This is a genomic window from Prevotella sp. P6B4, assembly GCF_000619985.1.
GTDB lineage: Bacteria > Bacteroidota > Bacteroidia > Bacteroidales > Bacteroidaceae > Prevotella.
The window spans coordinates 1-53,180 of the sequence record NZ_JHVE01000024.1 but is presented as its reverse complement, the minus strand read 5'-3'; the positions used below and the strand labels follow the sequence as shown (position 1 = coordinate 53,180).

Genomic DNA, 53,180 nt, shown 5'->3' with positions numbered 1-53,180 from the left:
TATGAGTAAGAAAGAAAGCATTAAGTTTATCGTGCAGCTGATAGCCTCGATCGCATCGGCTATCCTCACGGCGCTGGGAACGACCTCGTGTATGGGGTATTAGAAAAGAATCAGGGAGCGCACAACAACGCTCCCTGATTTGTGTTTTTTATGATTCTTACCAGCCGGGATTCTGTTTCAATGCAGGATTCAAGCGGATCTGCTGCAAAGGAATAGGTGCCAGATAGTCACGCTGCGAGAAGTTCAGATTAGCTGCGAGCACAGCAATCGAACGGCCATAGTCGGGATCGTTTACACCAGAACCTTCGTAGATGCCATAGAGCAATGGATACTTTTCGGGATAATAACAAGGTTCGCCAAAATAAGTACGGTCGTTAGCCTTCTCTGTAGTGTAAGCCGTGTTCAACACATGGCGGCCAAGTTTCTGACCACGCAGGTTGATATGAGCGATACCCCACCGCTTCAGGTCGTCCATACGGAAGCCTTCGCCGAAGAGCTCGCAGGCACGTTCACGACGGATCTCATCGAGCATGGTCATCTTGTGGCACACCGTCTTGTTCTCGTTCCAATCCCACCAGCCTGCATCCCACACATCGGCAATGAGCGCATTGGTGAGGTGAGCCACGCGGGCACGATCACGCAACTGATTGATTGAGATATCCAGATCGGCATCTGAGATCTTGCCGTTGCCCAGTTCGCATGTGGCCTCGGCATAATTCAGAAAGACCTCTGCCAAACGCAGGATAGGCCAGTCGGCCGACTCGGTGTTCATATCGCGGTTAGCACCCTCGATCAGATACTTACGGCTGCCATAGCCATAGAAAGTGGTGTTATTACGCAAGGTAGGTCTGAAAATACCAGTGGCACTGGTGTACACGGGATCGTTGGCATCGAACACATCGTTGTTCTTAGGGAAAACGGGGGTAGGATAAGGCTGGCCCAGAACAGTACACTGACGGTTATCCTCCGGACGGCTACTCCACGTTGTACGGTCAGGTACGAAAGTGGCACTCACAAAGCGGTAGTCGCGATGGTAATACTCGCCACAGAAGGTATCCCAGCCTTCAAACTCGGGATTGTTCTGGGCATCGTCCATCTGACCTGTATAGCTGATACGGATGGGCAGACCATTACGGCAAAGGAACGACTCACCGAACTGGGCGCTGATGCCAACAGCCTGCCAGGTGATGGCTGTGTGGGAGAGATTGAGGCCGCCACGCTTCAAGTCGTAATCATACTTCTTGCTGATAATAAACTCCTTATTGGTGGTCTTGCCTGCTCCCATAAAATTGGGGATATTGCCTCCCTTATCATCAATATTAAACAGATAGTAATAGCTCAGCGTGTCGCACTCATTCCAGAGCTGATAAGTACCATTGGCACTCTCGTCGATGACTGCCTTCGAAGCCTGTTTCGACTCTGTCAGCATGGCCTCTATGGATGGATAGCCAGCAGGTTTTGCAGCGCCTGCCCCACTCTGATTGCCATCGCCATTCAGATCGTAACCGATACTGGGCACATACTTCTCCCATGTGGCCTCATAGAGCAGCACACGCCCCAGGAATGCCTGGGCTGCCTCGCGACTGATATGCCCCTTATCTGTATTCGAGATTGTGCTCTCACGCGGCAGCAGCTCAACAGCCTTTCTCAAATCCTCAAGCAGGAAGCTGAACACCTCGTAACGAGAATTGCGGGCTCCATAAAGCGCCTCATCATTCACATCCAGTTTATGGTCGATGACAGGCACACCACCAAACTCTTTCAAGAGATTAAAATAGGCGAATGCACGGAAGAAACAGGCTGTTCCAACAGCACCTGCGATAGTACTCTTGTCGCCATCGAAAGCCTCAGCCTTCTCAAGCAGGATATTATACTGGCGGATATTACTGTAGTTATTATTCCACACACTGCTACTCTCGGGAGCCGAGCCTCCACCATTCTGACTCAGACCACCAATATCCGTATTGCGGTCCATGGTGTCGTAGCTCCATCCTGGCAGATGGTTATAGAACTGGTTGGCAGCCTGTGCGAAATGGTCGGCCGTCTTGAAGACGATGGCCTCAGTTCCTTGTGACAAAGGCTCTTTCTCAAGGAAGTCGCTGCATGATGTCATGGCAAATGCTGCCACTGACACTGCATATATCATCTTATTGATTGATTTCATGATTTTTGTATTTACTGTTTGTACTATGATTTAGAATGTCACGTCGAGACCAACGGTCAACAAACGACTGAAGGGGAAGGTGTTATTTGAGGATTCACCATATTCCGGATCATAGCCGTCCTTGACTTTGGTCCACTCCCACAAATCGTCGCCTGCGAAATAAACACGTGCCTTTGACAAGCCAACTTTCTGAGTCAGGTTCTGAGGCAAAGTATAGCCGATGACCAGCGACTTCAGACGTACATAACGGTTATCCTGTACACTGACATCCTTGTTTTCGTAGTTCCAGCGACTGAAAGCGTTATTACGCGAAGCGATGGCATATTCGGCATCGGGATTATCGTACGACCACATCTTATCCTTGAAAGTGGCGTTCTGCATCACGTAGTTGGTAATCCATGGTGCATAGAAGTTACCATTACGCAGCACCTTCTGTTTCCAAACTCCCTGGAAGAAGGCTGAGAAATCGATGCCCTTCCATTCCAGTCCTAACTTGAATCCGAAATTCAGACGTGGAGCAGCATCGCCTGCATAATAGATATCATCACGGGTGATGGCACCATCGCCATTCAGGTCGACTACCTTACGGGCTCCTGGGCGCAAACTGGTCACACTCTTTTCGCCTGGTGCGGGTAGCACGTTGTTGGCTTTCGGGCCTGTATGGTCGGCATTCCAATAATATTTCTCATAATAGGCATCCACCTCATCCTGAGTCTTAAACAGGCCATCAGTCTGATACACATAGATAGCACGACGTGGACCACCTACTAAGCGATTCTCATTGATACCGGGATTAGGCACATTCTCGTTGTTGGTCAGCTTCAGTATCTTCGACCAGGCATCAGAGAGCTGGAAACCGAGGTTGTAGCTCAGTTCGCCTATCTTATCTCTCCAACTGATAGTAAACTCCCAACCACGGGCACGGAACTCGCCATCGTTCACCTTTGGTGCCGAAGCACCCAATACTGAGGGATATTCAACACTGATGAACATGCCGTTATTCGACTTGACGAAATAATCGAACGAACCGTTCAGACGGTTATTGAACAGCGTGAAGTCGAGACCCACATCGTGGCTGTTGATCGTTTCCCAAGTACGCTGGTCGCTGGTCATCGAGCCTAACCAGAGTGTGGACTGTGTAGCAGGATTCAGTCCGAAGAGTGCCGTTCCTGTGCTCACACTGGCATAACGTTCATAGTTACCGATGCCCTCCACGCTACCAGTCTTACCATAGTTATAACGCAGTTTCAGGTCGTTGAGCCACGTCAGCGATTTCAGGAACTTCTCGTTCGACAAACGCCAGTAGCCTGATACTGAGTAGAAATTCTTCCAGCGCTGCGACTCCGACAGTTTAGATGAACCATCACGACGTCCGAGGAACTCTATGGCATAAGTATCATTATACGAATAGTTCAAACGGGTGATATACGAAAGCAGACTCCACGCATGCTGTCCGCCCGATGCTGTATTGTTGGTTCCTGTTGCAAAGACGTTCAGATCAGTCAGTCCTGAGCCCTCGTAAAGCGGACCCTGGCTGCGACCTGCTGTAATAGTCTTATAGCTTTCCTGTTCACCAGTCATACCAACCATAGCCGAAACACGGTGTACATCAGCAAATGTACGGTTATAGTTCAACTGAGCACCTAAATTCAGGTTGGCATATTTGGGCGAAGACTCGCTGATAGAGCCAGGACCACGCTTATTACCTGTCATTGTTCCTACCCAGTCATAGTACTGAACCTTGTACTGGACAGTCTGCGACGCAGCCTCTGTACGCTTATAAGCTCCCGTAGTGGTCAGCGTCAAGCCTTTCACAAACTGACTGAAGTCATAGGTAGCGCCAAGACTTCCACGGAAGATGGTGTAGTCGACCGTGTTCTGTCCGCCATAGATCAAGCCGCCTACGGGGTTACGATTACCACTGAACGTATCGTAGGGATCGCCATTCTCGTTGTACACAGCCCAGAACCAGGGATCAGTCCAGCCTGCACCTACATCAGTATTCGGTGTAGTAACCTTACGACGCTCAAACGAGATATTGGTATCGAATTTCAGGTATTTATTAGCCTGATAGTCGGCATTCAGTCGGGCACTCCATTTCTTCTGTCCGTCTTCGGCCACTTTCAACTGCGATTGGGCATTCTCATAACCTAACGACAAACGATAGCCAAACTTGTCGTCGGCACCTGAAATACCAATGTTATGCTTCTGGGAGGTAGCCTGACCATAGATATAATCCATAATATAGTTGTTGGGCTCCCATCGCTCCACCTTGTCGCCATTCTGCAAGGTCAGCGTCTTGCCCTCAAGCAGTGCATTAAACAGCGCCTCGCCTTTGTAGATACGTGGTGCTCCTGTGGCTGGGTCGATATCCGTCTGATCCAGTGTAGCACCACCAAACGAATTGAATACCCACCAGTTGATACTGTTATGAATCTCTGTAGGATCGGTCAGACCTGTCTGTACCATCGCATCGTTGTACTGAGCCTCGTAGAACATCTCAAGCCACTCACGGTTGGTGGTAAGCGGTGCCTGAATACCATTGATGGTACGACTGAACGAACCGTTATAGGTAATCTGTGCCTTCCCCGTCTTACCGCGTTTGGTTGTGACCAGTATGACACCCGAAGCAGCACGGGCTCCATAAATAGCAGCCGAAGCATCCTTCAGTACCGATATGCTCTCAATATCATTTCCATTCATCGAGTTCAACTCATCGAGCGAACCAGTCACACCATCGATGATAATCAATGGTGTACTACTACCATTGATCGAGATGTCGCCTCGAATCTGCATGGTTGCAGCCTCATTACCAGGACGGGTAGAAGTACGCGTAATGGTGAGTCCTGGAATCTCACCCTGCAAAGCCACCGTTGTACTGCTCACACCACGGTCCTTATATACATCATCACCTTTGATCTGGCTGATGGCACTGGTCAGCGATGCCTTCTTGGTGACACCATATCCAGTTACCACCACCTCGTCGAGGAGACTATTATCCTCTTTCATCGAGATTTTAAGGTTATCAGCCGCTTTCACCACTACATCCTTATAACCGATGTACGACACCACCAGGGTACCAGTAGCGTTACTAAGCGTGAAACGACCATTGAAATCGGTAACGGTTGCATTGTTTGTACCTTTGACCTTGATAGTTGCTCCGATAATTGGATCACCATTCTGGTCGACGACCTGGCCTTTGACAACATGCTGCTGTTGCACAGCCTGGATGTTCTTCACACCAGTGGCCTGCAACGTCTGACACGTCATCGTAAAGGCTGAAGCCAACAGCATCCCAGCGAGATGACTGTGAAAAGAAAGATTGTTTACTTTTTGCTTCATAATGATTACTTAATAAATTAATAGTTTTTTAGTTTATACTAATGTTTATTGAAACATTCAAAAATTGATCACTTCTCTGACACGTTCCCTAACCATACTGCGTGTACGATATATCCGCGATTCCACAGCGCGTTTTGACAATCCTGTCTCTATGGCTATCTCATCGGTGGTCTTGTCGTCAAAGCGTAACATTCTGTATACCATAGCATCCTTGTCCGACATGCAATGGATGACTTTCATCTCCGTGTTCAGTATGTCGTTCATTTCGGCTTCTGTATTCGTGTAGCTCTGCTCTATACGCCAGAGTGAATCGTTGCGCACTTTATTGACATAGGCACGATGACGGAAGTAGTCTGTCCGCAGCTGATAGGCTATAGTAACAGCCAATGCCTTCAACTGACGTTCAAGAATCAAATCGATACCCAGCAGTTTCATAAACACATCGTGTACCATATCCTCGCACTTATCTTCCGCAATACATGCCTGACGGAAAATAGCAAATATCTCCGGTTTGATCTGGAGGTATAGTTCACCGATGAGTTTTCGGTTCTGGGCCTGAACTGTTAATTCCATAATGCTATTTGGTTTTAAGTTTGACGCTGCAAAGGTAGCACATAAAAAGGCTGCAAGCAAGGTTTTTCCCTTTACTTGCAGCCACATGGTTTAGTTGTTGTTCCAAATTATTCAACTATCTCATTTCCAGCGGTTTGCCATTGAGTCTATCTAATTTAGCGAAACCGTTTTATATGGAAATCATATCTTTATGCCCTGCTTTTTCAGATATTCTGCAGGTGTCATTCCCTCCATCTTACGGAATGAAGAGAAGAAATTCGACTTTTTGAATCCACAGCGTTCTGAGAGTGCCGTAATGGTATAGCGCTTATATTCGCCAATCTCAATCAACCGTTTGAATTCATTCAGACGATACCGGTTAATGAACTCGTAATAGTTCTCCTTCAGGTAGATATTAAACACCTGACTGAGTTTGGGAGCCGAAAGATTCAGTTCATCAGCCAGATCCTTCATTTTCAAGTCAGCATTGGTATAGATGTGCTCACGCTCAATATAAGCCTTCATACGTTTTACAATGTCGGCACATTCAGCCTCATCGATTTTCACCTTCTGGTACTTCCTGACGGCTTCTTCATCCTTCAGTTCCTCCACTTCGTGTTCCATCTCTATCAGGGCATCCTCTATCTCGTTGCGTTCAGACAGTAATGCAGTTGTATCTCTATGATATCTGTACCAGAGCCATAACAGCACCACAAATACCAACAACAATACAAACTCGAGCATAGCCCATACTGATGGCACTACGCTGATAGTCCATTCCGTAGTGGTACCTTTGGCCCCCGCCAAACGAACCTCCAGCTTGTGGCGTCCTATCATCAGGTTGCGTACAGCAAATGGCTCACCATGACTGATAAGCATCCATTCACCATCGTCAATCCTATATTCATAAAAGCGGTTTCGGTGGAGTGCATAATCCAGCAGAATAGGCTCCGCCTGTAGCACCACCGATGTCAGGTTCCAATCCAAGTCAATCTCATGCTGATCGTGCGCCTGATACATCTCATGCATATCAATCAGATCGCTGCCCTTGCGAATCTGGCTTAACACGATGGGATAGCGCCTGTCAGTCTCACGCTGTTCTACAGCCTGTAAGGGCGCTGAGAAGATACCTGCCGAGGTGGCCACCCACAACATGCGCTGGCCGTCCAACTGAAGATCGCTAATCTGATCGCCCAACAGACCTTCGCCAGCACCTATCTGCAGCAAGTCGCGCGCTTCATAGTTTATGGACAGTAATCCACGTTCCGAGGCTAACAACAATCTTCCCTTTCCATCGTCAACCATACCTCGGCACCATTTATCCGTGAGGCGGATAGGCAACTTCAGTTCACCGTACTTTTCCATTCTCTCGGTGGTATAGAACAGCTGCGGACCACTGCGCATATACACAATGCCATCGTGCCCAAGCACGCCACGCATATAGCCTTCCTTATCGAAGAAATCTGCAGGGAAATTGGTATCTACAATCTCCTTGCTGGCGCCACTATACAGCGACAATCCTTTGGCAGCAGCCAACCAAGCATTTCCTGAACGATCGAAGGTGATATTGATTATCAAGCCGCCCACAATATGCGAGTTCTGCTCCTTATAGTTCTTTACACTACCATCCTGGGATATGATAAACAAGCCATCCGAACAGCCTATCCATAATGCGCTATCAGGAGCAACCTTGATATCGCCAATCGTATATCTGACGTGCAGCTCCTTTTGCGGTGGCATGCCCAAATTAACCGTGCGTGGATTGAACACACGGATACCACCATCGTACATACCTATGTAATAAAGTCCGTTCCACCACTTGATATTATTCACGATATGGCCATCCATATCTTCAGCAGAGAAAAACCGACGGATATGACGCTTCGAATCAATAAACCATAGCCCGTCCTGCATGCCTATCAAGGTTTCGCTGCCACGCATACAGAAGCAACGCACATTCAGCCCTAAAGTAGAGAAGCCATCAGGCTCATAGAGTTGGAACAAACCTGCATGATGAGGCGTATAAGCCAAGCCGTAGCGCACAAATCCAAACCAACTGACACCATTAGCATCACGATTAAAACAATAAACCGCATTTGTAGGTAGTTGCTTGTCGCCATCGGCATGCATGGCGTAATGCGAAAGGATACGCTCGCTTTTCGCATCAATCACATAGGCACCTGTACCATCGGTAGCCACACAGATCCGCCCCTCAGAATCCTTGCATACCGACGTAATGATATGTCCTACCTCGGGCAGCTGGCGCACCTCCTGTTTGACAGGGTCGTACACAAACAAGCCACTGGCACGTGTTCCGATAAAGAATTTCCCATCAGCCTTGTCAAATCTCGACACTGCCAATTTGCCAAGTTCGGAGGAAGTCAGGCCACAAGGTATTATCTTACCGGTTTTAGGATTATAGCTATTCAGTTCATGTCGGCCAAGAAACCAGATCAACCCCTGATCATCCTTTATATACTGGCGCACAATATTATCCAAACCCTGACGACTGATTCCCACATCCTGCTGTTTAAACAGTTTTCCATCGTAAATCTGCATACCCTGTTCGCCGCCTATATATACGGTATTGCCATCGGCAAACAACGAAATGGGGCGAAGCACCTGAGGCAGTATTTTCTCAAAGCGGCTGGAACTGGCGTCCAACCTGTAAAGACCATCCTCGGTTGCAGCATATATGGTATGGTTACGCGTTTCACAAAGATCATACACTTCCAGGGGATGCCCCTTGCCTCCCATTACATAATATGACTGAAGATATTTGCCGTTAAACACATTGATGCCACTGCTGGTGGCAATCCATGTCAAACCTGAATGATCGGTCATCACGCGATTCACAGTCTCACCAGTCAATCCATCAGCAAGGGTCAGATTTACCAACAATCCCTGTCCGTCAATAGTAGCTCGCAATGGCATTCCTACCAAGAGCGCAATACATAGCAATAATAACTTCCGCATGGCCAATTTAGTTATATCGTTGCAAAAGTACAACTTTTTTGTGTTATTTGCAAATATATCGTCATTTTTTCACACCAATAAAAAGCGGACGCTTCACAGCGTCCAACTCTCCAACTCATAATATACATTCAAATTAACAAGAAACTAACTAACTTTAACTAACCAATTATAACTAATTATTTGAATAAAACCTCTAACGGAACTTTTTGCATTTGGACGAAGTGCTGCGTACGCAAATGCCATTCTTCCAGCGAACGGACATCCAGTTCACTCCATGCCATACCAATGTAATAGGAGTATGGCTCGCCAATATAACCACCTTTGATGCCAAGCGCATAGCCGGCATTACCGCCCAAGGGCTTGGGAAAGGGGCGATAACAGGTAACATCTACTGTTTTCCGCTTGTAACGATCTTCTATTCCTGAACGATCAGGGAAAGCAAGTGCAGTAAATATCTGACAATTATGGCGAGCAGGATCAATGGTGGGGTCGGCATAGCAAACATAATTGTCAGCAATAAGCAGACTCTCAGTATCAGCCGTCCTGATGGTAAGACCTGCTGCCAGAGATACCGGATGAGATAGTCCCTCATACCAAACTGTCATTCTACAGAAATTGCTTCCTTTGTCGAGTACCATCAGCCTATGTTCTGTGACCTTATCTTTTCCTATCCTGACTGGTGCGAAATCAAGTCTGAGCGCAAAACGAAGAGGACCATTCTCTACGATCTCGTATGTCTCATAACACCAAGGATGATAGATAGAATCGCCAACCATCAAAGCAGGGGTGCCACAACCTAATGTGGCACCAACACCATAGCCATCCATACCAGCACCATGATCCAGATGATAACTGGTCAGGGTAACCAGACTATCAGCCTCTTGCAGTTTTGACAGTTTTCTTAACGCTTCAATCTCCTGATGCCTTGAGAATTCAAGTCTGTACAGACTGTCAACCAACAGCTCGGAAGAGTGTTTTACCCATAAATCAATACCAAATGACTTTTCCCCTCGACGCTGTGTTTCTGGTCCATAGATACGGAATCCTGTACGATCGTTTTCGAACGAGATATCGTCTGCACGCTCTGGATAATATCGACCCCACACATAGGGTTTAAACGGAGCAGCCTGTCCTGGTTGTATTGTGAAAGTAGTTTGTGAATGAGGACGTACATGTACGTCAATTAACAGCTCTCCGTTTTGGGTTAGTTGACTGGGCCGCTCAATACCAAATGCATCGCGCACTACGACACCATGACTGGCATCAAAATTCAGCTGAGCCGTATCAATACCAACCACCTCCTGTCGTTGCAGGTCAGTAGGATTAGTGATTGACACGACACATGGCTGCGCCAAGCCACTACCCCAAAAAGTCAAAAGGCATAATATCACAACCAGTTTTCTCATTTTGCAAGGGGTTTGAAGTGTAAGGCTGCACCACCGCTGGCCTGTAAATGCAGACTGATGGTCTTTCCGCTTTTGACGACAACGCGCTGAACGGACACGTTGGTACGAGTGTGCAGGCTGGGATCATCGTTATAAATCTCAACCATGTATTTTCCTTGAGACAGGAAGTCTGTGGGTATCAGGACATCACGAGCCTCGGTGTTAGTCATAGCCCCTACAAACCATTCGCTACCAGCACGACGAGCCTGGATGATATAAGCGCCTGGCACACCATCGAGCGCTATACTCTCATCGAACACTGTGGGACAGTCCTTCCAGAACTTCAGTTCGGCTTCGCCTTGATCGACAAAAGGCATATCGTACCAGAAGTAGAACTGCAATGGCGAATAATACACTGCAGCCATAGCCAACTGATGCCCCTTGGTATTCTTGACCCTACTATTGAAATAGCACAGGGTATAGTCGGCTGGTCCACACAGGAAACGCGAAAAAGGCAACAACGTGTTATTCACGGCATCAGGCATTTCCTCATTCCCACGCACACCCTCTTGGGTAAGCAGATGAGGATAGGTGCGCGAGAGTCCTGTAGGACGGTACTCATCATGGATGTCGACCATGATTCTATACTTAGCACATTTAGCCACAGCATCATGCAGCCAGGTGCTCCACTGCTGATTGCCAATCTGTACGAAGCCGAACTTGATGCCACTGATGCCCCACTGCTGATAAAGAGGAAGCAGATGGTCCAACTGACGGTATAGTGCACGTTGGTTCACATACACCCACACACCGATACCCTTGCTCCTGGCATAGGTACAAACCTCAGGCATGGTAAAGTCGCGCGTGGCACTCACCTGGCGGGCATCGCTTGCTACCCTACCCTCTGGCCCATACCATCCAGCATCCAATTCCACATAGTCAAATCCCAGTTTGGCTGCATAGTCTATGCTCTTCATGATGCACTCATTGGTGAGTTTGCCGCTACGGAATACCTTACCAGGTCGCACCCACGACCAATCACCAGTGACGCGCTCTTCGTTCAAATTGAGCAGCAGGTCTTTGTGGTTTATCAGATCGACCGCTTTCTCCCCCACCATCATGACACGCCAGGGAGTGTCGTAAGGCGATATCACATCAGCACAATCGTACATAGCAACCTGCAGTTCATTGTCTTTTTTAAGTTTGAACTTACCACGTACATAATCCTTCATGGCAGCTTCGAGCAGGGCCACATACTGACCTGTTGGCAATTGCAACAACAGGGGGCGTTCACTTTCAAACCAAGGTGCTTTCAGTAGGCGCTTATCGTATGGTCCCTGTGCCCATTCCTCATACCAGGCCATCGTTCCCTCAGGGAATGCAAAAGAGGTCTGCTCACCCGTTATATGCAAAAAGAGACTATTGGCTGTTTCAGGGAAATGATAACGGAAAGCGATGCCCTCATTATATGCACGCACCACAATATCCATGGCATAGTATTTACGCTTGTCATAGCCCTCAAACATGGTACCGAGTCCGTTTGTTCCTTTCTCGTAATGTAGTATCAGCTGGTTGAAACGGTTGTGTATCTGGGCATTCTCACCATAAAGAGGTGTCCAGATGGTATCTACCGAACAACGTTCCTCACCTTTCCACACCAGATCGCCACACCAATTCTGATATTCACCACGAGGAACAGCCAAGGCCGACTCGAACAAACGGTTATCAATGTCGACACCCAACTGGCCACGCTGAATGATGGACTGCTGATGATAAGACACACTATACGTCAAGCCATCGAATGATATCGCATACTGACCATCAGGCGATGTCAGAGTCTGTGCCCAAAGTTCCATGGGCAGAAAAGCCATAAACAGAAGCCTTCTCATATTACTTTATGAATCTAAGTTGCTCTACATGCGAACCAACAAACATAGGCACCATGTCGGCAGTAGCATACCAGCCTGGTTTACCTGGCATATCATCGGCAATAGTGCGACCATTGATCTTCAGTCCTTCGAAGGTGATGCCTTTGATTGAATGCTGAGCATCATAGCCTGTAATGACAGACATATAGGGCTGAGCCCCATTGTAACGAATGTTACGGAACGTCACATTCTCCACACCACCACCAGCAGCCGTACAATACTTCTTGTTCCACCCCACTTTTACCTGCAACAGACAACCCTGATGAATCTGCTCAATGCGGATGTTATCAAACATCACGTCCTTCACATAATTGCCATCGCCACAGTTAATAGCCAGACATCCCTGATAATCTACCTGTGGTTCGCTCTGACATAGAATATCAATATTGTCGTATTTCAAATCGACCAGACTATCACCAACCTCTGGATTGCCATGCAAGCCAATAAAGATGGGATGAGCCACATCGGCCCACAGCGTAGAGTTGGTCATGCGCACATGTCGTACAGAACCCTTAAAATCCTTACGGGTAGCATAAGCAGTAGTACAATCGTCGCTATTACGGCAGAATACTCTATCATAAAGAATATTGCTACTACCACCAAACACATTCAGCCCATCGCCCCACTGCGGATGCGAGATGCTACGGATATCATGCATGGTTATATGGTGCGACTCACCAATAGGACAGGTATTAAGTATCAAACCATCAACTAAAACGTTATTAGAACGCAATATGCGACAACCTTGATAGCCATTTCCCGGGCGTGCAACGCCACGACCTACAATACTAACATTTTCAACATCCTCGATAGCAAAGGTACCTGTAAAATAGCTGCCACCAGCCAGATAGACAGTAGTATTAGATGGCACTTTTATCAACTCATCAGTGTACAGTCCTGGCGGGTAATAACGGAAAGAACGGCCCTGTGCTTTGGCTGTTTTCTCTGCAGCCTCTTTACTGCCAGCAGGCTTCGAGGTGAAAAGCAGCAGATTATCAGTGATACTACCATCAAATTCCACACTCACATTCTCGGGTTGGAAAAGCAGGAACTGCACCACAGAATCGTTCTGCACGTTTGCAATGGTACCACGATAGTCAGGACGAATACGAGCAGTCTTAAACTTCTTCGTCTTGCATACAACCCGCACAAACACGTCGCCTGTAAAGTCGAAGAAGGCGTATGATATTTCCGACACCTGATGTTGATTGTTGCCGATTGGGGCATTCACCTTAGCCATATAAGTATCAATACGCGTCCATGTTTTTTCTCCACGGGGCTGGACATACACATCATAGTCGTGCTTCAAGGGAGCTCCTGCGGGGGCTGCGTAGGTAAAAATCTGGTGCAGTCTGCTACCTTCTTTCACCCCCCTTACCGTAAATTCATCGGCCTCGGGATTGCGCTTAATATTGCCTTTTTTCTCTGCTTTGGCCTGCAGCTTCAGCAGTTTCTGAGTATATGGCATTTTCAATCCCTTTCGCACCACATAGTGCTGATAAGGCAAATCGTATATACAACGGATACGTCCACGCGCCATAGCGCCAGGCTCAGTCCAATTGTTATAGAGCCCTGTACAGTCTGTCCATGTCTCAAAAGGCACGTCATAGCCCAGATTATATCTGGCCGAGTACTCCATTCCTGCCATCAGTCGGTTGTCGAGGGCACCCCACAAGTCATCACCCTGCTGCCAGGCCATATCGCAGATGTCGCACATGGCACCCAATCCCAGCTGGGCATGCGCCTGGTCGCGCCCTGTTTCCTGACATTGCCCTGTAGCACTGATATAATGTGGTAATGAGCCATTATCGTTGGCATGAAGGTAAATGTCGATGGCATGTTGATAGAGCGCACGATCGTCCAGAAAAATAGCAGCAGCCATGCGACAACGGTTCACCAGGTGCCCCCAGTTACCATTAGCATACGGACTATCGGCCTCAAACTTTTCCATCACAGGCAGTATGGCCCTACGCACCATCGCCTGCCAAACAGGTGTCTGATAGGCTTTCATGATAGTCATGGCTCGCAACAGCCAATAAGCCTGAATCGTACAGAGCGGTGCATCATGACCATCAAAACGTTGCAAAGTAGTGGCATAAGCATTGATAATACGCAATGACACATCGTGCTGTCCGTTTTGTGCACATTGCCATGCCTGCCACATGTCTCGTTCGCTACCTCCTTTGGTCTTTGCGAATTGTCCATCGCGCGCCACGACCTCATAGGGGCCTGACATGATATAGCCGCTCTGCTGTGCCCTTATATTTCCGCCCCAGAAAGCAGCTAATACACTTACTAATAGAATCCTTTTCATCACAACTTTTTCCTTATATACGTTTATCATCCCAAGTTTACTCAAAATCTTTTTTGCGTATAATAGTCCACATATTCGTATATCATAAAAAAGAATATGAAGAAAATGATATGGACACTGGCGCTCTTCAGCACAATGAGCTGCCACACATCAAACGAAACATTCAATGCCAACTTGGCGCTGGATTATTGCACCCATCAGGTAGAACGGGCTCTCGAAGCATTAAAAGACAGTACGGGTACCATCGATTATACCATTGCACCACGCAATATATTAGAGAATGATACTGCATGGAATTGTCGTAATGCCTGTCCACAGGAGTGGTGTTCAGGATTCTGGCCTGGTATTTTATGGATGACCTACAGCTATACCCATAATGAAGACATACGCCAGAAAGCCAAAAGCTATACCGAGGCCTTAGGGGTGTTGACCACTCAACCCGTGTTCGATCATGACCTGGGGTTTCTCACACTCAGTAGCTACGTTAAGGGTTATGAAGCTACTGATAATCCTATGTATAAAGAACAGGCGCTTCGCGCAGCCGATTCGTTAGCCACTTTATATAACAGTAAAGCAGGCACCATTCTGAGCTGGCCACGACATGTAAAAGATTATGGCGGTCATAACACCATCATGGATAACATGATGAATTTGGAACTACTGTTCTGGGCTGCTCAAAACGGTGGCAGTCAACAACTGAAGGAGATAGCCACACGTCATGCAGAGACCACCATGCAGTACCAGTTCCGCAAAGATGGCGGTTGCTATCATGTCGCAGTTTATGATTCAATCTCTGGCGCTTTTCTGAAAGGCGTCACACATCAAGGATTGGCCGACTCATCATTATGGAGTCGCGGACAGTCGTGGGCCATTTATGGTTATACCATGGTATATCGCTATACTCACGAACAACGTTTCCTCGATTTCGCACAAAAGGTAACCGATCTCTATCTGAAACGACTCCACGAAACCAGCAATGACTGGGTGCCTATCTGGGATATGGACGATCCGAACAAAATGCAAGCACCAAAAGATGCCTCAGTAGCCAGTGTTGTGGCCAGTGCGCTGTTGGAACTTTGCCAATACGTCGATGCCCCCAAAAAGAAAGTCTATTATTCGGCTGCCGAAAACATGCTACGCAACCTGAGCAGTATGCGCTATCAGAGTAGACAGAGTAATGTTGCTTTCCTCATGCACTCAACTGGTCACTACCCTGCCGGCACCGAAATTGATGCCAGCATCATCTATGCCGACTATTACTATCTGGAAGCGCTGTTAAGATACAGCGGCTCCCTACATCCATAAGGATATTTTATTTCACAACGAGCTTGTCGCCTGATAAGTCAATCTCAAAGAAATGGGGAATGCGTACCGTTCTGCCTTTGGCATCCTTGGCATGACTATGAACGGACATCATCCACTGACCATCGAAACGCTGGAACAGCATACTATGGCCATAGCTCGGAGGGGTAATAGGCTCTGGCTCCTGAATCCATGGACCATCGAGGGTTCCGCTTGCCGAATAGGCCACACCCTGAGTATAGACATCATACACCCACGATGTCCATAACATGCCCAGGCGCCCCGTACCTGTACGGAAAAGCCACGGACCATCGGTTACCTTGTTCCATGTGATGTTGCCCTGGTCGTCCTTTTCGCGACTCCAGGGTGAATCACTGGCACGGAACAACAGTTTTGGCTCGCCAATGGTACCGCTGAGGTCGGGCTTCAGCTCTATCTTCTCTATCGTACCATTCCAATTCTGCAACCACTCGCCGCAGAACACCATATAGGGTTTGCCATCGGTATCACGCCAGAAGGTGCCATCGAGTGTGGGGCGATGGGCTGGCAGATAGGTAGCATCGCCAAAGGTACGATAGGGCCCCATGGGGGTATCGGCACGTAGCACCTGACAGGCACGCCGCTCGATGACATTGCCTCGAACGGTATCAATCTTAACAGCCTGATTGGTGAAAGTTGCAAAGTAATAATAATACCCGTCGCCTGTCTGATGCAGTTCGGCTGCCCATATCATCGGATGCGGTCCCATCCACGAGTCGGCAGTAAACTCTGTAACCCGATAAGGCCCTTCCCACAACTTCAGGTCGGCGCTGCGCCACATCATACCACCAGTCCCTGTCAGATAGTACATCTTGGTTTTCTGGTCGGCCAAAATGGCAGGATCACTCAAGCGAATAGAGTCAGTAGGGATATTCTGACGCACCTTGAATGCCCGGGGCTGGGATAGCGCCGCGCATACACACATAGTTGTTAAAATACAGCATATTATCTTTTTCATTTTTCAGAATGTTTTTGTTCTTATTTCTTCTGATGATGCAAGGAAGAACGGATTATCGCAGGGAATACCACAGAAACGGATATCCAAGTCGGGTAAGGAATGGTTGGCTCCTTGAGGACAGTCGGAAAGGAGCTCGCTGATACGTATCGGCTTGTCGTAATGGATACAGGCCTGCTGGGCGCGCTCAAAATCAGCATCGCTGCAGCCAGCAGTCCAGCGCCATACATTCTGCTCGTTATAGAACCTGAAAGCGCGAATGGCTCGTGCTATATCGCCCTTTCCACATGCTTTGGTACAAGGTGCATCCTCGCACAACAGGCAACGTGCCGACTCTTCATGTTTGTGCATCATACTTGAATCCAGGTATTTAAATTGGTAAAAAATCGAAATTGTTGGTACAAATATAATCATATTACAGCGATAATTTGTATTTTTGTACCCAAATTTATAAACAATTAAGCTTTAACTGAATGATCAGACTGGCAGAAAAACGGGATATAGCCCGTATCATCGACCTGCTGCACCAAGTGAATATGGTTCATGCGGTGCTGCGCCCCGACCTGTTTAAACCCTACACCACCAAATATGACGAGCTACAGCTGGAGGCAATGTTGGGCGACAGCAGCAAACCCATCTTCGTGTTTGATAATGGCACCACCATCTCTGGCTATGCCTTCTGCATGGTGACCGAGGTAAAGAACCACCTGCTGCTACAGGATGCCAAGACGCTGTATATCGACGACATCTGCGTAGACGAGACGGCACGCGGCCAGCACGTGGGGCAGGCGCTCTATCAACACGTACACGCCTACGCCAAAGAGATAGGCTGCCATAACATCACGCTGAACGTGTGGACGGGCAACGACCCTGCCCAGCACTTCTACGAGAAAATGGGCATGCAGCCACAGAAAACGACGATGGAAGTGATACTTGACTGAAAGCCATGAAGAATCTGTTGACACGAAAATACCCCTTCGGGCAGAGCAACCACTGGTTGAGAGACAGCGTGATTTACGGCCTGATTATCTGGGCCATCCTCTACTTGCTGCAACCGTTCGGATTCAGTCAGTATCAGGGCAACAAATGCCTGGTGGCAGCCCTGTTCGGCGTGGTAACGATGGTGTGTTACGTGGTGTATGGCTACACCGTGATGAGCCATCTACCCAAACTGGTGAAAACCCTGCGAGTATGGCACGATGGAGCGGCGGTGTTAGGACTGATACTGTTTATAGCCATCGGCAACTTTCTGCTATTAGTACTATTGTTCAGCATTCCTTTCAGTCTAGGTGTGTTCCTGCAGTTCCTGTGGTGGACGTTGATTATCGGCGCAGCCATCACAGCCATGAGTGTAGGTATCGAGTACAACCGCTATCTGAAACACCAGATGGAGGCACTGCTGAGTAACACCACCGAGGAGCAGAAGGATATCACCATCACCCTGCACGATACGAACGTGCGCAGCAACGACCTGGAGCTGCCCATCAACCAGCTGCTGTATATCGAGGCACAGAAGAACAACGTACAGGTGTGCTATCTGCGCGACAACAAGCCCACCACCGTTGAACTGCACACCACCCTTTCGGCTGTTGTCGACGACCTGAAGGACTACGAGAACATATTCCAATGCCACCGCTCGTTTGTGGTCAACGTGAACAATATCACCCAGGCCAAGGGTAACAGCAACGGCTACCAGCTGCGACTGGGCAACAGCAGGGAAACCATCCCCGTATCGCGCTCGTACGTACCAAAACTCAAGGATTTTATCGCTTAGTCATTCGTCCGGAAAACGCGTCATTCGTCAACGCACTTAGCTTTCCGTCAGTAGTTTTAGCTGATGGTCAGCAAAATTTGGAACTATGAAAAACGTGCCGTACATTTGCGGCATGAAACAGAAGTTTGCACATATCATCATTTGTCTGCTGGCAGCCTGCAACTTGGCTGCACAGACCACCAAAGTAACGGGCACAGTATCCGACGGCAAAGAACCGCTGGCTGCTGCCAATGTATTTATTTCAGGTACGATTGACGGTTGCATGACCGACACGTTGGGCCGATTCTGTTTTACCACCACCCAGAAGGGCGAGGTGACACTGAAGGTGACCTACATGGGCTACGACGACTACACACGCACCGCCCACGTGAGCGAGTTGAAGGATATCGACGTAAGGCTGCACGAGCGCGCCACAAGCATCAGCGAGGTAGTGGTAACAGCCAGTACCTTCAGCTTTGGCAAGAGCGACGGCTTTAAGACGATGGATGCACTCGACGTGGTGATGAGCGGCAACTCGTGCGGCGACGTGGTGGCTGCCCTGCAGTCGCTACCTGGCACCCAGAAGGTGGGCGAGGACGGCAAGCTGTACGTACGCGGCGGTGAGAGCGAGGAGTGCCAGACATTTATCAACGGCATGCACGTGCTGGTGCCCTACACTACCAACACAGAAAATACCACCGTACGCGGACGATTCTCGCCCTTCCTCTTCAAAGGTATCAACTTCACATTAGGCGGCTACAACGGCGAATACGGACAGGCGCTATCGGCTGTGCTACCGATGGAGACAACGGATATGGCCACCAGCGACAAGTTGGGTGTGAGCGCCTCGCTGGTAGATTGGAACATAGGCGGCACCAAGGTGTTCAACACCAGCGCCCTGTCGTTCAACACCACCTATACCAGCATGGGGCTCTACGACCGGCTGTTCGCCCAGCGACAGGACTTTTCAAGGCCCTATCGCAAATTATCGGGCGAGGCACAGTACAAGCAGGAGTTCGGCAGCAACAGCGTGCTGAAATCGTACGTAGGCTACGACCTCACATCGGTAGGCCTCAACGAAGACGATCGCCACATCAGCCTGAAGGAGCACAACATCTACGCCAACCTGACCTACAAGACTACCTTGGGGCACGGCTACACACTGTTTGCAGGCATTGCCAACTCGAGTGTGTGGAACCATATCGACGATGCTGTGACCGCTGGTGACCACTACCGCAACTATCGCAACGAGGTGCACCTGAAGACCCAGCTACGCAAGGTGGTGAACGAGCGCCTGAAACTGCAGGTGGGCATCGAGGATTATATCCGTCACAGCACGCTGGATTTCGCACCCTATCACTACACGCTCGATTACAACATCCTGGGTGCCCACGCCGATGCACAGCTACGACTGCTACCCAAGGTTTTTCTAAATGTTTCGGGCCGTGCCGAGATGTTACGACACAGTTGGCTGCTGATGCCGAGAACCACGCTGAGCTATATCCCCAACAAGCGCCTGCAATTATCGTTGGTGACAGGCCGGTACAGCCAGACACCACAAGACGACCAGCAGGCACAGAGCGGCGACAAACTGCGCCAGAGCACAGCCAACCACCTGATACTGAGCATGCAGTACCGTTCGGCCTCATCGCTGCTGCGTATCGAGCCTTATCTAAAGAGCTATCGTCATCTGCCCCGAATACCGCAAGGCCAGTGGTTAGCTGATGGTTATGGCACCAGCAGGGGTGTGGATGTGTATGCCGAGGACCACTCTATCACCCCACGGCTCACCACCACCCTCGCCTACTCGTTCTGCGATGCGGAGCGCCTGTATCAGGACGCCACCGAGCTTTGCACACCCAGCTTTGCCTCGCGCCACAACCTGCGCCTATCGGCCAAATACACCATCGGCAAGTGCATCTTAGGTGTGGCCGAAAGCTATGCCACAGGGCGCCACTTTGTCCAGGGCACCACCCCGCACTATAACAGCGTGGATGTGAACCTGACCTATCTGCTCAGTCCGAAGATCATCATCTACACCTCGTTCAACAATGTATTAGGGCGCACCAACATCCACCGTTACGATGCTGCAGGAAGGGGCATCACCTCCAATCGCGACAGATTTTTCTATGTAACCATATTAGTTTCACTTAAAAATAATAAAGCTTATGATGTATCAAATTTTTAAGCACGTAGTTGCTACAGTAGTGTTCGTTTTCGCAAGCGTAACAAACTTATTTGCCCAGCAGCCCGGCAGCGACGACATGCTGAACCAGATTGGCATGCTGAAACGCTTAGAGGCCATGCAGCCCGACAGCGTGGGACCTAAGTACCAGTTGGCTCTGGCCAGTCTGAACTACGCCATCACCAACCCGCAGGCTCCACAGACAGAGCAGGTGCTGGCACAAGCCGAGCAGACCATCGGACAGTTGGCACAGATGAAAGGTGCCGACCAGTCGGACCTCTGCACCCTGCGCGGATTCCTGTTGATGGTGCGCATTGTACAGGATCCCGCCCAGAACGGCAGGAAGTACTATCTCGACGTGATGCAGAACTACGAAAAGGCGCTCAAACTAAATCCCCACAACCAACTGGCGCAAGAACTGCAAGCCAAGTTTGTTGAGGGGATGAAACAAGCCACCGCGCAATAGCTGCAACGGCAGGATTTATTTACGAACGATGACGCTTCCGCTGGCCTGGTGGGTAGCGAGGATGAGTACCTCGGCTATCTGCACGTGAGCGGGAGCGTTTGCTGCATAGACAGCTACATCGGCAATATCGTCGCCAGTGAGGGGCTTGATGCCTTGATACAACTTAGCCGCACGATCGGTATCACCATGGAAACGGACGTTGCTGAAATTAGTCTCTACCAATCCAGGCTTCAGGTTGGTGACACGGATGGCGGTGTTGGCCACATCGATACGCAAGCCATCGCTCAATGCCTTGACAGCAGCCTTGGTGGCGCAATACACATTGCCTCCGGCATAGGCGGCATCGCCAGCTACAGAGCCCACATTGATGATATGGCCGCTATTGCGCTCAACCATACCTGGCACAACCAGACGAGTCATCGTGAGCAGACCTTTGATGTTGGTATCAATCATACCATCCCAATCATCGTAGTCGCCCTCGTATTCGGGCTCCAGGCCCAAAGCCAGTCCAGCATTGTTCACCAGTACATCAATCGCGCGCCAATCAGCAGGCAGACCTTCGACAGCCGCCTTTGCAGCCTCACGGTTGCGCACATCAAACTGCAACGTGAGAACCTCGGCACCCTGTGCCTTCAGTTCGGCAGCAATCGCCTCCAAACGTGTGGTATTACGACCTGTGAGAATCACTTTGTCGCCATTCTGGGCGAACTTACGGGCGCATGCCTCTCCGATGCCACTTGTAGCACCAGTAATAAGTACAATCTTTTTCATCATTTTTGTGTTATTATCCTAATGTGATATTTTCTATACGCAACTTCACCAAACCAGCAGGAACACGCACCTCAACCACATCGCCCACCTTCTTATTCAGAAGCGCCTGAGCAATAGGCGACTTGATACTGATCTTTCCCTCACGCAGATTTGCCTCGTGAGGACTGGCAATGGTATAAGTCATCTTAGCATTGTTGGTTAAATTGGTCATCTCAACCTTACTCAGCAGCCCTACGCAATCGCTACCCAACAAGTTGGTATCGATGACACGTGCATTCTCCAGCACCTTCTGCAGGAAACTGATACGTCCCAACAGACGACCTTGCTCGCGCTTGGCAGCATGATACTCGAAGTTCTCGCTCAGGTCGCCCTTATCACGCGCTTCGCTGATAGCATCCTTACAGGCTGGAAGATCGACCGTCTCCAGTTGTTTCAGTTCATTAACGAGCTTGTCCCAGCCCTCTTGTGACATATATTCCATACGTAAAATCGTGTTAGTATTCAAAATTTCCGCTGCAAATATAGCAAAAAAACTGCATATATAGTGATTTGCGGCACTATTTTTGGCAAAGTTTAGATATTTATCCATTTTCTGGCAGGATTTAAAATCTTTTTTTGTATCTTTGCGCCTTGAATTTTATAGGTAAAAATAAGTAAGTAAAGATGGATACAACAGCAATTCTGCTACTCCACTGCCCCGATCAGCAGGGCATTATTTCGGAAGTAACCAAGTTTATTACCGATAATAAGGGAAATATCGTTTATCTGGACCAGTATGTGGACAAGGTCGACGGTATGTTTTTTATGCGCATTGAGTGGGAATTGGAAGGATTCTTGATTCCACGCGACAAGATCTACGACTATATCACAACCCTCTATGCGCAGCGTTACCAAATGAAGTTCAGTCTGTATTACAGCGATAAGCGTCCACGCATGGCTATTTTCGTTTCGAAGATGAGCCATTGCCTGTACGACCTGCTGGCACGTTGGAAGGCAGGAGAGTTCAACTGCGACATTCCCTGTATTATTTCCAACCACGAGGATCTTCGCTATGTAGCCGATCAGTTCGGCATCCCCTACTACGTATGGAGCATCAAGAAAGACCACTCGAACAAGGAAGAAGTAGAAAAGGCCGAGATGGAACTGCTGAAGAAGGAGGACATCTCGTTCATTGTACTGGCACGCTACATGCAGATTATCAGCGACGAAATGATTGCTGAGTATCCACACCATATCATCAACATCCACCATTCATTCCTGCCAGCATTCATCGGTGCCAAACCCTATCATCAGGCCTACGAGCGTGGTGTGAAGATCATCGGTGCCACCAGCCACTATGTGACAGCAGAACTGGATGCAGGTCCAATCATTGAGCAGGATGTGACACGCATCACTCACAAAGACACACCCGAGAGCTTAGTGCTCAAAGGTAAGGACCTGGAGAAAATTGTGCTCTCACACGCCGTGAGCAAGCACATCCAGCGCAAAATTCTTACGTACAAGAACAAAACGATCATCTTCAGTTAAAAATTCAGCAAAAGAAAAAAAAGAATGCAAGTTGCAATAGTAAAATACAACGCAGGAAATATCTATTCGGTGGTGAACGCACTGAAGCGCCTGGGTATCGAACCCATGCTGACTGACGATGCCGAACTGCTGATGAAGGCCGACAAGGTGCTGTTTCCTGGACAAGGTCACGCTGGCGAAGCCATGGACTATCTGCGTGCTCGCAAGCTCGACCTGCTGATTCGCGACCTGAAGCAGCCCGTATTCGGCATCTGCGTGGGGCAGCAACTGCTGTGCCGCCACTCCGAGGAGGGCGATACCGAGTGTATAGGCATTTTCGATGCCGAAGTGAAGCGATTTCAGCCTGAGCGCCATGAGGACAAGGTGCCCTGCATGGGATGGAACGAGTTACAAGTAACTGAAAACCCTATTCTTAAGAATCTGGGCGAGCATCCTTACGTTTACTTTGTACACTCCTACTATGTGCCTGTATGTAACGAGACCATCGCTACGGCAGACTACATTCTGCCCTACTCGGCCTCAATGCACAAGGATAATTTCTATACCTGCCAGTTCCACCCCGAAAAGAGTGGTAAGGTGGGCGAACAGATTATTAAAAACTTTATAGACTTATGATTGAACTGATTCCCGCTATCGACATTATTGCTGGTAAGTGCGTACGACTGACCAAGGGCGACTACGACCAGAAAACCGAGTACGGCGAGCCTTTAGAAATGGCACGCGAGTTTGAAAAAATCGGCTTTAAGCGTCTGCATATGGTAGACCTTGATGGCGCCAAGTCAAAACACATTGTTAACAGCAAGGTGCTGAGCAATGTTACTACTGAGACCAATCTGGTAGTTGATTTTGGCGGTGGCATTAAAACCCACACCGATATCGAGGCAGCCTTCGACGCTGGTGCCAAGATGGTGACCATCGGATCGATAGCCGTCACACAGCCCACCCTGTTTACATGGTGGCTCCAGAAATACGGTGCCGACCGCATTATTCTGGGAGCTGACGTACGTAACGGCAAAATCAGCATTAATGGCTGGAAGGATGATTCGGAAGAGGATCTGTTGCCCTTCCTACAGAAATACGTGGATGCGGGTGTAAAGAATGTGCTGTGCACCGAAATTTCGAAAGACGGCACCCTGAGCGGACCTGCCTTCGAGCTGTATGCACGCATCATGGAGAAATACCCCGACTTGCACCTGATAGCCAGTGGCGGTGTATCAAATATCGAAGATATCAAGGCCCTCGAAGCTATTGGCGTACCTGCCGTAGTATTCGGAAAGGCCATTTACGAAGGCAAGATCGACCTTCGCGAACTGATCAAGCTAGATGAATGATTATGGGATTAGCAAAAAGAATAATACCCTGTTTGGATGTAAAGGACGGCGAGACCGTTAAAGGCACCAACTTTGTAAACCTGCGCTCGGCTGGCGACCCCGTTGAACTGGGCAAAGCCTACAGCGAGCAAGGTGCCGACGAGCTCTGCTTCTTAGATATTACCGCCAGCTTCGAGGGACGCAAAACGTTTACCGACATGGTAACACGTGTGGCTAAGGAAATAAATATCCCCTTTACCGTAGGTGGCGGCATTAACGAGCTGGCCGATGTAGAGCGACTGCTGTATGCCGGAGCCGACAAGGTGAGTGTGAACAGCGCTGCCATCCGCAGACCAGAGCTCATCGACGAGATTACCAATCGTTTCGGCTCGCAGGTATGCGTTTGCGCCATCGACGCACGATTCGATGCCGACGGGTGGCATTGCTACTTGAAGGGCGGACGCGAGCGCACAGAGCGCGGACTGTTTGAGTGGGCGCACGAGGCTCAGGAGCGTGGTGCAGGCGAGATACTGTTTACCTCGATGGATCACGATGGTGTGAAAGAAGGCTATGCCAACGAGGCTCTACGTGAGTTGGCCGACAACCTCTCGATCCCCATCATCGCCAGCGGTGGTGCAGGCAAAAAGGAGCATTTCCGCGATACCTTCATTGAAGGACATGCCGATGCCGCCCTCGCTGCCAGTGTGTTCCACTTCGGCGAGATTCCCATCCCCGAATTAAAACAGTACCTCAAATCCGAAGGCATCAATGTGAGAGTTTAGCAACGGACGACAGGACTAAAGGACTAGTTTAAATAAAGAAACAATAATAGAAAATGAAGATAGATTTTGAAAAGAGCGGAGGCCTGGTGCCCGCTATCATCCAGGATGCACAGACCAAGAACGTGCTGATGCTGGGATATATGAACGAAGAGGCTTACCAGAAGACCATCGACACCAAGAAGGTTACATTCTGGAGCCGCAGTCGCAACTGCCTTTGGACCAAAGGCGAGACCAGTGGCAACTTTCTGCATCTGGTAGATATCAAAGTGGACTGCGATAACGATACTCTGTTGGTTAAGGCTACGCCCGACGGACCAACCTGTCACACAGGTACCGACACCTGTTGGGGCGAGAGCAACGACAGCGGCGTAGCTTTCCTGAGCGAGTTGCAGGACTTTATTGACAAGCGACACCAGGAGATGCCCGAGGGCAGCTATACCACTAAGCTCTTCAAAGATGGTATCAACAAAATAGCCCAGAAGGTTGGCGAGGAGGCCTTAGAGACTGTTATCGAGGCCACCAACGGCACCGACGAGCATCTGGTTTATGAGGCCAGCGACCTGCTGTATCACCTCACCGTACTGCTCACTAGCAAGGGGCTGCGTATCGAACAGGTGGCCGATGAACTGCACAAGCGCCACGATCCCAACTGGGACAAGCAGCGCCGCGAAGCCAAAGCCGCAGGCAAAATGAAATAACATTATACATTGAACATTGAGCATTGAACTTTAGATATGCTGATTAATTATAAGAATGTAAACGTATACCAGGATTCTGGTACGAAGGTACTTGAAGGAGTGAACTTCGAGGTGGCCGAAGGCGAACTGGTGTATATCATCGGTCGTGTAGGCTCTGGAAAGAGTTCACTACTGAAAACCCTCTACTGTGAACTGGATATCGACGAGGCTGACGAGGCCACCGTATTAGAGCGCGACCTGAAGACCACCCGCCGTAAGGATATTCCTGGTTTGCGTAGAGAGTTGGGAGTAGTATTCCAGAACTTCCAGTTGCTGAACGATCGTACTGTCTATAAGAACTTACGATTTGTGCTGAAGGCTATTGGCTGGAAAGATAACGACGCCATCAATCAGCGCATCGACGAAGTGTTGACCCAGATTGGACTTCTAGACAAGAAGATGATGATGCCCAACGAGTTGTCGGGAGGTGAACAGCAGCGTGTGGCTATTGCCCGCGCCATCCTGAACACGCCCAAGCTCATCATCGCTGATGAGCCTACAGGCAATCTGGATAAGGAGACCGCCGACAGTATCATGCAGCTGTTGAAGACAATCTCGGAGACGGGTACAGCTGTGGTAATGTCGACTCACAACATTGCGCTGGTACACAAGTATCCTGGCAAGGCGTTCCAATGCCAAGATGGAAAAATGGAGCAAGTAATCATTAAGAAAGCAGAAAACAAATAATATATAAGGCTTATGAAAGTAATGAAATTCGGCGGAACATCCGTCGGCAGTCCAGAGAGAATGAAAGAGGTGACTGCACTTGTCACCAAGTTTAACGAACCCGTTTTCGTAGTGCTCTCAGCCATGTCGGGCACCACTAACAGTCTGGTAGAGATTTCAGACTATCTCTACAAGAAGAATCCCGATGGTGCCAACGAGGTTATCAACCGTCTGGAGCAGAAGTACGACAAGCACGTAGATGAGCTCTACGCCAAGGATGCTACTAAGGCTGAAACACGCGAGTTCTTGAAATCAGAGTTCGACTACCTGCGTTCATTCACCAAGGAGCTCTTTACATCATTCGAGGAAAAGAGTATCGTGGCTCAGGGCGAAATCATGTCGACCAATATGGTGGTTAACTACATGAACGAGATTGGTATCAAGGCCGTATTGCTCAACGCACTCGACTTTATGCGTACCGACAAGAACGCTGAACCCGATCCCGTATATATCAAAGAGAAGTTGGCTGCCTTGATGAAGGAGAACGAGGGCGCACAGGTTTACCTCACTCAGGGTTTCATCTGCCGCAATGCCTATGGCGAGATTGACAACCTGCAGCGTGGTGGCTCTGACTATACCGCTTCGCTGATTGGTGCCGCTATCGGTGCCGATGAGATCCAAATCTGGACCGATATCGATGGTATGCACAACAACGACCCACGCGTGGTTGATGGTACTGAGCCTGTTCACCAGTTGCACTTCGAGGAGGCTGCCGAGCTGGCTTACTTCGGTGCTAAGATTCTGCACCCCACCTGCGTTCAGCCTGCTAAGTATGCAGGAATCCCCGTTCGTTTGCTGAACACCATGGATCCTGATGCAGAGGGTACTACCATCAGCAACAAGACCGAGTATGGTAAGATTAAGGCCATCGCTGCCAAGGACAATATCACAGCCATCAAGATCAAATCGAGTCGTATGCTGCTGGCTACCGGCTTCCTGCGCAAGGTATTCGAGATTTTCGAGAGCTACCAGACTCCTATCGACATGGTTTGCACCTCAGAGGTTGGCGTATCGATGAGCATCGACAACTCTGCACATCTGGGTGAGATTGTTGACGAATTGAAGAAGTATGGTACCGTTACCGTTGATACCAATATGTGTATCATCTGCGTGGTTGGCGACCTGGATTGGAGCAATGTAGGTTTCGAGACCATCGCACTCGATGCCCTGAAGGACATCCCTGTACGCATGGTAAGCTACGGAGGTTCGAACTACAACATCTCGTTCCTGATTCGCGAGGAAGACAAGAAACGCGCACTTCAGAAACTGAGCGACACCATCTTTAAAAAGTAAAGATGTAAAAAATTAAAAATGTAAAAATTAGAAAGAGACAAACGAGACAATGGCTAAAGGAATTTTCCCAGTAGAGAGGCTTCAGGATATCGAAACGCCTTTCTACTACTACGACACAGCTCTGCTGCGCCAGACATTACAGACAATTAACAACGAAGCCAGCAAACACGAAGGCTTTGTGGTGCACTATGCAGTAAAGGCTAACGCTAACCCACGCATCCTGCGCATCATACGAGAGGCTGGACTGGGAGCCGACTGCGTGAGCGGTGGCGAGGTCGAGGCATCAATCAAAGCCGGCTTCCCGCAGGATAAGATTGTATATGCTGGTGTAGGCAAGAGTGACTGGGAGATCAAACTTGGACTAGACAACGACATTTTCTGTTTTAACGTTGAGAGCATCCCTGAACTTGAAGTAATCAACGAGTTGGCAGCCGCCAAAGGAAAAGTGGCTCGTGTGGCTTTCCGTCTGAATCCAAACGTGGGCGCACATACCCATGCTAACATCACCACCGGTCTGGCCGAGAATAAGTTCGGTATCGCCATGCGCGATATGGTGAAGGTGATTCGAGAAGCTGAGAAACTGGAGAACGTGAAGTTTGTGGGATTGCACTTCCATATCGGATCACAAATATTGGACATGGGCGATTTTGAAGCCCTATGCAACCGTGTCAACGAGTTGCAGCAGGAACTCATCAGCCACCGCATCCGTGTTGAGCATATCAACGTGGGAGGCGGACTGGGTATTGACTATGCCCATCCCAACCGTGTACCCATCCCCGACTTCAAAGCGTACTTCGATACATACGCAAAGAAGCTGAAGCTGGAACCAGGACAGACACTACATTTTGAACTGGGTCGCGCCGTTGTAGCTCAGTGTGGAAGCCTTATCACACGTACCTTATATATTAAGGAAGGTGCCGTAAAGAAGTTCGCCATTGTTGATGCCGGTTTTACTGACTTGATTCGCCCTGCGCTCTATCAGGCATACCACAAGATAGAGAATCTCACCAGCGAAGAGCCCATGGAAGCCTACGATGTGGTAGGTCCTATCTGCGAGTCGACCGACGTGTTTGCCAAGCAGATTGACCTTAACAAGGCGAAACGTGGCGACCTGTTGGCCATCCGATCGGCTGGTGCCTATGGTGAGATCATGGCATCGCAGTATAACTGTCGCCGTTTACCCAAGGGGTATATGAGCGATGAGCTGTAATAGTGAAAAGTGAAAAGTGAAATGAATAAAGACGAACGGAGATTCTCTGTTATCATGACCGTGTACGACCAGGCGTACGAGCTGCAAGAAAACCTAACGGCATACCTTACGCAGCAGTACCAGCCTGGCTACGAGGTTGTGGTGGTTGATGAGTCTTCTACTGATGAGACGCCCGATATACTGAAGCTTCTCAAAAAAGATCACCCCCACCTCTATACCACCTTCTTGCCAAAGATCGAAGGCTACGCCATGAGCAAAAAGCAGGCCTATAACATTGGCATCAAGGCTGCAAAAAACGATTGGCTAATCTTTGCCAACGCCAGTCATGCGCCGGTAAACGCAGATATTCTGCAGGCTATCAACGATAGTATGGATGATACGGCCGACCTGACGTTAGGCTATCTTACCAAGAAAGGCATTAAACTGCAAGCTTTCTACGACGTAGATGAGGCCAAAGACCACATTACGCGCATAGAGCGCCGACTGAAAAAGGTGAGAACCCGCAAGCGCTACCACTACCGTTGGGGGCGATACGATTTTATCATTATCAAGAAATCAGCTGCCATCGATATCCTGAAGTTTTTCGAACTAAAACCATCGTTCGTTGAACGACAGGCATTGCGCTGGCGTATTTTCTGGAAAAACCAGTTTAGCAGATATGAATATATTACATATCTACCCCAAAAATAGCGAACTGATACAGCGTCATGTTCAGCTGCTGGCAGAAGGACTGAAACAGAGTGCCAACATCATGGTGGCCGACAACAACAAATCCTTCTACCAACAGGCACGTGACATACAGGCTGACTTGATACACATTCATGGTATTAATCAGTCATTGCAGACTAAAGCCATGCGCTGTGCCCGCAAACTAAACATCCGCTATGTCATCACCCTACATGGACAGTTAGAACCATGGGCGATAGGTTTCCAGCGTGCCAACGATCGTTTGGAGGTTCTCTTCTCGAAGAAGGATTACATAGAGAAAGCCTATGCAGTAATTACCATGGGTAAGATGGAGCGTGAGAGCTTCCAGAATTTGTGTTGGAATCCCCGCATAGAAGAGATACGCAATGCTGTTACCACCAATACCATCACCCCTGCCGAGATGGTTTCGCAGACGTTTGCCATCTATCAGAAAATACTCGACTCGAACACACTCGAATTGATGGATGAGCACACCATCAAGGCCATGACGGTTATCCTGAAAGCTGGTATCATGGGCGACAAACGTTGGGTTGACACCAACGAGATGGACCCACGACTTATCAACTGGCGCCAGTTGCTACTCTATGCCGAACACGAAAACATCAGCAACTATACCGATTATGGTATCCGTATACTGGGCCTCTCGGCTCCACTCATCGATACCGCACGGATTGCTGCTTATTTTCCTCACAACTATAAAAGGCCACAACCCATCAAGGAACTGGTTGGCGACTATCAAGGCAATCAGACTGACTTCCTGATGCGCATCATCCGACAGATGCTCAAGACGCCCACCATGCTTGGTATCATAGAACTGACACGCGAACTGTATCGCGAGAACGTGAACGATGAACAGTTGGCCGAGAAGATGGAAGAAGCCACACTAACCAAAAATGCCGCCCGCCTGATACAAGTTCTGAGCGAGCAAGTGTTATTAGATGAGGGCTATATGCCCATTCCTCCACTCGACGACAAGGCTACTGAGAAATTGCGCAATAATCTAAGAAATCATCTGAAGATATGAAACACCTCACTAACAACGATACCGATCTGCACTATCTGCAGCTTTTGTCGCAATCATTCCCAACGGTTGCCGCTGCATCTACCGAGATTATAAACTTAGAGGCCATCATGGCCCTGCCAAAAGGCACAGAACACTTTCTGGCCGATATTCATGGCGAGAGTGAGGCTTTCCGACATATTCTGAAGAATGCCTCAGGCAATATCAAACGAAAAGTCAACGAACTCTTCGGCAACAACATCCGAGAAAGCGAGAAGAAAGAGTTGTGTACCCTGATATACTATCCTGAAGAGAAACTGGAACTGATTAAGGCCCAGGAAAAAGATATAGAGGACTGGTACCGCATTACCATCCACCAACTGGTAAAAGTGTGCCGCGATGTCAGCAGCAAATATACACGTTCAAAAGTACGCAAATCACTACCCAGTGACTTTGCCTATATCATCGAAGAACTGCTGCACGAGAGTCTGAGCGATAACGATAAGGCTGCTTACGTAAGCGTGATTGTCGACACCATCATTTCTACAGGTCGTGCTGACGATTTTATCTGTGCTATCTGTAATGTCATCCAGCGATTGGCCATCGACCAACTGCATATCTTAGGCGACATCTACGATCGCGGTCCCGGCGCACATATCATTATGGACACCCTGCGTCAGTATCACTCGTGGGACATCCAGTGGGGCAACCACGATGTGCTATGGATGGGCGCTTCAGCAGGTAACGATGCCTGTATCTGCAACGTGCTGCGCCTCTGTCTGCGCTACGCCAACCTTAACACAATCGAGGAGTATGGTATCAACCTGGTACCACTGGCCACCTTTGCGCTCGATGTGTATGGTGAGGATCCTTGCGAGGAGTTTATGCCCAAGCTCATGCCAGGCAATAAGATGGATGAGAAGACACAACTGCTCACAGCCAAGATGCATAAGGCGATTGCCGTACTGCAGTTCAAGACCGAGGCTGAAATCTATCAGCGCCGTCCTGAGTGGCAGATGCTTGACCGCTGCATGCTCAATATGGTAGATTACACCAAAGGGGAATGTACCATAGACGGAAAGGTCTATAAGATGAAGAGCTGCAGTTTCCCTACAGTCGATCCGCAAGCTCCCAACAAACTCACTAACGAGGAGACTGACCTGATGCAAAAACTGCACCACTCTTTCCGCATCAGCGAAAAGCTGCACAAGCACATCCGCACCCTACTCTCGCACGGTTGCATGTATGCTATCAGCAACTCGAATCTGCTGTTCCATGCCGCTATTCCACTCAATGGCGATGGTTCCCTGAAAGAGATAGAAATCTATCCTGGCAGGAAATACGCAGGTAAGGAACTGATGCACAACATCGGTATGATGATTCGCGAGGCTTTCCAAAACGATTCGACCGACAGGGAATACGCTCGTGATTACTTCCTCTATCTGTGGTGCGGCCAGGACTCTCCTCTATTCTGCAAGTCGAAGATGGCCACATTTGAGCGCTACTTCCTGAGCGATAAGGAAACCTATAAGGAGGAGAAAGGCAATTACTTTAAACTACGTGATAGTGAAGAGGTATGCGACCGCATTCTCGACGCCTTTGGTGTAAAGGGCACCAACCGCCATATTATCAACGGCCACGTACCGGTACATGCAGGTAGTGGCGAGAATCCCATCAAAGCCGGTGGCAAATTGATGGTGATTGATGGTGGTTTTTCAGAGGCCTATCATAAAGAGACAGGTATTGCCGGCTATACATTGGTTTATCACTCACGAGGTTTCCAACTGGTTCAGCATGAACCTTTCACATCGGCCCGCGATGCCATCATGCGTGAGATTGACATTAAGTCGACCACCCAGATTATCGAAATGTCGGCTCACCGTATGCTGGTAGCCGATACCGACAAGGGCGAGGAGCTGAAATGTCAGATTACCGACCTAAAGGAACTGCTCTACGCCTATCGTCACGGCATCATCACTGAAAGAAGAAGGTAAAAAGGTGAAAAAGTTTTTTCTCTCGTTGCTCCTTGCGTTGCCACTTTTGGGCATTGCCAAAAGCCGTATCACAGCCCCCAACGTTAAATCGCTACAATCGGTGGTCAACGGCAATTGGCAGTCAGCCCCAATCATGCTCTTGGGCAGCGACGATGTGCTCACCATCTCGTTCGATGAACTATCGCATAACTATCATCGCTATATCTACCATATAGAACATTGCGAAGCTGACTGGACGCCATCCGAGGGGCTCTTTGAGAGCGACTGGCTGTCAGGATTCAATGGTAACACCATCGATGAGTATGAACACTCCCATAACACCATCATCTCCTACACCCACTACCAGTTACAGCTACCCAACGACCGATGCCAGCTGAAGCTCAGCGGCAACTACCGAGTACACATTCTGGACGAAGATGATGACAACCGCGAAGTGCTGGTGGCCGAGTTTATGGTAACAGAGCAGCAGATGAAGCTGAGTATGAGTGCCACCAGCAATACAGATATCGACACACGTCAGAGCCACCAGCAGGTATCTATGCGACTGGACTACGGATCACTTCCTGTGACTAACCCTGAAGAACAAATCTGCGCCGTAGTGATGCAGAATGCTCAGGAACGCGACATGAAGTGGAACGTCAAAGCCAACATCACCACCCCAAACGGCTTAGCATGGACCCACAACCAACATTTGATATTCGATGCAGGCAACGAGTATCGTAAGTACGAGATACTCGATGTGAGTCACCCCACAATGGGCATCGACCATATTCTGTGGGATGGTGACAACTATCAGGTATATCCATTTGCCGACGAGCCACGTCCAAACTACCTCTACGATGAGGATGCCAATGGTGCCTACTGCATCCGTAATAGCGACAATAGTGAGAACGATACATCAAGCGAGTATGTATGGGTGAACTACCGCCTCAAATCAACTGTTGGACAACGCATCTATATCAGCGGCCGCTGGACTATGGAACAACCTGACACCTACCTGATGCGCTACGACCCCGTCGAAGGCATCTACACAGCCAGCGTCCTGCAGAAACAAGGGTATTACAATTATCAGTATCTTTGTGGTGACAATAAGAACCAGCTGCTACCCAGCGAGGGTAGCTACTACCAAACCGAGAATCATTATCAAGCTCTGATCTACTACAAAGGTAGCGCTGATCGCACCTGGCGACTTACCGCCTTTGCCGATACGCCTCTGGAGTAATGTGATGCGCCTGGAAGAAAGAGGCGATGAAATAGTTGGCTGATACGAAACCACACTTCTCAGCAATACTGTCAATAGGCTCCTTGGTAGTACGCAGCATATGCTCTGCCTCGGCCAAACGTGACTTCTTGATCAGCTGACGCGGACTCTTAAAGATGTTTGCTGTAATGAGCGCATAGAACTCCTTGACGTCGATACCGGCAGCACCGCTCAACTTTCGCATCGTAATCTTTTTCTTTTTCTTTTCCGCACGTACCACAGGCATAATCTTTTCAATGACTGTCACAAACTCTGGTGCCAACTCATTCTGTAGATCAGGATCAGCCTGACTGTATTCTTCGGGCGAAGGTTCCAGCACATCGCCACTGGTACTGCATCGGTCAATAAAGTTGTAGATACGCTTTATCAGTCCAGTCTCCTCACTATTACGCATAGCACGCAAATTGGTGTTCTTCATATAGTAGAACAGATTGATGAAGAACAGGATCAGTATTACCCCTGCTAACAGCATAAACACACCTGTGGTGCGCCACCACGGCTCGTGCACATTAATCTCCCATTCGTAGGCGCGCGTTGTCCACTTATCGGGAACCAACGATGCCTGCACCTCTAATACATACGAACCAGGACGCAAGGCCATCAGCGGCAGATGCAGCAAGCCCTGCTTATCAACCATTCCGTCGGAACTATATGGAGTCAGCACTCGCCATTCATCATCTAATCCACGAACTCTCACACGGTAGAACGTCTGCTGTGGGCGGAAATAGTTGAGCGCAGAGAAAACCAATGTCAGCGAGTTCTGATTGTAGTTCAGGTCGAGGCCCCATACACGGCTCAATGCTCTGTCGAGAATGCGTTTACCATCAATCTCAGTCGTAGGATCAACATCGACACCATTCACCATCAGCTTAATCAACTTGGGATAGATCTCAAACGGATAATCGCCACCTAAGGTAGTCATCTGACCTGGATCGAACTCAATAACATGATCGAGCGACTGCATCACGATGTGACCATCAGGCAAACACATGGCCTTCCCATTCACAAATACCTCGTTAGGGACATGATCATACTGGTTATAGCTGTTGATAAAATGCACTCGTCCATCCTCTCTGAACAGCACTACAGAAATACCATAGCTGGTAGCCACCCAGATGTTATGATTGAGATCTTCAACAATAGAGTGTACGATATTGTTGTAGAGACCGTCCTTCATGGTATAAACCTGAGGCAATAGATCATTCTCGCGACGGTATAGCTGCAGACCTTGAGCAGTTCCCACCCATGTCCAGCCACGTGAATCCTTGTAGACACAGTTCACCATACGGCTTCTGAACATGGGCCACTCGTCAACCCGATGGTTCATCATGGCACCATAGTGATTTGCCTTACTATCACCCCACTTATAAACCATGAACGGCGACTTATAAGGTTTCGAATAGAGCAGACCACGCTTCTCAGTACCTACCCACATGCCTCCCTGACGGTCGAACGTTATCACGTTTACATCGGTTACCAATGTCTGGCCACTCTCAAGCACTACAGCTTCAACGTGATCAGCCTCATGGGTTTTCACATTATAGATCCAGTAACCATATTCGCAAGGCACATAGAGCAAAGAGTCACGAATCGCCATATTATTCATATGGTAGGGCGTACGCATCAGCTCCGACCATTCGTTCAGATTCACATCATATTTCATCAGGATAGCCTCCTTGTTGCCATTGCGAATCTGATACACGTTGCTACCATCGACCTTCACCAGCGATGACTGATTATAGCGCACATTATCCTTATCGGTATAGGCTCTATTCTCAATCAACTTCTTACCTGACTCCTGGTCGTACATCTCCATCAGTCCGTTGTCATAGAATAGCATTACGTACTGATTCTTATATACTTCCAGATCCTGCAAGTTAAACTGTTCGCGCAGCTTGATAATCTTCTTGGTCTTCACATTGAAGAGCCCCTTATCAATTAACAACCACACGATGCCAGTACTATCTACAAACAGGTCTTTCACGCGCTCTGTTACACCGAACTGACGGAACTCATCTTCAATGGATTTTGTGAATCGCTCTGTCAACAGGTCAACACAGGTCACGCTATGTGTATTCTTCAGCCAGATGTGGTGGAACCTGTCGAAGTAGAGGTGGTAGTTTCCCTGATACTCAGACAATGCATAGATATTTTCTTCGAGCGGGTCGATATAGGTAAACGCGGCACCATCGAAGAAGTTTATCTGGCCGATAGTGGTAATCACCAATCGTCCAGTCTTGGTACAATGGATGGTCTGTGCACTATTATCAGCCAGTCCATTGGCCGAAGTGTAGTTACGGAATATCCGAGGTGACACATTCACCGCACCTGCTGTCAGTACCGACAGTAGAATAATTGTTAGCAGTATATAGGTTTTTCTGGTCATCTCGGATATTCTTTTTAGGTTATTGATACTAAATCACTTCTATTCCTTGTTCCTCGCATAGTTTCAGGCTCATCTCCTTAAGTTTAAACTTCTGGATCTTGCCCGATCCCGTTAGCGGGAACTCCTTGATAAAGAATACGTACTTAGGTATCTTGTAGCGGGCAATCTTGCCGCGACAGAATAACTGTACGTCTTCAGGAGTCATCTGCACTCCTTCCTCCAGAATAATGAAGGCACCTACAGCCTCACCATATTTCTTAGAAGGTACAGCAGCCACCTGTACATCACGTATGCCAGGCATATGATAGAGGAACTCCTCAATTTCGCGTGGATATATATTCTCACCACCACGAATAATCATATCCTTAATACGCCCGGTAATCTTGTAGAATCCCTGCTCATCCTTCACACCCAGGTCGCCAGAATGCAGATAGCCGTTCTTATCGATTACCTCGGCCGTAGCCGTCGGGTTCTTATAATAGCCCTTCATCACATTGAAGCCCTTACAGCACATCTCACCCTGCACGCCAACAGGACACTCCTCACCCGTCTCGGGGTCAAGTACCTTCACGTCGACAAACGGGAAGTCGCGACCTACGGTAGTGCAACGCTGCTCGAAGGTATCGTTCAGGCAGGTCTGCGTCATACCAGGCGACGACTCTGTCAGACCGTAAACACTTGTGATGGTCATATACATTTTCTCGCTTACCTGCTTCATCAGCTCAATCGGGCATAGGCTACCAGCCATGATACCCGTACGCAGACAACTCAGGTCGAACATATCAAACATGGGGTGGTTCAACTCAGCGATAAACATCGTTGGAACACCATAAACAGCAGTACAACGTTCCTTATGGATAGAGGCAAGTACCACCAGAGGATCGAATTTCTCAACCATCACCTCGGTACAACCATGGGTCAGACAGTTCATCGTGGCAAGCACCACACCAAAGCAATGGAACAGAGGAACACAGACGCAGAGTTTGTCGTCCTGGGTGAATCCCATGTTCTCGCCAGTAAAGTAGCCATCATTGGAAATACCATAGTGAGTGAGCATCACGCCCTTGGGGAATCCGGTAGTACCGCTGGTGTACTGCATGTTGCATACATCGTAACAGCTCACCTGCTTCTTCATCTCGTTCAGCTGCTCGTCGTCCACATTCTGGCCAAGCAACAGAAGTTCGGCAGTATTATACATACCGCGATATTTCTCCATACCTATATAAACCACGTTTTTCAGGTAGGGGAATCGTTCGCTGTTCAGATGACCACGCTCGCAGGTTTTCAGCTCTGGCAGCATGGTATAGGTCATGTCAACATAGTTACAATCCCAAGTACCATCGGTAATGCAAAGCACCTCCATATCAGAGTCCTTGCACAGATACTCCAGCTCGTTCTGCTTGTAGTTGGTGTTAACTGTTACCAGCACAGCACCAATCTTGGCAGTAGCGTAGAGGAAGGTAAGCCAGTCGGGCACATTGGTAGCCCAGATACCAACATTCGATCCCTTCTTCACGCCTATCGAAATCAAGCCCTTGGCCAGATTGTCAACACGTTCGTTGAACTTCGACCAAGTAAAACGCAAATCGCGGTCGCTATATACAATATACTCCTTATCGGGTGTAGTTTCAGCCCAATACTCCAGCCACTGGCCCAATGTACGCTCATGAAGCTTGTAGCCAGCCGAACCGGTCTCAGCAGGATAGGTTCTATCGGGCAATGGTCTGCCCGCCATATCTAATCTTACGTTACTCATCTTCTTAGAATGGAATATATACTACTGCTAAGATTTTTGCACTCTTGCCAGGAGCACCATGTACATGATGCTTCACGATACTATCGTAGAAGATGCTGTCACCCTCCTTCAAGCTATAGGTCTCCTTGCCATACACAATCTCAACCTCACCTTGCATCACGTAGATAAACTCCTCACCCTCGTGGGCCGAAAGTTGGAACTCAGGACTCTCCTCAGGATTGATATCAATAACGAACGGCTCCATGTGTCGACCAGCCTTCTGCTGAGCGAGAGGGTGATACTCCATATGCTTGCGGGAATCGGTAGCATCATTACTGAAGCTGATACTGTTATCGGCCTCACGATCCTTTGCACGTGTCACGATGGGACCCAGATCGTCATTATCGTCCATAAATGTACCCAAACGAACACCCAAGGCACGGGCTATCTTGATCAGCGGCCCCAACGATGGCAGGTTCTGGTTTGTTTCGATACTGTTAATCTGCTCCACGGTCAGACCGCTACGCTCGGCAATTTCTTCAATGCTGAGATTCTTGGTTTCTCTGAGGCCCTTGATTTTGGCACCTACGATTGAATGATTATTCATCTTCTTTTCAATTTATTTTCTCACTACTGTTTCCATGGGCAAAAGTACAATTTTTAATCGGAAAACTTGCGCGTTTTAATAGATTTTAACAAGAAATATGCCCTCCCCTAAATACAATGGGTATATCTCTGCAAGAATATGCACTATTACAACTTGATTTTACGCCAGAAACAGCGTGGAATGCGACGCCAGACAGCAGTAAGAATACGATACTTCCAATCGATGACGCGGATATGGCGATGATGCTCGATGGCAGAGACAATCTCACGGGCAACAGCCTGAGGTTTGAGCATCATGGGATAATGGAATGTACCGCTAAGCAGGGCTGTATCAACAAAGCCCGGACGGATATCAGTAAACCGGATATCGAGTTTACGAGCATGAGCCTGTTGCTCCAACGCCTGCAGATAAACGTTCTGCATGACTTTGGTAGCCGAGTAAGCGGGGGCTGGCCCTAAGCCCTTGGTTCCGGCTATCGAAGTGATAGCAGCGATATGCCCACCACCCTGTTGGGCAAAATAGCGATAGGCAGCTCCAATCATGCGGACGAACCCCATCCCATTGGTCTCGACAGTAGCCAACTCGATATCGGGAGTAAGCTCGCGATTCTGTTTACCGATACCCGAGGCATAGAAAAACAAGTCCATGCCGCCCATACGCTCTATCAGCGTCATCAGCCTATCCGGCGCATCGGCGCTGGTTACATCGATCTGCTCGATATCGGTAGCTCCGACATGCTGCAACAGGTCCTTACGACGCGCAGCCACGCCTACTGCCCAGCCGCGCTGGAGCAATAGGCGTGCCACTTCGAATCCGATGCCTGAAGAGGCACCTATGACAATTGCTTTATTCATCAGGTAAGAATAAGGGATCCTCGGGCATAACCATAACAGGCTTAGTTTCATATGCCTTCAGAAGCTTCTCAGATACATACTTTTTATTGACAACGAGACGGAACATGTACTCACGGAACCACTCAGCTGTCATGATGATGCATCCCTGGCTTCCATTGTTGGCGCCCCAAGAATTCTCAACCTTCCACTTTACTGGCTTTCCCTGCTTATCAAGGTCAACAGCCGTAAGTGTCATAGCGTGAGTAGAACCACTATCGAAAGTACTGATACGCTGAGCCTTGTCCATCTTAAAGGTTGTACCGAATACCGATCCATAGTCGAAATTATCTAACGAAGCATAGCCACGTTTACGATCCAGGAACTTAGCCACATCGTACGAGCTGTACATCTTGCGTCCATCCTTGAGTGAAGCGATGGCCAGCTGCTCGATTTCCTCCATAGGCAAGTTGAGATAGCGCCAGTTGCTGCCATCATAGGTATGGCGGTCGTACTCTACCTCGTAGGTCTTATAGTACTCACGACGTGGGTCGTTCATCACCATGATAAACGTGTTCTTAATATCGCCGCCAACAACCTCCTTATAGAAGCTCAGCGGCGTGTACTCCTTGGCCTCTCCCAGCTGGCGACCAGCTTTATCGTGGAAGGCATAGGTGAATTTCTCGACAGGCGCGCCGAGGGTCAGCTTCAGCATGCGATAAATCTGAGCCAGCATTTCGGTCTTAGCCTTCTGGATATCGGCAGTACTCTTTTTCTTGGCTACCATATCACGCAACTGCAGTCCGAACTCGCGCAGCTTTGAAGAAACCAGACTACGAGCCTTCGAGGTATTCTCGCTGGTGTAAGTCTCCGGCATAACCTCCGAGGGCACCAGCCCGTACTTGGGTGCCAGATCGGCCACACCGCAGAAGGTACCACCATCGCCGATGGGCGAGTGGAAGAAGAACTGCACACGCTGGTCGTCGATAGGTTTCTTGGCAGTATCGATGACGCCCTGCAACATCAGGTTAGCCTTTTCCAACTGATCCCAGAAGAACAGGTAAGCCTGTGAGAACTCGATGCTAACAGAATCGGCATGCGACATATAGTTTGAACGCAGCACATTCAGTCCGCTGAACATCCAGCAACGTCCTGACGACTTCTGGTCGGTGATAGACTGCTTACGGGTTTCGACCGAGAAATGGGTGTCGATAGGTTTGGCGGCTACCTTATAGTTCTTAGCCAGCGCATCGATGCTCATGCCATAGATAGCATTGGCGATGACACGCTCCTTACCACATTGTTTCTGCTCCTTCTGGATTTCCTGTAACATCTGGGCAGAAATGCCTCCACCCTGTGTCTGCGCTTGTGCCACCATAGCACAGGCAGCAAACGCGAAAGTCATTGTAAGTTTATTCATTTATTTCTTTTTTGTTGTTGTAGTCTTCTTGGTGGTTGTTTTCTTTGTGGTGGTAGTCTTCTTAGCAGTAGTCTTGGGCTTGTAATACTGCTGAGCCTCGGGCAACCATCCCTGGATATTCTTGATACGGGTAGCGTCAGATGGGTGATCGCTCAGGAACTCGGCGGTAGTATTGGTGCTGGCTGCCGACATGCGCTGCCAGAAGGTGACAGCAACATTGGGATCATAGCCTGCCATAGCAGCGAAAATCAGCCCCATGTGATCAGCCTCGTTCTCGTGGTTACGCGAGTATTTAAGGTTAAACAACTTGATACCAGAGTTGACCACAGCCTGACCGACGGCAACTGTATTGCTGCCTACACCCAGGATGCTGGCCAGCGCCCCTGCACCCTGCACACCATACTGCTGCTTGATCTGGTTGCTCATCTGCTCGGCAGAGTGGCGTGCAACAGCATGCGCAATCTCATGTCCCAAAACGATAGCCAACGAAGCTTCGTCCTGTGTAATTGGCAGCAAGCCTTCATAAACCACAATCAGACCACCAGGCATACACCAGGCATTGGCCTGCTTATCAGCCACCAGATTAAAGGTCCAATTATAGTTCTGCACATCATTCTCAAGTCCGTTGGCCTTCAGATAACTTACCACCGCATTGGCCAGATTCTGGCCCACACGCTTCACCATAGCCGTCTTAGTAGCATCGGTTGAGAGTTTGGCAGTCTTCATGAATTCCTGATACTGCTGGGTAGAGAGGCTCAACATTTCGCCATCGCTAACCATCAGCTTCTGTTTACGACCTGTGAGAGGTACTGTGTTTGTGGTACCGCAGCTAACAAGAAGAGCTGCAACCATCGACATGAGTAAAAACCTAATTTTCTTCATACCTTTTTGTTATTATATGGTTTAATTATATTTTCAGCCTGCAAAGTAAGCAAAAAAAATCGACATTTGCAAATTTTAAGCATAAAAATAGAGGCACCCCCGAAGGAATGCCCCTATAACGAATGACCAATAATAACTAAAAAACTACGAATTTACTTGTTCAGACCACGGTTGTTAAGAGTGGTGTTCAGCAGCATCAGGTAAGTACGCATCTGCTTGTCGTTCAGAACGTAGCGCATGCGCTTTACGTCGGTCTCGATGGCACGCTTTACCATAGCGTCGCGATCGTTGTTACCGTACTGAGCAGCATAAGTCATCTCAGTGTTGAACACGCGATGAATATTCTCTACAGCCTCACGCTGGTCGAAAGCCAGGTTGAGTGCGCTGGCGAGCTTGTCCATGTTTACATCCATCTTGTAAGCCTCGATGTTGTTTACAGCGTTTGTGTTCTCACCCTCAGCAAATGCAGTTGTCATGCTCAGCATTGCTACCATTGTCAAAATCATCTTTTTCATCTTTTTACCCTTTCTTTTCTTTACTCGGTCGGACTTCGCAGCCAACCTACTTTTTACCTTATTTGTTATCCTTTTTGTCTTTTTGACGATGCAAAGGTACGGCGAATTTTTGGTATGAACAAACATTTTTGTGCAATTGTGTGCGAACACAGCCTTTTTATTGATACATATCAACGAAAGCCCGAAATAAGTATTTTTTTACTTTTTCCAATTAAACTTTCGTGTAATTGGTGGAAAATGCGTAACTTTGCAGGCTGAAACTAAATAGTATATATAAATAGGTATATGGAAGAAACAAAAAACAGATTCATGTCGGTTGTATATCAGTTATACAGCCTGAAGGATGGCAAGAGCGAGCTGGAAGAGCAGACAGGCGATGACCGTCCATTCGAGTTCATCACCGGCTTCAGCGTAGCACTTGATGCTTTCGAGGAGAAGGTAAAAGGCCTTGAGAAGGGCAGCGACTTTGATTTTGAGCTGGCTCCTGCAGAGGCTTTCGGCGAATATATAGCAGAGGGCGTACACAAGGTTAGCCGCGAAGTATTCACCGTGAATGGCCATTTCGACCACGACAACATCTTCGAGGGTGCTGTCATCACCCTGATGGACAACGAGGACCATCAGTTCATGGCCAAAGTTGTAAAGATTGAGGAAGATGGAGTAACCGTAGATACCAACCACCCATTGGCAGGCAAGACCCTGAACTTCAAGGGAAAGGTTATTGAGAACCGCGAGGCAACCGAAGAGGAGATTCAGCACCTGATCAAGCACATGACAGGCGGTTGCGGTGGCTGTGGTGGTTGTGGCGATCACGGTTGTGGCGATCACGGTTGTGGCGATCACGAAGGCTGCGACCACGAACATCATCACCATCACGATGGTGGCTGCGGCTGCGGACATTGTCACTAATCACACTTAATTCCCCCTACCCCTATGCGCAACACATTTGGACATCTATTCAGACTGACCACCTTCGGCGAGAGTCACGGCGAGGCCGTTGGTGGCGTTATTGACGGCATGCCTGCCGGCATCGACATCGATATGACGTTTATTCAGAACGAACTGAACCGTCGCCGACCAGGTCAGAGTGCAATTACCACTTCGCGTCAAGAAGCTGATCGTGTAGAGTTTCTGAGCGGTGTGTTCGAGGGCAAATCCACAGGCTGCCCCATCGGATTCATAGTCCGTAACACCAACCAGCACTCCAATGATTACGACAACATGCGCAACCTGTTCCGCCCATCGCATGCCGACTACACCTATCATGAGAAGTACGGCATACGCGACCACCGTGGAGGTGGACGTTCGTCGGCCCGCATCACCATCAGTCGTTGTGTAGGTGGTGCTCTGGCAAAACTCGTGTTGCAACAGAAGGGTATCAGTATTCAGGCTTATACCTCACAGGTAGGCCACATCGCACTCAACAAGAACTATCAGCAGTACGATCTGAGTTTGACAGAAACCAATGCCGTACGCTGCCCCGATGCCCAGAAAGCGGCAGAGATGGAGGCGCTGATAGCCCAGGTAAAGGCAGAGGGCGACACCATCGGCGGCATTATCACCTGCGTGATTAAAGGCTGCCCCACAGGTTTGGGCGAGCCCGAATTCGACAAGCTCCATGCAACACTCGGTCAGGCCATGCTAAGCATCAATGCCGTCAAAGGCTTTGAGTATGGCGACGGTTTCGACTGCGCCACCATGCGAGGCAAGGAGATGAACGACGTATTCTGCAACGAGAACGGACGCATTACCACCACCACGAATCATAGCGGTGGTATTCAAGGGGGAATCAGTAATGGACAAGATATCTATTTCCGTGTGGCCTTCAAGCCTGTGGCCACTATCCTCACCGAACAGAGCACAGTAGATCTGGAGGGAAATGCCACCACCTTTACTGCTCGCGGACGCCATGATCCATGCGTTTTACCAAGAGCGGTACCTGTGGTAGAATCGATGGCAGCAATGACCATTTTGGACTATATTTTGCTGCAAAAATCGACTATTTCATAGAAAAAGGCATTTCAACTGCAAAAAAATGCAAAAATATTTTGAGGATTCGGAAAATCGCCGTATATTTGCATTCGCATTCATGGGATTTGTGAAAACCCCGGAATTGCTTTAGTTAAGTCTAGTTTAGTTTTTGTGTTGGTTGGGGGTTACCGATTGGTAGCCCCCGTTTTTTATACCTTTTACACCCCATATAGGCATAAAAAAAAGGGGTTAAATAACCCCTATGATTTCATCGACCGACCGACACCCATGCGAATCAAGCCAATCGTTAATGCCGTCGCGTACCTTTATACTAACAGCCGGATCCAGGAAGTTGGCTGTACCTATCTCGATAGCTGTAGCGCCTGCCATGAGGAACTCGATGGCATCCTTGGCACAACTGATGCCTCCTAAGCCTATCACAGGTATCTTGACAGCCTTGGCCACCTGCCACACCATACGCAGCGCCACGGGCTTTACACAAGGACCGCTCAGACCGCCGGTATTGATGCTCAGCAGCGTTTTGCGCTTCTCGATATCAATAGCCATACCCATCAGCGTGTTAATCAGCGATACGCTGTCGGCGCCCTCGGCCTCTACGGCACGGGCAATCTCGGCAATATCGGTTACATTGGGGCTCAGCTTCACGATCAGCGTCTTATGGTAGCGCTGGCGCACAGCCTTTACCACGCTGGCAGCACCAGCACAAGTCACGCCAAAGGCCATTCCCCCATCCTTCACGTTAGGGCAAGAGATATTCAGCTCGATGGCAGGAATGTTATCAAGCGCATCGATACGGGCAGCACACTCCGCATAATCCTCTGGGCTCGATCCGCTCACGTTCACAATCATATTCGTATCGATATCCTTAATCTGCGGATAGATATGCTCACAGAAGTAGTCAACGCCCTTATTCTGGAGTCCTACGCAGTTCAGCATACCGCTGGCAGTCTCGGCCATACGTGGATAGTCATTTCCCTCACGCGGATTCAGGGTGGTTCCCTTCACTATAATGCCGCCAATGCCATCCAGAGGCATCAGGTCGGCGAATTCCAAACCGTAACCGAAAGTACCCGATGCAGTCATCACAGGGTTCTTCAGCTCCAGGTCAGCAATCTTTACATTTAGTCTTGCCATAACAGTTTCTTAATATTAAACACGGGACCATCCTTACAAACACACAGATTGCCCTCGGTAGTCTTCTCTACGCAGCACAAACAAGCACCCAGTCCGCAAGCCATCAGATTCTCGAGAGATACCTCGCAGTCGATGGTGTTCTGACGCGCATAACGGACCACAGCCTTCATCATAGGTGTAGGACCACAGGTGCTGATACGGTCGAACCGCTCCTGTTGCAATAGCGAATGATTAGTTACGAATCCCTTTTCACCCATCGAGCCATCCTCGGTTGTTACGTACACGCGCCCGTACTTATTAAATATAGGGAGCATCAGCAGATCGTTGGCTGTTCGTGCACCCAGGAGAAAAGTAGGCTCAATGCCCTGGCGCTTCATCTCGGCACCCATATACAGCAGGGGAGCCACTCCAACACCTCCACCAACGAGCAGCACTTTCTCGTTCTGGCCAGCTGGCGTAAAGCCATTACCAAGCGGCAACACACAGTTCAATGTGTCACCAGGCAGCAGCTTAGCCAGTTGCTTGGTTCCCTCACCAACGGTAGCCACGAGCAACCAGAGCTCGTTAGCATCGTAATCAACAAAGTTAATGGAAATAGGACGGCGCAGGAAAGTAGATGATGAACCATCTACCCGCACCTCAACAAACTGACCAGGCAGCATGGGAGGAAGAGGCTTTTCATCAGTCAACTTGATAAGCACATAGCGCTGATGAATCTGCTCTACCGCCTTGACCTGTAGGTCGAGTATATACTTCTTCATACGTCAAATTTTAAATTCGGGTACAAAGATACTACTATTTTTTGAAACCACAAAACATTATTTCTTGGCAGGCACAAAAGTATCCCAGGTCTGATCATCGTAAAACACACGAATCTCGATGACTTTACGCTGTGGTTTGTCCACAAATTTTACTTCTTCGCGAACGATTTCCGGGTGTGTATTTCTTACACCATTATAATTCTGGGGCTGCGAAGCCACATTTTTGGCACCAGGAACGGCAGTCTCATCAAAAACCAACATCGGATTTTGATCGATAGGGTGGGTATCAGGGGTGTTTTCACCCTCCGAAAACAGATCCTGATCGGGGGTATTCTGGGGCAGATACATGTCGCCAGAACCAAACATCAGCCAATCGGTATTGATGTTAGGAATTTTCTTTTTGATAGCTTCAACAATGTTCAGGGTAGGACGGGTACGACCATTGAAGATGCTACTAAGGGTAGCCGGACTCTGACCGATGTAGTCGGCGAAGAGCTGTTGAGTCATGTGCTGCGACTCCATTATTTGCCTAATTCTATCTTTCATTGTTTGTAACTAAGTGGTTAAAGGGCCTTTTTGCCCGTATTTCATTCGGTTTACAAAGGTAAAACAAAAATTTGAATTACACAACAATTGTAGATACAATTTAAGATTTTATAATTTATGTTTGCGTTTTCATATTTGTAAATCAAAAGTTTAAAACAGTAAAAATCATGTTTCATATTTCTAAATCTAAATTTACGAATAAAAAACCATACAAAGCATTTTCTTACCATATTTTTGTAAATAACTGGGTATAAATTAACTACTTATGCCAAATTCACGTTTTCGAATGGCATTATACAGCGTTTCACTTAAAAAGTAGCACAAATCAGCAACGTATTTATAAATAATATGTATAACATCTTGTTTTTCAACTACTTATATTAGTGTATAGCGTAGTGCATAAATATCAATATGCAAAACAAAATCACAATATTCGGATATTTATACCTAAATTCAAATTACTAATTTACACTTTCATTTTTTTAATTCAGCAACTACAAACCTATATCCGCCCTTCCGGACATTCGAATTTAAGAATCAAAATCAACGAAACAATACCTTAATAAGTGTGAATACCAAATTCGTCGAGACTCAAAAAATCGTTTTTCACCATTTCTCGCGTATTCTGAACCATCGTCCAGAAATGCAGAAATACGCGAGTTTTAAGGGGGTACTAATCCATGTAACTACCCTATTTCACAGGCATTTAGACACAAAAAAAGCGCTCGTCAAAAGCGCTGTTTTTGCAAATTCTAGAGTTGAAAGAATGGGGTTTTTAGTGCAAAATGTAAAAAATCAGTTCTTTCATAAGCTCTCCAGCAGGCGTATTTGGGTTATCCAGACCCTTACTTTTGGCGTCAATCTCTCGCATTTTCGAAATGATCTGCATCACCTTCATTCCAGAGTAGTTTCTCATACCCGTCATGTAGTCCTTCGCAGCCCATGGATTTCTCAATTCCAACCATTCGGCAACGCCCTCCTGGCTCTTATTATTTGGCGCATAAAACGCAATCATCAAGTTTTGGAAGTAATTAAAGAGCAACGGGAGAAATGAGTAGATGGAACCAGCCTTTGGATTTTCGTCAAAATATTTTATTATCTGATTAGCCTTGAACACATTGCGGTTCACAATGGCATCACGAAGTTCAAATCCATTAAACTCCTTGCTCACTCCTATCTGCTCCTCAACCACCTGTGGGGTCACTACTCTATTCTCCTCTGGCAGGGAGATGATCACCTTATCCAGCTCGCCTACCAGTCGGCTCAGGTCGGCGCCGATATTCTCGGCTATCATCTGAACCGACTTCTGATCAATCTTCACCCGTCGTGTTTTCAGATAGTTCTCAATAAAGCCTGGCAGCTCTCTGTCCTTGAGTTTTGAGCTCTCAAACAGTACGCCATGCGATTTGATGGCCTTCACATAGCCTGCTTTTCGCCCGTCAATCTTGCCGTTTTTATGGCACATCACTAATACGGTACTGGCCATGGGCTGCGAGAAATAGCGCTCAAGCGCCTCTGTATTCTTAATATTCTGCGCCTCTTTCACGATGACAACCTGGCGTTCCGACATCATAGGATAACGGCGCGCCAAGTCGGCAATCTGCGAGGCGTTAACATCCGAACCGAACACGATGGTCTGGTTGAAATCACGTTCTTCGGGCCTGAGAGCATGTTCGGCTACATAGTCGGAAATCCTATCGATATAATAGGGTTCGTCGCCCATCAGATAATAGACTGGCGCGAATTTTCCAGCCTCCAAATCGCGCATGATGCTCTCAAAACTTACATTTTTTGGCTCAGCCATATTGCTATTTCAATTATTATTTGTAATTTTGCCTGCAAATTTACAAAAATGTTTCGATTAAACCTCCCTACATACGAAATAAAAATCGCCCAGAAGGGCAATAAGCAGCTTATTTTCGACTTTTTACGCCGAAAATACGTAGCTCTAACACCTGAGGAATGGGTTCGCCAGCACTTTGTCCACTATCTGATAGAACACAAGGGCTATCCCAGCGGGCTGCTTGGCAACGAGGTGGAGCTGAATGTAGGCGAAAAGCGTTTGCGTTGCGACAGTATATTATATAATAAGGTGGCCGCGCCCCAGATGATCATCGAATACAAAGCCCCACAAATAAAACTTCAGCAGAAGACGTTCGACCAGATCTCAGTCTACAATCTCCTGCTGAAGGTGGATTACCTGATAGTCAGTAACGGCATGCAGCACATCTGCTGCCGAATGGATTACGAACACCAAAAATATTACTTCCTGGAGGACATTCCAGACTATCAGAATTTATAACAATTCCGATTATTCCATATCGCTTGCGTCGGTGGTCTTCTTAGAGTTCGAGCTCTTGCGGATAGTGCGCTTAGCGCGTCCCTTCTTCTCCTCGGTTGCACCTGTAGCCTTGTCGATTTTAACACCAGCCAGCTCTGGATCGATCATGATTCGACCGCAGTACTCACAAACGATAATCTTCTTGTGCATCTTGATATCCAACTGGCGCTGGGGTGGAATCTTGTTGAAGCAGCCACCACAAGCATCACGCTGTACGTAAACGATACCCAGACCGTTACGGGCGTTCTTACGGATGCGCTTGAATGATGTCAGCAGACGGCCTTCGATCTTAGCCTCGAGGGTCTTCACCTGCTCCTTCAGCTTCTCCTCCTCAACACGAGTCTCCTCCATGATCTCCTCGAGCTCGTTCTTCTTAACCTCCAGGTCGCCCTGACGCTCAGCGATCAGCGCCTCGCTGTTGGCCTTCTCCTGCTCCTTGTCTGCGATCTTGTTGTTAGCCTCGCGAATCTTCTTGTTACAGAGCTCGATCTCCAGTGTCTGGAACTCAATCTCCTTTGAGAGTGTGTCGTACTCACGGTTGTTTTTCACCTCGTCCAGTTGAGCCTTGTAGCGCTCTACACTAGCCTGGGCATCAGCAATCTCGCCTTTCTTCTGGGCAATGGCACGCTGATAGTCGGCAATCTCGCCTGTTATTTTCTCAACACGTGTGGTCAGTCCCTCGATTTCATCTTCCAGGTCCTGCACTTCCAGAGGAAGCTCACCACGCAGCATGCGCTTTTCATCGATTGAAGAAAGGGCAGTCTGCAGCTGATACAGCGTCTTCAAACGCTCTTCTACTGATAACTCTGATGGATCTTTCTTTGCCATAACTCCTTTTTTGAAAATTATTTAAATATACAATATTGGATTCGTACAAGTTTCAGCGATACAGGTCTTCACGCCAGGACACGCCTCGCGGATAATCTCCTCAAAAATCTCTGCGGTGTACTGCTCACTCTGATAGTGACCGATCACGCATATCTGTATCTGCTGTTCGTAACCAAAGTACTGGTGGTAGTGCATCTCACCGGTGATAAACGCATCTGCTTGACACTTAACCGCTTCGTCGAGCAGGAAATCGCCAGCGCCACCGCAGATGGCCACACGGCTGATAGGACGTCGCAACAGCTCATTACACATCGCGCACTCCACCCCAAAAGCCTTCTTCACAGCGATGATGAAATCATCAGCCGCCATAGGTTCGGGCAACTCGCCCACTACCCCACTTCCGGCCTCGGTATCGCCAACCGTCTTCGATGCAAAGAACTTCACGTCCTGAAGCCCTAATTTCTGAGCGATGCGGAAGTTCACCCCCCCCTGTGCATTATCCATATTGGTATGCATCGAAATCACGGCGATGCCCTGCTGTATAGCGCGCATCACGGTGCGCTGCACATCGGTCAGATCGCTAATGGTTTTCAGTCCACGAAACAACAGCGGATGGTGGCTCACAATCAGATTGCAACCCTTCGCAATGGCCTCGTCAACGATGCGTTCGTTCACGTCCAGACACAATAATGCCCCTGAAACCTCCGTCTCTGTCAGTCCCAGTTGCAAGCCAGCATTATCCCAACTTTCCTGCAAGGGCAGAGGCGCGAAACGTTCAAGGGCGCTCAGCACTTCTTTTATTTTCACGGGTGCAAAATTACAAAGAAAAGTCGAAACGCGCACGCGAGAGGGTATTTTGTTATGCTTTTTTAACTAAAACCTAAATTTTTATAAAAAACCACCTCAATTATTTGGTAGATTCAAAAAATCTCCGTACCTTTGCACCCGCAATTCAGAAATGGTGCCCGTAGTTCAGTTGGTTAGAGCGTCAGATTGTGGTTCTGAATGTCGTGGGTTCGAGTCCCACCGGGCACCCAAGAGCTGAAAAGCTCGAAAACGCCGGAAATCCCTGTAAATCAGCAGGATTTCCGGTTTTTCATAGGCAGGAATTTGATTTCCATTTTTGGTTCTCAGTTCCAAATTTGGGCACAAAATAGCCGCAAAAAAGCCGCAAATTTGCCCGAAAAATGAAAAATAGCCGCAAAATAGCCGCAAAAAATTGACGCAAAATGTGGTGAAATAACGGTTATAATGACGCAAGAATTGGATTCGTTGTACACTAACAATTAAAAACAAAAAGTATGGCAACGATTGCAATTGAATTGGGGAAGTTATCTTCCAAAAAAACAAGAGAAGTCTACTTGTTGGTAAGACAAGGAAAGACAAGACGGAGAGTAAAAACAGGAGTTAAGCTCTTAGAAACAGAAATCTCTCCCAAAACAGGAAAAATAAAGTCCGTCGAGAAAGCGATGGCTGTTGAAAAGCTCAAGTGTGAGCTTCAGGAAAGTATGGATGCCCTAAAAAAAGGGACTCTGACCACTGTTAAAGCAGATGCAAATACTATTGCAGCAAAGATTACCAGGAAGAAACAAGAGAACGACTTGGATTTTTTTGCATTTGCTGAAAAGTGGCTTCAGAAGACCACCATCAAGGGTGCCAAGAATTACAAGTGTATGCTGAATACCATTGAGAGTTTCTGTGGAACAAGAAAGTTGTTCTTTTCAGAGATTTCTGTAACTTTCCTAAAGGATTTCGAAGCATATCTCAAAGAACGTCCACGTGCTCAGTCTCTCTACCTTGGCCAAATGAGACATTTATTCCGTGAAGCCATGCTAGAGTACAACACAGACGAAACTGTTGTTATTAAGAATGACCCATTCATGCGCTATAAAGCACCTAAACAAGTGCTAAAAAAAGGCGTTAGGGCTTTGGGTATAGAAGATTTTCTAAAAGTAGTAAACTATAAGGCCGAACCTGGAGGACGAGCAGAACTTGCTCATGACTGCTTCCTGCTATCTTTCTGCCTGATGGGAATAAATTCTGCTGATCTTTATAATGCGACAGTCTTTGAACATGATACAATCAAGTATAACCGAACAAAGACAAAAGATCGCCGGAGTGACGATGCATACATTGAGGTTCAAGTTCATCCGTTCATCAAAAGAATCGTTGAAAAATATCGAGATAAAAAAGGCAAGAACGTGTTCAACTTTCATAATCGATATGCTGATGAAGCATGTAAATGATAACGCAAAAGTATACCAACAAATAATTCAATAGTATACCAGTCCAAAAGAGCGCTGCAAATATACAAAGAGTTGGTTATACATTACTTTTTTCTATTAATTTTTTTGTTTCTTTAATACGATATGACGTACCTGTCATGTTGACGAGATACGATTTGTGACACAGTCTGTCTACTAGAGCGGAGCACAAGACTTTATCCTTGAGCACCTCTTCCCACCTCGTAAAAGGCAGGTTCGTGGTGATGATGGTAGCTCTCTTTCCTGTCCGCAGAGAGAG

At 48.2% G+C, this 53,180-nt stretch carries 47 protein-coding genes and 1 tRNA gene; 23 read left to right on the top strand and 25 right to left on the bottom strand.

The features are described from left to right. Nucleotide 1: 1 nt before the first annotated feature. A complete protein-coding gene (locus tag T491_RS17740) occupies nucleotides 2-103 on the top strand; it encodes a smalltalk protein (RefSeq protein ID WP_155950061.1) in 102 nt (33 codons plus the stop codon). A gap of 54 nt (nucleotides 104-157) precedes the next feature. Here T491_RS17740 and T491_RS0113655 read toward each other — a convergent pair whose 3' ends face one another. From T491_RS0113655 to T491_RS17220, 7 genes are all read right to left on the bottom strand, one after another. After that, nucleotides 158-2,164 (bottom strand): RagB/SusD family nutrient uptake outer membrane protein, encoded by a 2,007-nt coding sequence (locus T491_RS0113655; protein ID WP_028904379.1) that lies wholly within the window; start codon nucleotides 2,162-2,164, stop codon nucleotides 158-160. 30 nt (nucleotides 2,165-2,194) lie between these two features. After that, nucleotides 2,195-5,506, bottom strand: a complete 3,312-nt coding sequence (locus T491_RS0113650) for a TonB-dependent receptor (protein WP_028904378.1) — start codon at nucleotides 5,504-5,506, stop codon at nucleotides 2,195-2,197. A gap of 57 nt (nucleotides 5,507-5,563) precedes the next feature. Beyond that, nucleotides 5,564-6,079 carry an RNA polymerase sigma factor gene (locus T491_RS0113645; RefSeq protein ID WP_028904377.1) on the bottom strand — a complete coding sequence of 172 codons (516 nt, stop codon included), beginning with the start codon at nucleotides 6,077-6,079 and terminating at the stop codon, nucleotides 5,564-5,566. 180 nt (nucleotides 6,080-6,259) lie between these two features. Next, nucleotides 6,260-9,034 (bottom strand): helix-turn-helix domain-containing protein, encoded by a 2,775-nt coding sequence (locus T491_RS0113640; protein WP_081773396.1) that lies wholly within the window; start codon nucleotides 9,032-9,034, stop codon nucleotides 6,260-6,262. A gap of 176 nt (nucleotides 9,035-9,210) precedes the next feature. Further along, complete coding sequence (locus T491_RS0113635) at nucleotides 9,211-10,440, bottom strand: DUF4861 family protein (protein WP_028904375.1); 1,230 nt, start codon at nucleotides 10,438-10,440, stop codon at nucleotides 9,211-9,213. Next, nucleotides 10,437-12,308 (bottom strand): glycoside hydrolase family 97 protein, encoded by a 1,872-nt coding sequence (locus T491_RS0113630; protein ID WP_028904374.1) that lies wholly within the window; start codon nucleotides 12,306-12,308, stop codon nucleotides 10,437-10,439. Before T491_RS0113630 ends, T491_RS0113635 begins: the two co-directional genes overlap by 4 nt. A gap of 1 nt (nucleotide 12,309) precedes the next feature. Next, nucleotides 12,310-14,661: an alginate lyase family protein gene (locus tag T491_RS17220; protein WP_231480259.1), complete on the bottom strand. Its 2,352-nt coding sequence runs from the start codon at nucleotides 14,659-14,661 to the stop codon at nucleotides 12,310-12,312. Between the two features lie 96 nt (nucleotides 14,662-14,757). Here T491_RS17220 and T491_RS0113620 point away from each other — a divergent pair, with 96 nt between their 5' ends. Next, complete coding sequence (locus tag T491_RS0113620) at nucleotides 14,758-15,966, top strand: glycoside hydrolase family 88 protein (RefSeq protein WP_036916148.1); 1,209 nt, start codon at nucleotides 14,758-14,760, stop codon at nucleotides 15,964-15,966. A 7-nt stretch (nucleotides 15,967-15,973) separates the two neighbouring features. On the opposite strand, the gene T491_RS0113615 is transcribed toward T491_RS0113620, so the two are convergent. Continuing rightward, the gene (locus tag T491_RS0113615; protein WP_028904371.1) at nucleotides 15,974-16,960 is read right to left on the bottom strand and encodes a glycoside hydrolase family 43 protein; all 987 of its coding nucleotides are present in this window, start codon (nucleotides 16,958-16,960) and stop codon (nucleotides 15,974-15,976) included. A 3-nt stretch (nucleotides 16,961-16,963) separates the two neighbouring features. Continuing rightward, complete coding sequence (locus T491_RS0113610; protein WP_028904370.1) at nucleotides 16,964-17,311, bottom strand: hypothetical protein; 348 nt, start codon at nucleotides 17,309-17,311, stop codon at nucleotides 16,964-16,966. 119 nt (nucleotides 17,312-17,430) lie between these two features. Between T491_RS0113610 and T491_RS0113605 the strand changes: the two genes are divergently transcribed. The 4 genes from T491_RS0113605 to T491_RS0113590 all read left to right on the top strand — a co-directional run bounded on the left by T491_RS0113605 (nucleotide 17,431) and on the right by T491_RS0113590 (nucleotide 21,361). Next, the gene (locus T491_RS0113605) at nucleotides 17,431-17,898 is read left to right on the top strand and encodes a GNAT family N-acetyltransferase (RefSeq protein ID WP_028904369.1); all 468 of its coding nucleotides are present in this window, start codon (nucleotides 17,431-17,433) and stop codon (nucleotides 17,896-17,898) included. A gap of 5 nt (nucleotides 17,899-17,903) precedes the next feature. Next, nucleotides 17,904-18,731: a LytTR family transcriptional regulator DNA-binding domain-containing protein gene (locus T491_RS0113600; protein ID WP_033148992.1), complete on the top strand. Its 828-nt coding sequence runs from the start codon at nucleotides 17,904-17,906 to the stop codon at nucleotides 18,729-18,731. A gap of 112 nt (nucleotides 18,732-18,843) precedes the next feature. Beyond that, a complete protein-coding gene (locus T491_RS0113595) occupies nucleotides 18,844-20,898 on the top strand; it encodes a TonB-dependent receptor (protein ID WP_028904367.1) in 2,055 nt (684 codons plus the stop codon). Further along, on the top strand, nucleotides 20,879-21,361 hold the full coding sequence (locus T491_RS0113590; RefSeq protein ID WP_155950146.1) for a hypothetical protein: 483 nt from the start codon (nucleotides 20,879-20,881) through the stop codon (nucleotides 21,359-21,361). Before T491_RS0113595 ends, T491_RS0113590 begins: the two co-directional genes overlap by 20 nt. 15 nt (nucleotides 21,362-21,376) lie before the next feature. Here the strand turns inward: T491_RS0113590 and T491_RS0113585 are convergent, their stop codons facing one another. Continuing rightward, nucleotides 21,377-22,132 carry an SDR family oxidoreductase gene (locus T491_RS0113585; RefSeq protein ID WP_028904365.1) on the bottom strand — a complete coding sequence of 252 codons (756 nt, stop codon included), beginning with the start codon at nucleotides 22,130-22,132 and terminating at the stop codon, nucleotides 21,377-21,379. A gap of 13 nt (nucleotides 22,133-22,145) precedes the next feature. Further along, entirely contained in the window at nucleotides 22,146-22,613 is a 468-nt protein-coding gene (gene greA / locus T491_RS0113580; RefSeq protein ID WP_028904364.1) for a transcription elongation factor GreA, read from the bottom strand. Nucleotides 22,614-22,795: 182 nt separating this feature from the next. Here greA and purU point away from each other — a divergent pair, with 182 nt between their 5' ends. From purU to T491_RS0113520, 12 genes are read left to right on the top strand one after another with little or no spacing between them, the layout of a single operon-like run. Then, complete coding sequence (purU, locus tag T491_RS0113575) at nucleotides 22,796-23,659, top strand: formyltetrahydrofolate deformylase (protein WP_028904363.1); 864 nt, start codon at nucleotides 22,796-22,798, stop codon at nucleotides 23,657-23,659. Nucleotides 23,660-23,683: 24 nt separating this feature from the next. Continuing rightward, complete coding sequence (hisH, locus tag T491_RS0113570) at nucleotides 23,684-24,274, top strand: imidazole glycerol phosphate synthase subunit HisH (RefSeq protein ID WP_028904362.1); 591 nt, start codon at nucleotides 23,684-23,686, stop codon at nucleotides 24,272-24,274. Next, nucleotides 24,271-24,990, top strand: coding sequence for a 1-(5-phosphoribosyl)-5-[(5-phosphoribosylamino)methylideneamino]imidazole-4-carboxamide isomerase (hisA, locus tag T491_RS0113565; protein ID WP_028904361.1), 720 nt, complete (start codon nucleotides 24,271-24,273; stop codon nucleotides 24,988-24,990). The genes hisH and hisA overlap by 4 nt, the downstream gene beginning before the upstream one ends. Before the next feature lie 2 nt (nucleotides 24,991-24,992). After that, nucleotides 24,993-25,751: an imidazole glycerol phosphate synthase subunit HisF gene (hisF, locus tag T491_RS0113560; RefSeq protein WP_028904360.1), complete on the top strand. Its 759-nt coding sequence runs from the start codon at nucleotides 24,993-24,995 to the stop codon at nucleotides 25,749-25,751. Nucleotides 25,752-25,804: 53 nt separating this feature from the next. Then, a complete protein-coding gene (gene hisIE / locus T491_RS0113555; RefSeq protein WP_028904359.1) occupies nucleotides 25,805-26,449 on the top strand; it encodes a bifunctional phosphoribosyl-AMP cyclohydrolase/phosphoribosyl-ATP diphosphatase HisIE in 645 nt (214 codons plus the stop codon). 36 nt (nucleotides 26,450-26,485) lie between these two features. After that, a complete protein-coding gene (locus T491_RS0113550; RefSeq protein ID WP_028904358.1) occupies nucleotides 26,486-27,175 on the top strand; it encodes a cell division ATP-binding protein FtsE in 690 nt (229 codons plus the stop codon). A 12-nt stretch (nucleotides 27,176-27,187) separates the two neighbouring features. Continuing rightward, nucleotides 27,188-28,507, top strand: a complete 1,320-nt coding sequence (locus tag T491_RS0113545; RefSeq protein ID WP_028904357.1) for an aspartate kinase — start codon at nucleotides 27,188-27,190, stop codon at nucleotides 28,505-28,507. Nucleotides 28,508-28,556: 49 nt separating this feature from the next. Further along, complete coding sequence (gene lysA, locus T491_RS0113540) at nucleotides 28,557-29,717, top strand: diaminopimelate decarboxylase (RefSeq protein ID WP_028904356.1); 1,161 nt, start codon at nucleotides 28,557-28,559, stop codon at nucleotides 29,715-29,717. Between the two features lie 21 nt (nucleotides 29,718-29,738). Then, complete coding sequence (locus T491_RS0113535) at nucleotides 29,739-30,407, top strand: glycosyltransferase family 2 protein (protein WP_081773394.1); 669 nt, start codon at nucleotides 29,739-29,741, stop codon at nucleotides 30,405-30,407. Continuing rightward, entirely contained in the window at nucleotides 30,376-31,449 is a 1,074-nt protein-coding gene (locus T491_RS0113530; RefSeq protein ID WP_028904354.1) for a glycosyltransferase, read from the top strand. Before T491_RS0113535 ends, T491_RS0113530 begins: the two co-directional genes overlap by 32 nt. Then, nucleotides 31,446-33,419: a fructose-bisphosphatase class III gene (locus T491_RS0113525; RefSeq protein WP_028904353.1), complete on the top strand. Its 1,974-nt coding sequence runs from the start codon at nucleotides 31,446-31,448 to the stop codon at nucleotides 33,417-33,419. Before T491_RS0113530 ends, T491_RS0113525 begins: the two co-directional genes overlap by 4 nt. A gap of 4 nt (nucleotides 33,420-33,423) precedes the next feature. Then, nucleotides 33,424-34,641, top strand: coding sequence for a DUF5103 domain-containing protein (locus T491_RS0113520; protein ID WP_028904352.1), 1,218 nt, complete (start codon nucleotides 33,424-33,426; stop codon nucleotides 34,639-34,641). On the opposite strand, the gene T491_RS0113515 is transcribed toward T491_RS0113520, so the two are convergent. From T491_RS0113515 to T491_RS0113485, 7 genes are all read right to left on the bottom strand, one after another. Then, on the bottom strand, nucleotides 34,610-37,066 hold the full coding sequence (locus T491_RS0113515; protein WP_028904351.1) for a helix-turn-helix domain-containing protein: 2,457 nt from the start codon (nucleotides 37,064-37,066) through the stop codon (nucleotides 34,610-34,612). The genes T491_RS0113520 and T491_RS0113515 overlap by 32 nt on opposite strands. 28 nt (nucleotides 37,067-37,094) lie before the next feature. Next, nucleotides 37,095-38,801 (bottom strand): AMP-binding protein, encoded by a 1,707-nt coding sequence (locus tag T491_RS0113510; protein ID WP_051523170.1) that lies wholly within the window; start codon nucleotides 38,799-38,801, stop codon nucleotides 37,095-37,097. Between the two features lie 25 nt (nucleotides 38,802-38,826). Then, nucleotides 38,827-39,408, bottom strand: a complete 582-nt coding sequence (locus T491_RS0113505) for a helix-turn-helix domain-containing protein (protein WP_028904349.1) — start codon at nucleotides 39,406-39,408, stop codon at nucleotides 38,827-38,829. Between the two features lie 146 nt (nucleotides 39,409-39,554). Beyond that, nucleotides 39,555-40,262 (bottom strand): SDR family oxidoreductase, encoded by a 708-nt coding sequence (locus T491_RS0113500; RefSeq protein ID WP_028904348.1) that lies wholly within the window; start codon nucleotides 40,260-40,262, stop codon nucleotides 39,555-39,557. Next, nucleotides 40,255-41,658 carry an aminopeptidase C gene (locus tag T491_RS0113495; RefSeq protein WP_028904347.1) on the bottom strand — a complete coding sequence of 468 codons (1,404 nt, stop codon included), beginning with the start codon at nucleotides 41,656-41,658 and terminating at the stop codon, nucleotides 40,255-40,257. The genes T491_RS0113500 and T491_RS0113495 overlap by 8 nt, the downstream gene beginning before the upstream one ends. After that, nucleotides 41,659-42,540 carry a M48 family metallopeptidase gene (locus T491_RS0113490; RefSeq protein WP_028904346.1) on the bottom strand — a complete coding sequence of 294 codons (882 nt, stop codon included), beginning with the start codon at nucleotides 42,538-42,540 and terminating at the stop codon, nucleotides 41,659-41,661. It lies immediately after the preceding gene. A gap of 152 nt (nucleotides 42,541-42,692) precedes the next feature. After that, nucleotides 42,693-43,055 (bottom strand): hypothetical protein, encoded by a 363-nt coding sequence (locus T491_RS0113485; RefSeq protein ID WP_028904345.1) that lies wholly within the window; start codon nucleotides 43,053-43,055, stop codon nucleotides 42,693-42,695. A 285-nt stretch (nucleotides 43,056-43,340) separates the two neighbouring features. Here T491_RS0113485 and T491_RS0113480 point away from each other — a divergent pair, with 285 nt between their 5' ends. Both T491_RS0113480 and aroC read left to right on the top strand, forming a co-directional pair. Next, nucleotides 43,341-43,964, top strand: a complete 624-nt coding sequence (locus T491_RS0113480; protein ID WP_028904344.1) for a peptidylprolyl isomerase — start codon at nucleotides 43,341-43,343, stop codon at nucleotides 43,962-43,964. Between the two features lie 24 nt (nucleotides 43,965-43,988). After that, a complete protein-coding gene (aroC, locus tag T491_RS0113475; RefSeq protein WP_028904343.1) occupies nucleotides 43,989-45,065 on the top strand; it encodes a chorismate synthase in 1,077 nt (358 codons plus the stop codon). Between the two features lie 210 nt (nucleotides 45,066-45,275). On the opposite strand, the gene T491_RS0113470 is transcribed toward aroC, so the two are convergent. From T491_RS0113470 to holA, 4 genes are all read right to left on the bottom strand, one after another. Beyond that, nucleotides 45,276-46,181, bottom strand: coding sequence for a dihydroorotate dehydrogenase (locus tag T491_RS0113470; RefSeq protein WP_028904342.1), 906 nt, complete (start codon nucleotides 46,179-46,181; stop codon nucleotides 45,276-45,278). Continuing rightward, on the bottom strand, nucleotides 46,169-46,942 hold the full coding sequence (locus T491_RS0113465) for a dihydroorotate dehydrogenase electron transfer subunit (protein ID WP_028904341.1): 774 nt from the start codon (nucleotides 46,940-46,942) through the stop codon (nucleotides 46,169-46,171). The genes T491_RS0113470 and T491_RS0113465 overlap by 13 nt, the downstream gene beginning before the upstream one ends. A 57-nt stretch (nucleotides 46,943-46,999) precedes the next feature. Then, nucleotides 47,000-47,488, bottom strand: coding sequence for a helix-turn-helix domain-containing protein (locus T491_RS0113460; protein WP_028904340.1), 489 nt, complete (start codon nucleotides 47,486-47,488; stop codon nucleotides 47,000-47,002). 775 nt (nucleotides 47,489-48,263) lie between these two features. After that, nucleotides 48,264-49,292 (bottom strand): DNA polymerase III subunit delta, encoded by a 1,029-nt coding sequence (holA, locus tag T491_RS0113455; RefSeq protein WP_028904339.1) that lies wholly within the window; start codon nucleotides 49,290-49,292, stop codon nucleotides 48,264-48,266. A 48-nt stretch (nucleotides 49,293-49,340) separates the two neighbouring features. Between holA and T491_RS0113450 the strand changes: the two genes are divergently transcribed. After that, on the top strand, nucleotides 49,341-49,790 hold the full coding sequence (locus tag T491_RS0113450) for a type I restriction enzyme HsdR N-terminal domain-containing protein (protein ID WP_028904338.1): 450 nt from the start codon (nucleotides 49,341-49,343) through the stop codon (nucleotides 49,788-49,790). 9 nt (nucleotides 49,791-49,799) lie between these two features. Here the strand turns inward: T491_RS0113450 and T491_RS0113445 are convergent, their stop codons facing one another. Further along, entirely contained in the window at nucleotides 49,800-50,657 is an 858-nt protein-coding gene (locus T491_RS0113445) for a zinc ribbon domain-containing protein (protein WP_028904337.1), read from the bottom strand. Between the two features lie 21 nt (nucleotides 50,658-50,678). After that, nucleotides 50,679-51,464 (bottom strand): Nif3-like dinuclear metal center hexameric protein, encoded by a 786-nt coding sequence (locus T491_RS0113440; RefSeq protein WP_028904336.1) that lies wholly within the window; start codon nucleotides 51,462-51,464, stop codon nucleotides 50,679-50,681. 154 nt (nucleotides 51,465-51,618) lie between these two features. Between T491_RS0113440 and T491_RS0113435 the strand changes: the two genes are divergently transcribed. Both T491_RS0113435 and T491_RS16655 read left to right on the top strand, forming a co-directional pair. Beyond that, nucleotides 51,619-51,692, top strand: a tRNA-His gene (locus T491_RS0113435). 266 nt (nucleotides 51,693-51,958) lie between these two features. Further along, on the top strand, nucleotides 51,959-52,903 hold the full coding sequence (locus T491_RS16655) for a phage integrase SAM-like domain-containing protein (protein WP_051523167.1): 945 nt from the start codon (nucleotides 51,959-51,961) through the stop codon (nucleotides 52,901-52,903). 76 nt (nucleotides 52,904-52,979) lie between these two features. Here the strand turns inward: T491_RS16655 and T491_RS16650 are convergent. Then, a partial coding sequence (locus tag T491_RS16650) for an ATP-binding protein (protein WP_036916146.1) occupies nucleotides 52,980-53,180 on the bottom strand: 201 nt, incomplete at its 5' end.

Excerpts from the sequence above, each read along its gene's own strand:
- T491_RS0113650 (WP_028904378.1), bottom strand. The coding sequence starts at position 5,506 with ATGAAGCAAAAAGTAAACAATCTTTCTTTTCACAGTCATCTCGCTGGG.
- T491_RS0113530 (WP_028904354.1), top strand. The coding sequence starts at position 30,376 with ATGAATATATTACATATCTACCCCAAAAATAGCGAACTGATACAGCGT.
- T491_RS0113615 (WP_028904371.1), bottom strand. The coding sequence starts at position 16,960 with ATGAAAAAGATAATATGCTGTATTTTAACAACTATGTGTGTATGCGCG.
- T491_RS0113525 (WP_028904353.1), top strand. The coding sequence starts at position 31,446 with ATGAAACACCTCACTAACAACGATACCGATCTGCACTATCTGCAGCTT.
- hisIE (WP_028904359.1), top strand. The coding sequence starts at position 25,805 with ATGAAGATAGATTTTGAAAAGAGCGGAGGCCTGGTGCCCGCTATCATC.
- T491_RS0113470 (WP_028904342.1), bottom strand. The coding sequence starts at position 46,181 with ATGGCAAGACTAAATGTAAAGATTGCTGACCTGGAGCTGAAGAACCCT.
- T491_RS0113445 (WP_028904337.1), bottom strand. The coding sequence starts at position 50,657 with ATGGCAAAGAAAGATCCATCAGAGTTATCAGTAGAAGAGCGTTTGAAG.
- T491_RS16655 (WP_051523167.1), top strand. The coding sequence starts at position 51,959 with ATGGCAACGATTGCAATTGAATTGGGGAAGTTATCTTCCAAAAAAACA.
- T491_RS0113590 (WP_155950146.1), top strand. The coding sequence starts at position 20,879 with ATGATGTATCAAATTTTTAAGCACGTAGTTGCTACAGTAGTGTTCGTT.
- T491_RS0113500 (WP_028904348.1), bottom strand. The coding sequence starts at position 40,262 with ATGAATAAAGCAATTGTCATAGGTGCCTCTTCAGGCATCGGATTCGAA.
- greA (WP_028904364.1), bottom strand. The coding sequence starts at position 22,613 with ATGGAATATATGTCACAAGAGGGCTGGGACAAGCTCGTTAATGAACTG.
- T491_RS0113480 (WP_028904344.1), top strand. The coding sequence starts at position 43,341 with ATGGAAGAAACAAAAAACAGATTCATGTCGGTTGTATATCAGTTATAC.
- hisA (WP_028904361.1), top strand. The coding sequence starts at position 24,271 with ATGATTGAACTGATTCCCGCTATCGACATTATTGCTGGTAAGTGCGTA.
- T491_RS0113595 (WP_028904367.1), top strand. The coding sequence starts at position 18,844 with ATGAAACAGAAGTTTGCACATATCATCATTTGTCTGCTGGCAGCCTGC.
- T491_RS0113485 (WP_028904345.1), bottom strand. The coding sequence starts at position 43,055 with ATGAAAAAGATGATTTTGACAATGGTAGCAATGCTGAGCATGACAACT.
- T491_RS0113655 (WP_028904379.1), bottom strand. The coding sequence starts at position 2,164 with ATGAAATCAATCAATAAGATGATATATGCAGTGTCAGTGGCAGCATTT.
- T491_RS0113545 (WP_028904357.1), top strand. The coding sequence starts at position 27,188 with ATGAAAGTAATGAAATTCGGCGGAACATCCGTCGGCAGTCCAGAGAGA.
- T491_RS0113510 (WP_051523170.1), bottom strand. The coding sequence starts at position 38,801 with ATGGCGGGCAGACCATTGCCCGATAGAACCTATCCTGCTGAGACCGGT.
- T491_RS0113460 (WP_028904340.1), bottom strand. The coding sequence starts at position 47,488 with ATGAAAGATAGAATTAGGCAAATAATGGAGTCGCAGCACATGACTCAA.
- T491_RS0113635 (WP_028904375.1), bottom strand. The coding sequence starts at position 10,440 with ATGAGAAAACTGGTTGTGATATTATGCCTTTTGACTTTTTGGGGTAGT.
- T491_RS0113610 (WP_028904370.1), bottom strand. The coding sequence starts at position 17,311 with ATGATGCACAAACATGAAGAGTCGGCACGTTGCCTGTTGTGCGAGGAT.
- T491_RS0113490 (WP_028904346.1), bottom strand. The coding sequence starts at position 42,540 with ATGAAGAAAATTAGGTTTTTACTCATGTCGATGGTTGCAGCTCTTCTT.
- hisH (WP_028904362.1), top strand. The coding sequence starts at position 23,684 with ATGCAAGTTGCAATAGTAAAATACAACGCAGGAAATATCTATTCGGTG.
- T491_RS0113495 (WP_028904347.1), bottom strand. The coding sequence starts at position 41,658 with ATGAATAAACTTACAATGACTTTCGCGTTTGCTGCCTGTGCTATGGTG.
- T491_RS17220 (WP_231480259.1), bottom strand. The coding sequence starts at position 14,661 with ATGAAAAGGATTCTATTAGTAAGTGTATTAGCTGCTTTCTGGGGCGGA.
- T491_RS0113550 (WP_028904358.1), top strand. The coding sequence starts at position 26,486 with ATGCTGATTAATTATAAGAATGTAAACGTATACCAGGATTCTGGTACG.
- lysA (WP_028904356.1), top strand. The coding sequence starts at position 28,557 with ATGGCTAAAGGAATTTTCCCAGTAGAGAGGCTTCAGGATATCGAAACG.
- T491_RS0113465 (WP_028904341.1), bottom strand. The coding sequence starts at position 46,942 with ATGAAGAAGTATATACTCGACCTACAGGTCAAGGCGGTAGAGCAGATT.
- T491_RS0113515 (WP_028904351.1), bottom strand. The coding sequence starts at position 37,066 with ATGACCAGAAAAACCTATATACTGCTAACAATTATTCTACTGTCGGTA.
- T491_RS17740 (WP_155950061.1), top strand. The coding sequence starts at position 2 with ATGAGTAAGAAAGAAAGCATTAAGTTTATCGTGCAGCTGATAGCCTCG.
- T491_RS0113505 (WP_028904349.1), bottom strand. The coding sequence starts at position 39,408 with ATGAATAATCATTCAATCGTAGGTGCCAAAATCAAGGGCCTCAGAGAA.
- purU (WP_028904363.1), top strand. The coding sequence starts at position 22,796 with ATGGATACAACAGCAATTCTGCTACTCCACTGCCCCGATCAGCAGGGC.
- T491_RS0113630 (WP_028904374.1), bottom strand. The coding sequence starts at position 12,308 with ATGAGAAGGCTTCTGTTTATGGCTTTTCTGCCCATGGAACTTTGGGCA.
- T491_RS0113640 (WP_081773396.1), bottom strand. The coding sequence starts at position 9,034 with ATGCGGAAGTTATTATTGCTATGTATTGCGCTCTTGGTAGGAATGCCA.
- T491_RS0113620 (WP_036916148.1), top strand. The coding sequence starts at position 14,758 with ATGAAGAAAATGATATGGACACTGGCGCTCTTCAGCACAATGAGCTGC.
- T491_RS0113585 (WP_028904365.1), bottom strand. The coding sequence starts at position 22,132 with ATGAAAAAGATTGTACTTATTACTGGTGCTACAAGTGGCATCGGAGAG.
- aroC (WP_028904343.1), top strand. The coding sequence starts at position 43,989 with ATGCGCAACACATTTGGACATCTATTCAGACTGACCACCTTCGGCGAG.
- hisF (WP_028904360.1), top strand. The coding sequence starts at position 24,993 with ATGGGATTAGCAAAAAGAATAATACCCTGTTTGGATGTAAAGGACGGC.
- T491_RS0113450 (WP_028904338.1), top strand. The coding sequence starts at position 49,341 with ATGTTTCGATTAAACCTCCCTACATACGAAATAAAAATCGCCCAGAAG.
- holA (WP_028904339.1), bottom strand. The coding sequence starts at position 49,292 with ATGGCTGAGCCAAAAAATGTAAGTTTTGAGAGCATCATGCGCGATTTG.
- T491_RS0113600 (WP_033148992.1), top strand. The coding sequence starts at position 17,904 with ATGAAGAATCTGTTGACACGAAAATACCCCTTCGGGCAGAGCAACCAC.
- T491_RS0113645 (WP_028904377.1), bottom strand. The coding sequence starts at position 6,079 with ATGGAATTAACAGTTCAGGCCCAGAACCGAAAACTCATCGGTGAACTA.
- T491_RS0113535 (WP_081773394.1), top strand. The coding sequence starts at position 29,739 with ATGAATAAAGACGAACGGAGATTCTCTGTTATCATGACCGTGTACGAC.
- T491_RS0113605 (WP_028904369.1), top strand. The coding sequence starts at position 17,431 with ATGATCAGACTGGCAGAAAAACGGGATATAGCCCGTATCATCGACCTG.